This window comes from Pantoea allii (genome assembly GCF_046529425.1).
Lineage (GTDB): Bacteria > Pseudomonadota > Gammaproteobacteria > Enterobacterales > Enterobacteriaceae > Pantoea > Pantoea allii.
In genome coordinates this window covers 1,090,767-1,148,437 of the sequence record NZ_CP125958.1, presented here as the reverse complement: position 1 = coordinate 1,148,437, position 57,671 = coordinate 1,090,767, and the positions used below count along the sequence as shown (strand labels likewise).

The window sequence follows — 57,671 nt, the reverse complement described above, 5'->3', positions numbered from 1 at the left end:
TGTTCAGGTACTTGATGATATTGCCAAAGGTTTCACGCCCTTTCAGCACGCCCTCACCCAATACCGCTAAGTCTTTTTCCAGCAAAATAATGTCCGATGACTCTTTGGCGATATCTGTCGCGCTGTCGACCGAGATCCCGACATCCGCCTCGCGCAGTGCGGGCGCATCGTTGATCCCGTCGCCAAGAAAGCCGACGGTGTGTCCATTTTGCTGCAGCAGTTTAAGCACACGTGACTTCTGCTGAGGCGTGAGTTTGGTAAAAATCATGCAGCGTTCTACGTCCCGACGCAGTTCGTCGTCACTCATGGCGTCGATGTCGTTGCCGGTCAGCATGGCTTCTGAAGCCAGCCCAATTTCCTGACAGACACGCATTGTCACTAACGGGTTATCGCCAGTAAGCACTTTGACCTTAATCCCGCTGTCTTTCAGCGCCTGGATTGCCTTGCCCGCGCTCTCTTTCGGTGGGTCCAGAAACGTCAGCATGCCTTCAAGGGTTAATTCGCACTCATCATCGCGGCACAGCGGCAGCGATATTCCCTCCTCGCGCGTAGCGACCAGCAGCACACGAAAACCCTGCTGATTGTAATGACGGGTCAGCGCTAACAACTCTGCACGCTTTTGCTCGCACAGTGGAATCGTCGCATCGCCCTGGCGCAACGAGGTCGCCGCTGCCAGCATTTCTTCTACCGCACCTTTGCAGATCAACAACGGACGATGGTTATGCAGATCTTCCACCACTACCGACACACGACGGCGGACAAAGTCAAAGGGTAGCTCGTCGACTTTCTGAAACTGACTGCACGCGGCTTTAGACAGGCTTTGCTCGCCAAATTTCAGTACCGCGCGATCCATTAAATTTTTTGCCCCACTCTGGCTGCTGCTGTTAAGCCATGCCAGCAGCAAGACTCGCGCATCTTCTTCGCCGTTGCCGTTAAGATGCGCCGACAGCAAAATATTGTCCTGCGTCAGCGTGCCGGTTTTATCGGTACAGAGCACATCCATTGCTCCCAGGTTCTGAATGGCGTTCAGGCGTTTAACAATGACCTTGCGGCGTGACATGGCAATGGCGCCTTTTGCCAGATTGGCACTGACAATCATGGGCAGCATTTCCGGTGTCAGGCCCACCGCGACGGCCAGCGCAAACAGCGTGGCATCCATCCAGTCACCTTTGGTGAAGCCATTAAGCAGTAAGACGATCGGCACCATCACCAGCATAAAACGGATGAGGAGCCTGGAAACGCTGTTCACACCGCGGTCAAATGACGTTTGCGGCCGGCGACCAGACAATGAGGCCGCCAGCGAACCAAACCAGGTTTCACTGCCGGTGGCGACGACCAGCGCTCTGGCCGTGCCGCTGGCAACATTGGTCCCCATCAGGCAGCTGTTTTTGAGTTCAAGTACGCTGCGACCGGGTTGCTCTTCGATCTCCACGCCAGCGCTGAGATCGTTTTTTTCCACAGGCAAGGATTCACCGGTCAGGATCGCCTGACTGATAAACAGATCGCGTGAGGTCAGCAAGCGTACGTCAGCCGGCACCAGATCCCCCGCGCTCAGTAAAATGACATCGCCTGGCACCAGTTCGCGCATATCAATATCGTAGCGACGGGAGATGGCACAGCCCTCTTCCCGACGCAGCACGGTGACCTGAGTGCGAACCAGGGATTTCAGTGCCTGGGCCGCGCGATTGGTGCGAAACTCCTGCCAGAAACGCAACAGCCCGCTGAGCGTAACCATGGTCAGAATAATTATCACGCCGGAAAGATCGGTTTCCTCACCGGCACGTAACGGCAGCCAGTAATCCGTTATCCCGCTCACCAGCGCCAGTACCATCAGCACATAAATAAACGGATTATTGAATGCCGTAATCAACTGGATAAATGCAGAAGGCGCTTTCTCGTGCACGACTTCATTCCGGCCATAGTCGCCGAGTCGCGCTTTGGCTTCTGCGTGCGTCAGTCCTTCATAGCTGCTGTGCAGATTGCTGAGCGTCACATCGGTGCGATGGCGTGCTTCGCGCTCGATGGCATAAGGTGTTTTTGATTTTTTTACTGAACGTTGCGCGTTATAAACCCTTGCGGCTTGTTCGATTTTCATGTCGCTCATGTCGACATCTCCCTGATTTAAAGCAACAGATATCCTGCATGCGTAATAATGCATGCCCGGTTTTCCGGTGATGACCGGTTTATTTAAGGTGTCCGCCTTTCAGGACAGGTAAATAATTCCCGCCGCGCAGCCGTAATATCAGGCCGCCATAGGTCGGACCTTGCGAAATAAACGCAAAGCAAAGGAAGACGAAATGTGAAAGGGTGCGCAGCCCGCAGCTACGCCTGTCGAGGCGGAGGAAAAAGTGCCAGAATATACATCAACATAGCGTGCTCTCGCGGTGACTACAGCGTTTATTTTAAGGAGAGCAATCGAAACCTACAGAGGGGATTGCTGCCCGCCAGGTGGCAAGCAGCGAAATGCAGTTAGCTTGCCGGAGTTAAATCGTATTTAGGGTGACTGTCCAATGTATGACTCCTGCAACTATTTTGACGTAGTATAAACGCCGCACCCGGCGGGTAAAGAAAAATAGCCGTTTAACCGGCGTTTCGTTTATTAACCGTTTCTGTTACACCCTGCGATTTTCATTTCGTCTTATAACCGTCCTGCATTGGTTATAACTTTTTTGCATATCATTAGCCCATAATGGACTATTCTTTGCATGAGCCCTTTCGTACACTCGCGTTACTTTCTCAGGCAAGGATTTTCCATGAAAAAAATAATTCCATCACTACTGGCCTTGTCACTGGCCACCGCCTTTAGCGTAAACGCTGCCACACCGAAAGACACGCTGGTCGTGGTTCAGTCGACCGACGATGCCGACAGCTTCGATCCGGCTAAAGGATTTGAACTCACCAGCGTACAGGCTTTTACCAACATTTATCAGCGCCTCGTTCAGTCCGATCCGCAAAATCCGACCGACTTAAAACCGACGCTGGCAACCTCCTGGCAGCCAGGCAGTGACAACCGCAGCCTGACGTTTGCGTTACGTAAAGGCGCGACGTTTTCCAGCGGTAACCCGCTGCGTCCGGAAGATGTGATCTTCTCGCTGGGCCGTGTTGTGAAACTGAATCTTGATCCCTCCTTTATTCTTACCCAGCTTGGCTGGAACAAAGATAACGTGGATGGCTTCCTTAAAAAGGTCGATGACGACCATGTGCAAATCAGCTGGACTGCCGACGTCAGCCCGGCCTACGTACTGAGCCTGCTCTCTGCCCCGGTCTCCTCCATTGTGGATGAAAAGACCGTGACGGCACATGCCACTAAAGGCGATTTTGGCAACGGCTGGCTGGCGACCAATTCCGCCGGGAGCGGCCCGTACCAGATCCGCAAGGTAGTCATGCACCAGGCCGTTATCCTGACCGCCAACCCGACGTCGCCGGCGGGTGCGCCAAAGATCAAAAATATTCTGATTAAGAACGTGCCGGAACCGGCTGCCCGTCGTTTACTGCTTGAGCAGGGTGATGCGGACATTGCCCGTAATCTGGGCGCAGACCAGATCGCCTCGCTTAAAGGCAAAAGCGGCGTGACCACCGAAGCCTTTCCGATGGCCTCGCTGTATTACATCCAGTTCAACGTAGGCAACAAAAACAATGCCGCGCTTAAAAACCCCGCCTTCTGGGAAGCGGCACGTTACCTGTTCGACTATAAAGGCATTGCCGGTCAGTTGCTGAAAGGACAGTTCGATGTTCACCAGACATTTCTGCCGAAAGGTTTTCTCGGTGCGCTAAACGATACGCCTTACAGTTACGATCCTGAAAAAGCGAAAGCGATTCTGAAAAAAGCGGGCCTGACCAACGTCAGCTTCACCCTGTCCACCAGCAATCAGCCACCTTACCTCGACATCGCGCAGGCCCTGCAGGGCAGCTTTGCCAAGGGCGGCGTGAAAGTCGACGTGTTACCGGGACTCAGTTCTGAAGTCTCGACGCGCGTAAAAGCGCATAACTACGAAGGCACGCTGAATGCCTGGGGCGCGGACTACTTTGATCCCAATACCAACGCCGCGTCCTTTGCCTATAACCCGGAAGATGGCAGCAAGACGATTGCTTACCGTTCCGACTGGCATATCCCGGAGCTGAACAAGCAGGTTCTGGCGGCGACCGCCGAGAGCGATCCGAAAAAACGCGTTGCGCTCTACCAGGCCATGCAGCGTGAAGTGCTGAAAAGCTCCCCTTATGTGATTGGCCTGCAGGCGAAAAACCTTATCGCCCTGCGCGACAATCTCAAGGGCTACGTTCAGGGCATCAACCCGGACATGGTTTACTATTCGCAGGTTACGAAGTAATGGCACACTCTGCCTCTTCTGCCGGGTCCTCCCGGCATATTTGGCGGCGCGTTGGCCGCCTTTCATCAGGCTTACTGTCGCTGGTGATCACCCTGCTGGGGTTACTGGCGTTCACCTTTATGCTGTCGCATCTGTCCCCTATCGATCCGGTACAGCAGATAGCAGGCGATCATGCCAGCGAAGCGACCTATGCGCAGGTGCGTCACGACCTTGGGCTGGATCAACCGGTACTGATGCAGTTCTGGCACTACGTCGAGCACCTGTTGCGCGGCGACCTTGGGGTTTCCCGTCTGACCAACCAGCCTGTCAGCAGCGACCTGCTCCAGACGTTTCCGGCAACCATTGAGCTGGCCACCTGCGCGATGATTTTTGCCGTGGTGTTTGGCGTCTTGCTGGCACTGCTGGCCGCCTGGAAACCCGGCAGCGTGATTGATAACGTCGCCCGTTTTATCTCCCTGCTGGGTTACTCCGTGCCGGTCTTCTGGCTGGGCCTGCTGGGCCTGTTGCTGTTTTACGCGGTGCTGCACTGGTCTGCCGGGCCGGGTCGACTGGATGATATCTGGGCCTATACGCTGGAGCCGAAAACCGGCTTCGTGCTGATTGACAGCTGGCTGTCAGGTGACCGGGAGATATTCTGGAACGCCGTCGCGCACTTATGGTTACCGGTAGTGATCCTGGGTCTGCTGGCGATGGCAGGCATTACACGATTGCTGCGCGCCGCGCTGCTGGAAGAGAGCAGCAAAGAGTATGTGGTGCTGGCGCGTGCTAAAGGCGCGGGCCGGGTGCGTATTCTGCTGCGTCATATCTTCCCTAACGTGCTTGGTACGTTGATTACCGTGATTGCCCTCTCTTACGCCACGCTGCTGGAAGGCTCGGTCCTGACGGAAACCGTGTTTGCCTGGCCCGGCGTGGGCCGCTACATGACCAATGCGCTTTTCTCTGGCGATGTGCCGGCGATTTTAGGTGCCACCTTACTGATCGGCGGCTGCTTTATCCTGATTAACGCGCTGGCGGATGCCCTTACCTGGTTAACCGACCCGAGAACACGATGACGCAACAACTCACTGAACTTGAAACGGTGCGACCACGCCACAGTCGCCGCCGGATTACCTCGTTAACCATTGGGTTAACGCTGGTGGCTATTGTCATTCTGATGGCACTGCTGGCCCCGCTGATCGCGCCGTACGATCCGAATCTGCAAACCATCTCCAGCCGGTTGCTGCCGCCTTCGGCTGCACACTGGTTTGGCACCGACGGTTTTGGCCGCGACCTGCTGTCCCGGGTGATTTATGGCGCGCGTCCTACGCTGCTGCTGGTCTCGTTAATTCTGATCCTGACCATTCCGGTCGGCTTACTGGTGGGGATTACCGCCGGTTATGTGGGCGGCTGGACCGAGCGCGTGTTAATGCGCATTACCGATATTTTTCTGTCGCTGCCCAATCTGGTGATTGCGCTGGCGCTGGTCGCGATAATGGGGCCGGGACTGATGAATGGCGCGCTGGCACTGGCACTGACCAGTTGGCCGCCGTTTGCCCGTCAGGCGCGAGCCGAAACGCTGTCCCTGCGGCGCAGTGACTATCTGGCCGCCGCCCGTATGCAGGGAATTACCGGTTTTCGCCTGATGTTCGGCCATATTCTGCCACTGTGCCTGCCCACGGCGGTGGTGCGGGCCGCACTCAGCCTGGGCGGGATTATCCTGGCCGCAGCCGGACTGGGCTTCCTGGGCATGGGCGTGCAACCGCCTACCGCCGAGTGGGGTTCCATGGTGGCAGAAGGCAGTAAGGTGATCTTTGACCAGTGGTGGGTGGCTGCCGCACCCGGCGCGGCCATTCTGTTTGCCAGCCTGGCCTTTAATCTGACAGGCGATGGCCTGCGTGACCGACTGGATACCCGACATGCAAAATAACATTCTTGTAGAGTCGCTGAGCATCCGCAGCGGCGACGCGACGCTGGTGGATAATATCAGCTTCGCCATCGGACGTGAGCGCGTGGCGCTGGTCGGTGAGTCCGGTTCCGGCAAATCACTCACTGCGCGCACCTTGATGGGATTACTGTCGCCATCGCTGCATCTGCACGCCAGCCAGCTGCAGGTCGCCGGTGAAAACGCCCTGACCCTGAATGAACGCAGCTGGAGTAAGCTTCGTGGTGATCGCGTAGCCATGGTGATGCAGGACCCCAAGTATGCGCTGAATCCGGCGCGGACGATCGGCTGGCAGGTTGAAGAACCGCTGATTCTGCACCGCCGTCTGAGCCGAGCAGAACGGAAAGAAAAAGTCTGCGATATGCTCAACGCGGTGGGTTTGCCGGACCCGCGTGCGCTGATGCAGTTTTATCCGCACCAGCTTTCAGGCGGTATGGGCCAGCGCGTGATGCTGGCGATCGCCCTGATTACCGATCCTGCCTTTTTGATTGCCGATGAGCCTACCTCCGCGCTGGATCACGCCATGCGCGATCAGGTGCTGGCGCTGATCCGCCAACTGGTTGAATCCCGTAATATGGGCCTGCTGCTGATCAGCCACGATCTGCAACAGGTGTCAGAACACTGCGAGCGCGTGATGGTGATGTACAAAGGTCGGGTGCTGGATACGCTGCCTGCTGCCGACCTGCCTCAGGCGACACATCCTTACACCCGCACGCTGTGGTCATGCCGTCCCAGTAAAGCGACACATGGACAGCTGCTGCCGGTGCTGGACCGTGCAGCGCTGGAGGCCAATAACGATGATTAATCTGCATAACCTCAGCGTGTCACACAAACAGGGTTACGATCTTCGCACCGTGGTGCATGACGTGAATCTTCAGGTGAACGCCGGTGAGTGCTTTGGCCTGGTCGGCCCGTCCGGCTGTGGTAAATCGTCGCTGCTGTGGGTCATGGCCGGGCTGAATCCCCACTGGCAGGGGGAGATGCAGCTGGCGGGACATCCGGTGCTGCCGGGCAACACCTTTACCGGTGCGCTGCGTCAGGAAGTGCAGATGGTGTTTCAGGACCCTTACGCGTCCCTGCATCCTCGCCACCGCCTGCGGCGCACGCTGGCTGAGCCGCTAAAACTGCTGAAGCGGGATAACATTGCGGATCGTATTCATGACGGATTTCGCCATGTGGGTCTGGACCCGGCATTAGCCGATCGTTATCCTCATCAGCTGTCCGGCGGCCAGCGTCAGCGCGTGGCGATTGTTCGCGCCCTGCTGCTGCAACCCAAAATACTGCTGCTGGATGAGCCGACGTCAGCACTGGATATGTCAATACAGGCTGAAATCCTCAATCTGCTTAACGATCTCAAGCGTCAGGATGGCCTGACCATGGTTCTGGTCAGCCACGATCCCGATGTGATTGACCATATGTGTGACCGTGCCGTACGCATGGCGCAGGGGCGGATCGTTGAGCACATTGCCGCCCCAGCCTAACGTAAGGAAAAACGATGACCATCAGACTCCGCCCGCTGGAAAGAGAAGATCTGCACTTTGTGCACCAGTTAGATAACAACGCCAGCGTCATGCGCTACTGGTTCGAAGAGCCCTATGAGGCGTTTGTTGAGCTGTCAGATCTTTACGACAAGCACATTCACGATCAGACCGAACGGCGTTTTGTCGTCGAGCATGAGGGGCAAAAAGCGGGAATGGTGGAATTGGTGGAGATCAACCATGTCCACCGCCGCGCCGAGTTTCAGATCATCATCGATCCGACACATCAGGGCAAAGGCCTGGCGACGCAGGCCGCCCGGCTGGCGATGGATTATGGTTTCTCGGTACTGAACCTGTATAAGCTCTACCTGATTGTCGATCAGGAAAACGAGAAAGCGATCCACATCTACAGCAAACTCGGTTTTGAGATTGAAGGCGTGTTAAAACACGAATTCTTCATCAATGGCGAGTACCGCAATACGATCCGGATGTGTATCTTCCAGCATCAGTACCTTGAACGGCATAAAACCCAGGGCAGCATGGTCAAACCCACGGCCCAGTAATCAGCCGCGCGCGCCAACCGGATTCATGTAAGGACGAGGATGCTCCGGCTCCAGGTTGTACATCCCTCCATAGAACGGATCGACCAGTAACCAGCCCGGTAAGCCAAGCAGTGGAATGTTCCCCAGCAGGTACCACAGGTTGGCGCGGGCCTCAATCGGTACCGTCACCGGCACATAGCCCGGGCTTTCCAGCATCAGCAAATAGTGCTTCTTGCCAAAGTAGCTGTGGTTGGATTTCTCCAGGATGACGGTTTTGGGCGTGTATCCTTCCGCAACCGGACGGCCGTTTTCATCCTGCACGGTAAAACGCGCGCCCGGCGGCTGCGAATCGATCAGGACCGATTGGGTTTCATTGCCAACAATGGTGGCGCAGCCGCTCAGGAGCATTGCGGCGGCGAGAGCCAAAATGTGCTGTTTCATGGAAGGGTCCGATAAAAGTCAGGAAGCACAGTGTAAACCGCCCTTCCCACCTTTTCATCTGTCTCAATCGGGCTATCATCGCCCGATTCTGCTGCTTTATTGCGGTTGACAATGCCGGGCAATAGCCGCGATGTCTGCAGGCGAGGTACGGCAGCAGCCGCCAATTAACCGGGCACCGGACTGCTGCCACTCGGTAAACTTGTCATGCAAGGTGCAGCCAGAGGGGGCAGAATGCCAGGTTTTACTGCTGGCATCGTACTGCTCACCTGAATTGGGATACACCACCAGCGGTTTGTCTGTCAGGCGCTGTAGCTGTTGTAAGGCCGGCGTAACGCTTTCCAGCGCGATACAGTTGATCCCCATCGCGACAACCTGCGGCTGCGCATTCAGATACGCGGCCACTTCATGCAGCGGCGTACCATCGCTGATGTGTTCGGCATCACGCAGCGTAAACGAGAACCAGGCGCTGCTGTCAGGGAATTCGCCTAACAGGGCAACCAGCGCGCGCGCTTCAGCAAAGGAAGGGAGCGTTTCGCAGGCCAGCACATCCACGCCCGCCGCCAGTAAAGCGGTGATGCGTGGGCGATGAAACGCCATCATCTCGGCTTCGGGCAGCGCATAGTCACCCCGGTATTCCGAACCATCGGCCAGAAACGCGCCGTAGGGTCCGACAGAGCCGGCCACCAGCAGGATCGTTTCATCGGCCTGCGTCGCCAGATAATCACGACGGGCGCGGGCGGCCAGTTCAACACTTTGTCCGATCAGCGCCAAAGACTGTTGTTCGTCCAGGCCGCGCGCCGCAAACCCCTGCGGCGTCGCCTGATAGCTGGCGGTAATCGCGCAGCGCGCGCCCGCCGCAAAATAGTCGTAGTGCACCTGATAAATCAGCTCAGGGTTTTCCATCAATACTTTTGCAGACCACAAGGCATCCGCCAGATCACAGCCTCGGGCCTCAAGCTCGGTCGCCAGCGCCCCATCCAGAATCAACGGTACAGACTGTTGTAGTGCGTGCGCAACAGGATTATGCGACATCCCTGGCCTCCTTAGCCTGTGTTTTTTTGTGCGTGACATGGTAAGCGGCATAGCAAAACAGCACAAACGGAATTCCGCACCACAGGGCGATGCGCTGCGAAGGATCGAATGCCAGCCCCACACAGGCCAGCAGGCAAAGCAGGAAGCCCAGGACTGGAATGAGCGGATACAGCGGCGCGCGGTACACCAAATCCTGCAGCGATTTCCCCTGTTGCACATGACGCTTGCGGAAAACGTAGTGCGATGCGCAGATGCTTAGCCACACGGCGACCACCGCAAAGCCAGAGATAGCAGACAGCGCCACAAACACGGTATCCGGCGCGATAACACTGGAGAACAGCGCCAGCAGGCCGCCTATCATACTGACCGTGATTGCCAGCAGCGGCACGCCGCGTTTGTTGACCCGGGCGAAAGCGCGCGGCAGGGTCTTTTCATTGGCCAGCGACCACAGCATACGGCCCGAGGCATACAAACCTGAGTTAGCGGCCGACAGGATGGCTGTCAGTATCACAAAGTTAATGATATCCGCCGCCCACGGAATGCCGATCTTCTCAAACACCAATACAAAGGGGCTTTTGACGATACCGGCCTGGTCCATTGGGATCAGCGCCGCCAGCACGAAGACCGTGCCGACAAAGAACAGGATCAGGCGCGCGACGGTGGTGCGAATCGCCAACGGCACGACTTTCTGTGGATTTTCGGTTTCACCAGCGGCTATACCAATTAACTCGGTGCCGGAAAACGCAAAGTTCACCGCGACCATGGTCATGAGAATCGGCAACACGCCATTGGGCAGCCAGCCGTGAGCAGTAATATTACTCAAACCCGGCGCAGGCGTGCCGTCCTTCATGGGGATAAAGCCAAACATCGCCGCACCGCCCAGCACGATAAAGGCAACGATGGTGATGACTTTGATAATGGAAAACCAGAACTCCCCTTCGGCAAAGAAGCGGGTGGAAATCACGTTGAGCAGATAGATGGCAATACAGAACACCAGGCACCATATCCACACCGGCACATGTGGAAACCAGTACTGCATACAGAACCCTGCCGCCGTGAGGCTGGAGCCCAACGCCACGGTCCAGGTCAGCCAGTACAGCCAGGCAACGGTATAACCTGTCGCCGGGCTCAGGTAGCGGGCAGCATACACGTGAAACGCCCCCGTTTCAGGCATGGCGACCGACAGCTCACCCAGACAGGCCATGACGAGCCAGACCACCAGCGCGCCAATCAGATAAGCCAGCAGCGTGCCTGCAGCTCCTGTCGTGGAAATAATGTAGCCGGTATTAAAAAACAGGCCGGTGCCAATAACGCCACCCAGCGATAACATCACCAGGTGACGAACTTTCATGGTTCGCTTGAATTGATCCTGCGAAGAAGTCGTCTGCTCGCTCATATACTCCATCCGTATGGACGTCTAAACATCTATATGCAGCAGATTTATACGCGTCACTGCGTTGAAATGCAACGGGCGAAGCGGTAACGCGTCGTCGGGAAGGGGTCGTTGCCCCGCGTTTACGGGGCGGGATGCGCTAGTCGAACACGCTCTGTATGTAGCGTTCCAGCGCCATTCGGGAACTGAATCCGTGGGGAATACCGTAATGTTCCTGAGAATCACCCGCCAGGTAGAGAGGGAACTGCGTGTAGTGATCACAGGTTTTCATTTCGGAAGCCGGGTCGGCAAACGGCTGACTTTTTTCTTTCAACGTTGGGTGGATTATCAGCGCCGTGCGCCCCATGCGGGCTTCGCGGTTAACATAAACATAGTTGTCGCCACGACGGTAGCCATAGGCACGTGGGGTAATTTCATCGACTTCAAAGCCTACTTTTTCCAGGACGCGCGCTACCTCATCTGGTCGTAAATACATGCTTGATCCTCTCCTCTTCAAAAGCCACGCAACCTTACATCAGCATGGCTGTACGGGCATTCGGAATTTTCCCTAAAGGGCCTTTCCGCGCCTCGTTACGCAAAACGTGGTCTACACTAAGTATTACGTGTTAATTACAAGGGAGCCAAAAATGTTTAATCGAACGCAAAAAAACGATGACATTGATATCAATCAGGATGTGAACGAGCTGGCTGATTCACTTGAAGCGCTGCTTAAATCTTACGGCAGCGAAGCGAAAGATGATGTTAATTCTGCACGCAGTCAGGCGGAAGCCTTACTGAAGCAAACCCGCGCAAAACTCAATGGCGGCGGTAACCGTGTCTCACAGGTTGCCCGCGACGCAGGTTATCAGGTTGATGCCTATGTGCATGACAAACCCTGGTATGGCGTAGGTATCGGCGCTGCCGTGGGGATTGTTCTGGGCGCGCTGCTGGTTTCACGCCGCTAATCCCTGCCTTATCGTTATCATCGGCCTCGCTCACTGAGCGGGGCTTTTTTGTGCCTGTTTTTTGCACAACCGGCTTTACAAATTTTTTTTTCGCGTTGCAGACCGCGCCGCGACTGACTTACCGCCCTCACCCCGATTAACCCTATATATAGTACGCTTGACCGCCAAAGACACTACATCTAGTATTCATTTCATTGTCATCCCACAAGATGTTTGCAAGGACGAAGCCTGATTCAGGGAAATACACTTCGTTATCCGCAGCGGCACCGCAATGAGAGAGGAATACGAATCATGCGCATTATTATTTACACTAAGAACAACTGTGTCCAGTGTAATGCCACGAAAAATGCAATGGATCGCCACGGCATTGACTACCACCTGATTAACCTTGATTCACAACCTGAGGCGGTTGATAACCTCAAAGCGCTGGGCTACCGCCAGGTGCCGGTTGTGATGACCAGTGACGATCACTGGAGCGGATTCCGACCGGACAAGATAGCCCGCCTGTCTCAGTCTGTTGCGATCGGCGGGTAGCCACATGTTTCCACTGGTCTATTTTTCCAGCCAGTCGGAAAACACCCATCGGTTTATTACCCGTCTGGGTCTGCCTGCGTACCGCATACCGATTGATGGTAAGCAACAGCTGCATCTCCACCAGCCCTATATCCTGGTGGTGCCGAGCTACGGCGGCGGCAGTCATCGCGGGGCCGTGCCCAGACAAGTGATTCAGTTTCTCAATGATGACGTTAACCGCAGCGGACTGCGCGGCGTTATCGCTGCCGGTAATCGTAATTTTGGTGAAGGTTACTGCCTGGCGGGCGACATCATTGCTAAGAAATGTCAGGTTCCCTACCTGTATCGGTTTGAACTGATGGGAACCCCCGACGATATCGCCAATGTGAAAGCGGGAGTAACCCAATTTTGGCAACGACAGATACCCTCAACAACGTAGCGCTGGACTACCATGCGCTGAACGCCATGCTGAACCTGTATGACGCCGATGGCCGCATCCAGTTTGAGAAAGATCAGCAGGCCGCGCGTCAGTTTCTTATTCAGCACGTGCAACCTAATACTCAGCACTTCGCCAGCGTTGCCGAGCGCCTGCGCTATCTGGTGGCCGAAGGCTACTACGAAGCCGCCGTGCTCAATCAGTATGATTTTAACTTCCTGTGCGCGCTGCACGATGAAGCCGAGGCATGGGGCTTTGAGTTCAAAACGTTTTTAGGTGCGTGGAAATACTACACCAGCTATACGCTAAAAACCTTTGATGGAAAGCGTTACCTGGAAACCTTTGAGCAACGCGCCTGTATGGTGGCGCTGACGCTGGCACAAGGGGATGAAGCGCTGGCACGATCGGTGCTGGAGGCCATCCTGAGCGGGCGTTTTCAGCCCGCGACGCCGACGTTCCTCAACAGCGGCAAGCAACAGCGCGGCGAGCTGGTCTCCTGCTTCCTGCTGCGTATTGAAGACAATATGGAGTCGATTGGCCGGGCGGTGAATTCTGCCCTGCAGCTGTCAAAACGCGGCGGCGGCGTGGCGTTTCTGCTGTCGAACCTGCGCGAGTCCGGCGCGCCGATTAAGCGCATTGAAAATCAGTCTTCCGGGGTCATTCCGGTGATGAAGATGCTGGAGGACGCGTTTTCCTATGCCAATCAGCTTGGCGCACGTCAGGGTGCCGGGGCGGTCTGGCTCAATGCGCACCATCCAGACATTTTGCGCTTCCTTGATACTAAGCGTGAAAACGCGGACGAGAAAATCCGCATCAAAACGCTGTCGTTGGGCGTGGTGATCCCGGATATTACGTTCCAGCTCGCCAAAGAGAATCAGCCGATGGCGCTGTTCTCGCCCTACGATGTTGAGCGGATATACGGTCAGGCGTTTGGGGATATCAGCATCAGCGAAAAATACCAGGAGATGCTGGCGGACGACAGAATCCGTAAAACCTATATCCAGCCGCGCGATTTCTTTCAGACGCTGGCGGAAATCCAGTTTGAATCGGGCTATCCCTACATCATGTATGAGGACAGCGTCAACCGGGATAACCCGATTGCCGGTCGCATCAATATGAGCAACCTTTGCTCAGAGATTTTGCAGGTGAACAGCGCCAGTGAATTCAATGAGGATCTCAGCTATCGCCGGATGGGAAAAGACATTTCCTGTAACCTTGGTTCGCTGAATATTGCCCATGCGATGGACTCTGGCGATTTGGCCCACACGGTGGAGACGGCAATACGTGCGCTAACGGCGGTGTCAGATATGAGTGATATCGGTTCGGTTCCCTCCGTGGCGGAAGGCAATCGCCGCTCCCATGCTATTGGCCTGGGCCAGATGAATCTGCATGGCTATCTGGCCCGCGAAGGCATCGCCTATGGTTCACCGGAAGCGCTGGATTTCACCAACCTCTATTTTTACTGTGTGACCTATTATGCGCTGCGCGCCTCAAATCAGCTGGCAAAAGAGCGCCAACAGGCCTTTGATGGCTTTGCGGCGTCAACCTATGCCACCGGTGCCTATTTTGACAAATATCTGCAGTGTGACTGGCAACCGCGTACGCCCCGCATCGCTGCCTTGTTTGCCAGTGCGGGCATCACCTTACCCACGCAGGATGACTGGTTGGCACTGCGGGACTCGGTGATGGCGTCCGGTTTGTACAATCAGAATTTGCAGGCGATACCGCCCACCGGTTCGATCTCTTACATCAATCACGCCACGTCCAGTATTCATCCGATTGTGTCGCGAATAGAGATCCGCAAAGAGGGTAAAACCGGCCGTGTTTACTATCCGGCGCCCTTTATGACCAATGACAATCTGGAACTCTATCAGGATGCTTACCAGATTGGGCCGGAAGCCATTATTGATACCTACGCTGAGGCGACCCGGCATGTGGATCAGGGCCTGTCATTAACGCTTTTCTTCCGGGATGACGTGACCACGCGCGACATAAATAAAGCGCAGATTTACGCCTGGAAAAAAGGGATCAAAACGCTTTACTACATTCGACTGCGCCAGATGGCCCTGCAAGGCACTGAAGTTCAGGGCTGCGTCTCCTGCGCACTGTGAGAACACATTATGCAACTCAGACAAATTCAAGCCATTAACTGGAACCGTATTCAGGATGAGAAAGATCTTGAGGTATGGAACCGTCTGACCAGCAACTTCTGGTTACCGGAAAAAGTGCCGCTGTCCAACGATCTGCCTGCCTGGCAGACGCTGGATAAACAGCAGCAGCAGCTGACTATTCGCGTGTTTACCGGCCTGACGCTGCTGGACACCATTCAGAACGTGCTGGGTGCACCGGGATTGATGCCCGATGCGCTGACGCCGCATGAAGAGGCGGTGCTGTCGAATATCAGCTTTATGGAGGCGGTACATGCCCGCTCATACAGCTCGATTTTTTCGACATTGTGTAACACCAGCGATGTGGACGCCGCTTATCAGTGGAGCGAAGAGAATCAGGCGCTGCAAAACAAAGCCGAGATCATCCTCACCCATTACCGTGCTGACGATCCGTTGAAGAAAAAAATTGCCAGCGTTTTTCTGGAGTCATTCCTGTTCTATTCGGGATTCTGGCTGCCGATGTACTGGTCCAGTCGTGGCAAACTGACGAATACCGCCGACCTGATTCGGCTCATCATCCGTGATGAAGCGGTACACGGCTACTATATCGGCTACAAGTACCAGAAAGCCCTTGAGCAGGTTGATGAAGGTCGCCGCGAAGCCTTGCAGCAGTTCGCCATTGATTTGCTGCTGGCGCTGTATGAAAACGAGGTGGTTTATACCGAGGCGCTTTATGGCGATGTCGGCTGGGCGGAAGAGGTCAAAACCTTCCTGCACTACAACGCCAACAAGGCCTTGATGAACCTAGGCTACGAAGCGCTGTTCCCGGCAGAGATGACCAACGTCAACCCGGCGATTTTGTCTGCCCTGTCCCCTAACGCCGATGAAAACCATGATTTCTTTTCGGGCTCGGGTTCTTCCTATGTGATGGGAAAAGCGGTAGAAACCGAAGACGAAGACTGGAGTTTTTAGTGAACCCTGTGCCGTGATTCTGCGGCACAGTCATTAATCATTAATGACACTGATTTATAATCCGTTATTTCAGCCTTATCGCTATCATTATTTCTTATCCCTTTCCCCTGATCCTAACGCCATTCTGGCAATTCCCTTCGTCTGAGCAGGCTAATTATCTGCTATTTCTCAAATAAATCACAAAAAATTCATCTTCCCTCATCCCTTGTGAACGCTGGAAATTATCGCCATGACGGGTAATTTTTAGTCATGGATATTTCACGTCAGGGTTGACAGATAATCTGAGTATGTCAGGTTATAGCCTGCTTAAATTCGACCAGGACACGTCATTTCACATTAAAATAATTTAATCAGGGCTTCACTATCGCATGACAATTAAATTAGAAGTAAAAAATCTTTATAAGGTATTTGGCGATAATCCACAGAGGGCATTTAAATATATTGATAAGGGCTGTGGCAAAGAGGAGATACTCGCAAAGACAGGCTTGTCGTTGGGTGTCAAAAATGCCAGTCTGGCCATTGAAGAAGGCGAGATATTCGTCATCATGGGGTTATCCGGTTCAGGAAAATCCACCATGGTTCGCCTTCTCAATCGTCTGATAGAGCCGACGCGCGGCCAGGTGATTATTGACGGTGTCGATATTGCGAAAATATCGGACAGCGAACTGCGGGAGGTTCGCCGAAATAAGATCAGCATGGTGTTTCAGTCATTCGCATTAATGCCGCATCTTAACGTGTTAAATAATGCCGCGTTTGGTATGGAATTAGCCGGAACGCCCCTGGTGGAACGGCAGGAAAAAGCCCTTGAGGCGTTGCGTCAGGTTGGGCTGGAAAATTATGCTCATGCCTATCCTGATGAACTGTCAGGCGGAATGCGTCAACGTGTAGGTCTGGCTCGTGCTTTAGCCATTAATCCCGATATTTTATTAATGGATGAAGCCTTCTCTGCGCTCGATCCCTTAATTCGTACCGAAATGCAGGATGAGCTGGTGAAATTACAGGCCAGACATCAGCGCACCATCGTGTTTATTTCACACGATCTGGATGAAGCCATGCGCATTGGCGACCGCATTGCCATTATGCAAAATGGCGAAGTCGTCCAGGTGGGTTCACCTGACGAAATCCTGAATAATCCAGCCAATGATTACGTCCGTACGTTCTTCCGCGGTGTCGATATCAGCCACGTTTTCAGCGCTAACGATATTGCACGCCGTAATGCTGGCGCGCTGATCCGTAAAGCGGCCGGTTTAGGCCCGCGCTCGGCCATAAAACTGCTGCAGGATGAAGATCGTGAGTTCGGCTACGTGCTGGAAAAACAGAAATTCATCGGTGTAGTGTCAACCGACTCTCTTAAAGCGGCGCTGGCGGCAGGACAAGGGCTGGAAAGCGCCCTGCTCGACGCGCCCACGGCGGTTCCTGCCACGACCTCGTTAAATGAACTGCTCTCACACGTGGCGCAGGCACCCTGTGCCGTTCCGGTGGTGGGAGAAGAAAATCAATACGTCGGCGTGATCTCCAAAAGCACGCTCTTACGTGCTTTAGATCGTGAAGGAGCCAGCAATGAGTAAAGAGACATCAACCCCATGGGATAACGCGGCGGCAACGGATACACAGAGCAGCCAGAGTAGCGATCCCTGGTCTGGTGCCGCAGACCAGAGCAGTGCCGCCGACAGCAGCCATCATGCAGCCACTGGCGGTGCAGATGCATGGGGCACCCCGGATGGCAGTGCCGCGACAGGCTCCACCAGCAGCACCGACTGGTTGAACAACGCGCCCGCGCCCCAGGCTGACCATTTCTCGCTCATGGACCCCTTCCATAAAACCTGGATTCCGCTGGATCACTGGGTAACCGAAGGGATCGACTGGGTGGTGAATCATTTCCGCCCGGTCTTTCAAAGTATTCGCGTGCCGGTGGATTATATCCTCAGCGCGTTTCAACAGCTGTTGCTGGGTATGCCCGCGCCCGTTGCTATCGCGCTGTTTGCGTTAATCGCCTGGCAAATCGCCAGTCCGGCAATGGGCATTGCCACGCTGATTTCGCTGATCGCCATTGGCGCTATTGGTGCCTGGTCGCAGGCCATGATTACCCTGGCGCTGGTGCTCACGGCCCTGCTGTTTTGCATCATCATTGGCTTGCCGATGGGGATCTGGCTGGCGCGCAGTGAACGCGCGGCAAGAATTGTGCGCCCGCTGCTGGACGCGATGCAGACCACACCGGCCTTCGTTTATCTGGTTCCGATTGTCATGCTGTTTGGTATTGGTAATGTGCCGGGCGTTGTCGTCACCATTATCTTTGCCCTGCCGCCGATTGTCAGGCTGACCATTCTGGGGATCAAGCAGGTTCCTGCCGACCTGATCGAAGCCAGTGAGTCCTTTGGTGCCAGCCCGCATCAGCTGCTGTTCAAAGTCCAGTTGCCGTTGGCGATGCCAACCATTATGGCCGGCGTGAATCAGACGCTGATGCTGGCGCTGTCGATGGTGGTGATTGCCTCCATGATTGCCGTCGGTGGACTGGGCCAGATGGTGCTACGCGGCATTGGTCGTCTGGACATGGGCCTGGCCTCCGTGGGCGGTGTCGGCATCGTGATTCTGGCCATCATCCTTGACCGCCTGACCCAATCGGTGGCGCGTGACAAACGCAGCCGTGGCAGCCGCCACTGGTATCACACCGGGCCAATTGGCCTGCTGACACGTCCCTTCCGTAAATCCTGAACAGTAAAGGTGGCCGTTATCTGCCGCCTTTAACGCGACAACAAAAACGAGGAATAACCATGCGCAAGACGATCCCTGCCGTAGTTGCCATTCTGGCGGCCTTATCCGCTTCTCAGACGTTCGCCGCCGATCAGCCCGGTAAAGGCGTTACGGTTAAACCGGTACAGAGTACGATTGCTGAAGAAACGTTTCAGACGCTGCTGGTGAGCCGTGGCCTGGAGAAACTGGGTTATACCGTCGAGAAACCCAGTGAAGTGGATTACAACGTTGCCTATACCACCATTGCGTCTGGCGATGCGACCTTCCTGGCGACCAACTGGCAGCCCCTGCATGACGATATGTATAAAGCCGCAGGCGGGAGCAATAAGTTTTATCGCCAGGGAACCTACGTCTCCGGTGCGGCTCAAGGCTATCTCATCGACAAGAAAACCGCTGAGAAGTATCACATCACCAATATCGCCCAGCTAAAAGATCCGAAAATTGCCCAGCTGTTTGATAGCAATGGGGATGGTAAAGCGGATATGACCGGCTGTACGCCAGGCTGGGGCTGTGAGGCGGTGATTAATCACCAGAATGAGGCTTATGGTCTGAGTAAAACCGTTACCGCTAACATGGGCAACTACTCGGCAATGGTGGCGGACACCCTGGCGCGCTTTAAACAGGGAAAACCTATCCTGTACTACACCTGGACGCCTTACTGGCTGAGTGATGTGCTTAAACCGGGCCGCGACGTCGTTTGGCTCCAGGTGCCGTTCTCCTCATTACCGGGCGAACAAAAAGGCGTGGATACCAAACTGGCTAACGGCGCGAACTATGGCTTCCCGGTCAACACCATGCACATCGTTGCCAACAAAGCCTGGGCGGAAAAAAATCCGGCCGCGGCCAAACTGTTTGCCGACATGAAACTGCCGATTAATGATATCAATGCGGAAAATGCAGCCATGCATGCCGGGCAAAACTCGGAAGAGGATATCAATCGTCACGTAGACGGTTGGATCACAGGCCATCAGGCCCAGTTTGATCAGTGGATTAGCGACGCCCGCGCTGCCGCTAAATAAGGCACAACTGACTGACGAAGGGCGGACGGTGGTTCGCCCTTTTTTTTCGCCATCACCTGTCCATCCACGCGCCACATAAACATAGCCCTCAAATAATTTTTTAGGTTATTATTAACGTCACATTATTAATTTTTACCTCTGCCTCCCTATGACAACCTCTCGTCCTGGTTTAACGCCCGCCCTGGTGGGACTGATGTCCGTTGCCACCGGCCTGTGTGTCGCCAGCAATTATTATATTCAGCCACTGCTCCACACCATTGCGCAGCACTTCGACTTATCTGTCGCGCTCGCCGGGTTCATTGTGACCACCGCACAGCTTGGCTATGCTTGTGGGCTGCTGTTACTGGTCCCGCTCGGCGACATGCTGGAACGGCGCGGCCTGATTGTTGGCATGATCGTGATGGCTGCGGTTGGCATGGTGATCATTGCCCTCTCTTCATCCTTCCCCTTTCTGCTGCTGGGAACGGTGATCACCGGGCTCTTTTCCGTCGCGGCACAGATTCTGGTGCCGTTGGCCGCAACGCTGGCCGCGCCGGAAAAACGAGGAAAAGTCACTGGCACGGTGATGAGCGTACTGCTGCTAGGCATCCTGTTGGCACGAACCGTTTCGGGCGGCCTGGCACAGTTGGGTGGCTGGCAAACCGTCTACTGGGTCGCCAGCGTCTTGATGCTGCTGATGGCACTGGCCCTGTGGCGCACTCTGCCGCGCATTACGCCGTCTGTCTCGCTAAATTACCGCCAGCTTCTGGTTTCCATCTTTCAGTTGTATGCGGCCGATCCGGTGCTGCGTACCCGGGCTTATAGCGGCTGCCTGACCTTTGCGAATTTCAGCATCCTGTGGACATCCATGGCGTTCCTGCTCTCCTCCGCACCCTATGGGTTCACGGAAGGGGAAATCGGACTGCTGGGGCTGGTCGGTGCAGCCGGTGCGCTGGCCGCCAGAAAGGCAGGCTCGCTGGCGGATAAAGGTAAGGCCGGACTCACCACCAGCGCAGGCTTGCTGATTATGCTGTTGTCATGGGCAGCGATCGCCTGGGGCGCGCAGAATCTTGTGGCGCTGATTATCGGCATTTTGTTGCTGGATCTTGCCGTTCAGGCCGTGCACATCACCAACCAGAGCGTCATTTATGCGCGTCTGCCTGAAGCACGCAATCGCCTGAATGCCGGTTATATGACCAGCTACTTTATTGGCGGTGCGCTAGGCTCATTGTTGTCGGCAAATGCCTACCATCTGGCAGGCTGGTATGGCGTCTGTGTGGCCGGGGCGATATTGACTTCCCTGAATTTGATCATCTGGTGGCGGAATCGTGGTCTGGAACAGGCGAATAGCCCGAATAGTGTGATTTAGCCTGTTCAGCAGAGTGTGAGTTTGCTATCGTTGGCCCAAAGTTATTCACGTAAGTTATTTTTTCTTTCGTAATCATTTGATGTCGTACCGTTTCACTGTACGACCAACGCGTATGGAATCGATGCGCAAAACCTTTACCCTGGGGTCAAGGACAGATCGTGAATCACCACAGTGCGACAGCCTGAGGATGGGGTTTCAGAACCCGGTCACTCACCCATAACGCTGCCACCGTGGTTACTATAAAAGTTGAAATTAGTGAGGTTTTTTCTAATGGAAAGTTCGTTTACGCCCATTGAGCAGATGTTAAATATCCGTGCAAATCGTCATGCAGATTTTCCCTTCCAGGAGATTCTCCTGACGCGTCTTTGCATGCACATGCAGGGTAAGTTGCTGGACAATCGCAACAAAATGCTTAAAGAACAGGGGATTAATGAAACCCTGTTTATGGCGTTACTGACGCTTGATGCACAGGAAGATCAGAGCATCCAGCCCTCTGAACTGAGCACCGCGCTGGGTTCATCACGGACGAATGCAACGCGTATCGCTGATGAGCTGGAAAAGCGCGGCTGGATTGAACGTCGTGAGAGCGCTCAGGATCGTCGTTGCCTGCATCTTCATCTGACCGAAAAAGGCAATGCGTTTCTGCAACAGGTGCTGCCACCTCAGCATCAGAGCCTGCAATACCTGTGGTCTTCTCTGACCGGCGATGAGAAATCGCAGTTGGAAAACATCACCCGCAAGCTGCTTACCCGTCTGGATAAAATGGAAGAAGATAAACTAACTGCTTCCCTTTCACGGTAATAGCAAGATCTGCGACACAATCACCTGACGAAATCGTTATTTTAACCCTCTTTTATCCGGCCAGCGCTTAGTCGCTGGCTTTTTTGGCTCGGGCGAAGGTGAAAACGGAGTTTAACCCGCCGATATAGTGGAAAACGTGGAGAAATAAATGAGTGCAACAGAGGCGCAAAGCCCGCATCAACCAGTCAATAACAAGAAGAAAAAGCGCAAAGGTGCGCTGATATTACTGGCGCTGGTGGTCATACTGCTTGGCATTGCGTGGGGCGTTTACTGGTATTTAGTGTTGCGCCACTATCAGGAAACGGATGATGCTTATGTCGCCGGTAACCAGGTGCAGGTCATGGCCCAGGTATCAGGCAGCGTGAATAAAGTCTGGTTTGATGATACCGATTACGTCAAAAAAGGTGATGTGCTGGTGTCGCTGGATAAAACCGACGCACAGCAGGCGTTTGAAAAAGCGCAGACCGGGCTGGCAACCAGCGTGCGTCAGGTGCACCAACAGATGATCAATGCAAAGCAATATCAGGCAACGATTAATCTCCGCCAGACCGCGTTAGATCAGGCACAGGCCGATCTGAAACGTCGCGAACCGTTGGGTGCCTCTAACCTGATTGGGCGTGAAGAACTGCAACACGCGCGCGATGCTGTGGCTTCAGCGAAAGCGGAGCTGGATGTGGCGGTGCAGCAGTACAACGCCAATCAGGCGGTGATCCTGAATACGTCTCTGGAAAACCAACCCGCAGTGAAGCAAAGTGCGGCAGAACTGCGTGACGCCTGGCTGGCGCTGCAACGTACTGAGATTCGCAGTCCGATGGATGGCTATGTGTCTCGCCGCAGCGTGCAGGTCGGTTCACAGATCAGTACCAGCACCCCATTGATGGCGGTCGTACCCGCAACCAACCTGTGGGTGGACGCTAACTTCAAAGAGACACAGCTGGCTGGCGTGCGTATCGGCCAATCGGCCACCGTGGTGGCGGACATTTACGGTGACGATGTGGTGTACCACGGTAAAGTCGTGGGTCTGGATATGGGCACCGGGAGCGCGTTCTCGCTGTTACCGGCGCAGAACGCCACTGGTAACTGGATCAAAGTGGTTCAGCGACTGCCGGTCCGTATTGAGTTGAACCAGGACGAAGTGGCTAAACATCCTCTGCGTATCGGGCTGTCGACATTGGTAGAAATTGATACCGATAATAAAGACGGCAGCGCACTGGCTACCAGCGTTCGTCAGCAGGCTGCCTACAGCAGCAACGCCCTGGCCATTGACCTTGCACCGGTCAATAAGCTGATTACCGATATCGTCCACGCGAACGCCGGATGATGACCCGGAGGCTGTAATGGCACAAGCACCGCTTAAAGGGATGCCACTGGTCTTAATGACCATTGCGCTATCCCTGGCGACGTTCATGCAGGTTCTGGATTCCACCATTGCTAACGTTGCTATACCGACCATTGCGGGTAATCTGGGGGCCTCAAACTCCCAGGGCACCTGGGTCATCACGTCTTTCGGGGTGGCAAACGCCATCTCGATTCCGATAACGGGTTGGCTGGCCAAACGCATCGGTGAAGTCAAACTTTTTACCTGGTCGACCATCCTGTTTGCGCTGGCTTCCTGGGCCTGCGGCATGTCCGAAAGCCTGGAAATGCTGATTTTCTTCAGGATAATTCAGGGGATCGTGGCCGGTCCGTTGATCCCGCTGTCGCAAAGCCTGCTGCTGAATAATTATCCGCCCGCAAAACGCAGTATCGCCCTGTCACTCTGGGCGATGACAGTGATTGTGGCCCCCATATGTGGCCCCATTCTCGGTGGCTGGATCAGTGATAACTATCACTGGGGCTGGATCTTCTTTATCAACGTGCCGATTGGTGTTGTGGTCATTATGCTCACGCTGCAAACCCTGCGCGGTCGTGAAACCGCTACCCAGATTCGCCCCATTGATACCGTTGGCCTGGTGCTGCTGGTTGTCGGGGTTGGCTCGTTGCAGGTGATGCTGGATCGCGGTAAAGAGCTGGACTGGTTTAGCTCAACAGAAATTATTGTGCTGACGATTGTCGCGGTGCTGGCGCTGGTGATGTTATTGATTTGGGAGCTGACAGACGACCACCCGATAGTCGATCTGTCGCTGTTTAAATCGCGTAACTTCACCATAGGCTGCTTGTCCCTTAGCCTGGCCTACATGCTCTATTTTGGGTCGATCGTTCTCTTGCCGCAACTGCTGCAAGAGGTCTACGGCTATACCGCGACCTGGGCTGGGCTGGCCTCGGCGCCAGTCGGGATTATTCCTGTCATCCTGTCGCCCATTATTGGCCGGTTCTCCCATAAGCTTGATATGCGGAAACTGGTCACCTTCAGTTTCATCATGTATGCCGTTTGTTTCTACTGGCGCGCTTACACGTTTGAACCGGGCATGGATTTTGGTGCATCAGCCTGGCCGCAATTTATTCAGGGCTTCGCGGTCGCCTGCTTCTTTATGCCACTTACCACGATTACGCTGTCGGGTTTGACACCCGACCGGATGGCGGCGGCATCCAGTTTGTCAAACTTTGTGCGTACGCTGGCGGGTTCAATCGGGACCTCGATCACCACCACGATGTGGACGGATCGTGAGGCAATGCACCACAGTAATCTCAGCGAATCGGTGACGCCTTATAACGTCAATGCGCAGCAGATGTACAGTCAGTTGGAGGGGATGGGCATGACGCATCAGCAAGCCTCGGCGTACATTGCGCAGCAGATCACCAATCAGGGATTGATCATCTCTGCCAACGAGATTTTTTGGGCCTCGGCAGGCGTGTTTCTGATACTGCTGGTGCTGATCTGGTTTGCCCGTCCACCCTTTACCGCCGGTGGCGGTGCGGGTGGCGCGCACTAGTCGTAACAGCGCGTAGCCTTGTGGCAGGTTCTGGCGTGGCGGTGATGCATGCCAGAACCTGTATTGGCTACCAGCGCGTCGCTTTCATATCAATCACGAAACGGTACTTCACGTCACCTTTCAGCATTCGCGTGAAGGCCTCTTCGACCTGCTCTCCGCGAATCATCTCAATGTCCGCCGTGATATTCTGCTCGCCGCAAAAATCCAGCATCGCCTGCGTTTCTTTAATGCTGCCAATCGATGAGCCGCTAATGCTTAAGCGACGGAACACCATCGGCGTCACGTCCGGTGAAACGTGCGGACTGTCCGGGATCCCCACCAGCACCAGGCGACCATTGGTTTTAAGCGTCGCCAGGTAAGGATCAAGATCGTGAGGGGCCGCCACACAGTCAAGGATAAGATCCAGCCCATTCCGGCTGGCTTGCATCGCCGAGGCATCGCGTGACACCACCACATGACGGGCACCGAGACGCTGGGCGTCCTCGGCTTTGTCTGGCGACGTGGTGAAAAGCGTGACCTCAGCGCCCAGGGCACGTGCCAGCTTCACGGCCATATGCCCTAACCCGCCTAAGCCAATGACGCCGACCTTATCGCCCGCTTTAACGTTAAAATGGCGCAGCGGTGACCACACGGTTACGCCAGCGCACAACAATGGCGCAACGCCAGCCAGCGGCAGGTGCTGTGGCACCGACACCACGAAGTCCTGATCGACCACCACGTGCTCGGCATAGCCGCCCCATGTGCGGTCACCGGTGTATTTATCCGTACCGTTATAGGTGGCAGTGAAGCCGGCCTCACAATATTGTTCTTCCTGATGCTGGCAAAAATGGCATGTGCGGCAGGAATCCACCATTACGCCCACCCCCACAATATCACCAGGCGCAAACCGACTGGCAGCGTGACCAGTTTCAACCACCCGTCCCACAATTTCATGTCCCGGCACCAGGGGATAATGGCTTGCCGCCCATTCGTTGCGTGCCATGTGCAAATCTGAGTGGCAAACGCCACAGTAAAGAATCTCGATTCTGACATCCTGCGGCTGAAGCGGGCGCAGTGCTATCAGCCCGGACGTAAGCGGCTGGGTTGCATCGTGGGCGACTAGTGCATTAATTTTCATCGTGCCTCTCATAGTGACTGGCTTTATATAACTGAGGGCGGCAAACTCTACTTAAATGGGTTCATTATTGATAGTAGTTACCATTTGGTGACCATAAAAGGAGTGCGCTGACGATGCCTGCCTGGGTAGAAGGTAAACTGGTTTTTTATGTGGATTCGCCACCACGCCGACTGATGGATCTTTTTTCTGCCAAGTGGAATCCGATGGTGCTGCATGCCTTGTACCACTGGCCCGGCGGACGGGCGCGCACGGGCGAACTACAGCGGAGCCTGCAGGGAATATCGAAAAAGATGCTGTTTCAGACGTTGAAGGAGCTTGAGCAGCGAGGGTTAATCGCCCGTCATGTTTATGACGTGATCCCACCCAAAGTGGAGTACCAGTTAACCGCCCTGGGCAACCGTTTTGCAAAACCGGTGGAACAGCTTTATCAGTGGGGGCTGGATAATCAGCGGGCGCTTGATGAGATGGATGAACAGGTTCAGCGCGCGGCATCTGGCGCTGAAAAAGATACGGGCTGACGGGGAAGATATTTCCCGGACAGCGCCGGGAAACAGACAATGGATGGCGCGTTTAACGGCGCCATCATTTAATAGTACGGTCAGGCGTTCTGACGCCACCATTCGGCAAGCAGTACGCCGGTTGCCACCGACACGTTCAGGCTTTCAACATTACCGGTGCCGCCAATTGACAGGCTCATATCACCCTGCTGGAAGGTGCTGTCGGACAAACCTTCACGCTCCTGTCCCAGCACCAGTACCATTTTGGCAGGCAACTCAGCTTTAGACAGCGGCGTCCCCTGATGGCTTGAGGTGGTCACTATGGTGTAACCCGCTTTGCGGAACGCTTCCAGGCCTTCATTGAAGGTGGTACCGCTGATGGCCTGAACATGTTCGGCTCCGCCTTCAGCCGTGCGAACCGCCGCACCCGATTCCAGCAGCGAGGCATCGTTGACCAGCAGGCCTTTCACACCGAAGTGCGCGCAGCTGCGCATGATAGCGCCAAGATTATGGGGATTGCTGACATCTTCAAGCGCCAGCACGCAGTCTTTGGTTTCGGCCTTGCTGAGCCACTCGGCCACGTCCATGCCCATGCGTTTTTTAATCAGGAAGCAGACGCCGCCGTGGTGCTCAGTACCGGAAGCTTTGGTGATCTCTGCGTCATCCACAACGTGGTAGGCTTTGCGGTTAGCCGCCAGCCAGCGCAGCGCATCGCGAAAACGCGGCGTCACACTTTGCACAAACCATGCACGGACGATGCATTCAGGACGGCTCTGGAACAGTGCCTGACAGGCGTTTTCGCCATAAACACGGGTTTCTTCCAGACGCTGACGACGAATCTGCTCTACGTCAACCACGCCTTTACCGCCAATCCCAGGATTTTCGGGTTTGGTGTCTTCGGCTACCGGTGGGCGGGATACGGTGCGCCAGGGTGAATCGCTGCTGCCGTAGGCATCACGATTGTCGCTGCCACGATCGTTGCGCCGCGGTGCGCTGTCACTGCGGCGTGGTGCGCTGTCGCTGCGACGGCCCGTACTGCGTCCGCCGTCTTCACTACGCTCAGTACGCGGGCCAGATGAACGACGATTGTCTTCACGACGAGCAGCAGGACGGCCACCTTTGCCTGTACGAGGATTCGGCGCACGCGCGCTTTGCTCATCTTCGCCACGCACGTACATGACTTTGACCTTACCACTTTTGCCTTTAAATTCGTCGTTCATTTCTTCCTCCTGCATTGAGAGCGCGAAGATTACCTGATGTGACTGCGCTTAGCTATCAACTATTGAACCTATAGAGCAATCCACATTGAGCCGATCTTATCACCCTTTCATAATGGGTAATATTGAGCAAAGTGCTCTACATCATTATCAGAGGTTTTTATGAATACGGTATGCACGTCTTGCCAGGCAACCAATCGCGTTCCCGAAGAACGGCTTGCCGAGGGTGCCAAATGTGGTCGCTGCGGTGAAGCCTTGTTTTCGGGCGATGTCATTAACGCGACGGCCGCAACGCTGGACAGCTATCTGCGGGACGATCTGCCGGTCGTGGTGGATTTTTGGGCCCCGTGGTGCGGACCCTGCGTTAACTTCGCCCCGGTATTTAAAGATGTCGCTCAGGAGCGCAGCGGTAAAGTCCGCTTTATCAAAGTGAATACAGAGGCAGAACCGGCTTTGAGCAGTCGTTTCCGCATTCGCAGCATCCCGACCATCATGGTGTTTAAGAACGGCGAGATGGTGGATGTCTTAAACGGTGCCATGCCGAAAGCCCCTTTCAACGAGTGGCTCGACGAATCCCTGTAAGCACGACAGGCCAGCCTGGCTGGCCTTTTCCCTTTGTTCGACGCTTCGATTACACTACGCTTTTTCCTGTCCTGAATAATCATGTCTGATAATGCCGTTTTGCGTTTACGAGCCCAACGCCTGGCCCGTGCCACGCGTCCCTTTCTGGCACGCGGGAATCGTGTGCTCCGCTGCCAGGGATGCCTGTTGCCTGAAATAAATTGTCTGTGCGCCAGCATCCAGGTGCAGTCTGCCCGCAGTCGCTTTTGCCTGGTGATGTTTGATACCGAACCCATGAAGCCGAGCAATACGGGCCGGTTGATTGCCGATGTGTTACCGGACACCCAGGCATTTGGCTGGTCACGTACCGAGCCCGATCCCGCATTGCTGGAAGCTGTTGCCGATGAGGCTTATCAACCGCTAGTGGTTTTTCCTGCCTCGTATGCGGATGAAGGCCGCGAGGTTATCCACTCGCCGCCGCTTGCGGGTAAACCGCCGCTGTTTATTATGCTGGATGGCACCTGGAACGAAGCGCGGAAGATGTTTCGTAAAAGTCCCTGGCTTGACCGCTTTCCGCTGATCTCGCTCAATGTTACGGCCCCTTCTCGCTACAGGCTGCGCGAAGCGCATGGCGAAGGGCAGCACTGTACCGCAGAGATCGCGGCAGCGCTTCTGGAGCAGGCGGGCGACACGGAAGCGGCACAGGCATTAATCCAGCATTTTGAGCAGTTCCGTCAGGCTTACCTTGCGGGTAAGCCGCATCATCCCGGCCAGGCGCGGTAATGCGCGCCGTGGCAGGCTGATTGTCGTTATTCAGGCTGGGATCTGCCCGACGGTAAAAAAGTCTAAAAGCGTTTACACTCACCTAAATCTCGATGAATGGAGAAGGTGATGAGTCAACGTGGGCTGGAAGCGCTGTTACGACCCAAATCGATTGCGGTAATCGGCGCCTCGGTCAAGCCGGGACGGGCAGGCTATTTTATGATGCGTAATCTGCTGGCGGGTGGCTTTAGCGGCCCGGTGCTGCCGGTGACGCCAAAATATAAAGCGGTTAGCGGTGTGCTGGCCTGGCCTGACATTGACAGCTTGCCCTTCGCCCCGGACCTGGCGGTGATCTGTACCCATCACAAAAGAAACCTTGAGCTGTTACAGCAGCTTGGCGAGAAAGGGTGTAAAGCCTGTATTATCCTCTCCGCGCCCGCCAGTCAGTTAGCCGAGTTAAAACAGTGTGCCAGCCGCTGGCAGATTCGTCTGCTGGGTCCCAACAGTCTGGGATTACTGGCCCCCTGGCAGGGCCTTAACGCCAGCTTTTCTCCTGTTCCTATCGCCAAAGGCCGCATCGCGTTTATTTCGCAGTCGTCAGCCGTATCCAATACCATCCTTGACTGGGCGCAGCAGCGCAACCTTGGCTTTTCGTGGTTTATCGCCTTGGGTGACAGCCTGGATACCGATGTGGACGATCTGCTGGATTTTCTTGCCCGCGACGGTAAAACCAGCGCGATTCTGCTTTATCTTGAACACCTCAGTGATGCCCGTCGCTTTGTTTCAGCATCCCGCAGCGCCTCCCGTAACAAGCCTATTCTGATCATCAAAAGCGGACGCAGCCGTCAGGCGCAGGCGCTGCTCGGCACACACAGCGGTCTGGATGCCGCCTGGGATGCGGCTATCCAGCGCGCGGGCTTATTACGTGTACAGGATACGCACGAGCTGTTTACGGCGGTGGAGTCGTTAAGCCATATGCGTCCACCACGCGGGCACCGGCTAATGATTATCAGCAATGGCGCGGCACCCGCTGCACTGGCGCTGGATGAACTCTATGCCCGCAACGGGAAGCTCGCCACGCTGAGTGAGCCAACGGTACAGCAGCTGAATGCCGTGCTGCCGGAAGGCGTTGGCCACGGCAATCCGGTTGATTTAAAAGACGATGCAACGCCGGAACGCTACCTGGCCTGTCTGACCGTTCTGCTCGACAGCCACGATTTAGATGCCCTGATGATTATTCATGCCCCCAGTGCCGTCGCCCCGGCGACTGAAACCGCAGAGAAAATCATCCAGCTGATTCATCAGCATCCGCGCGGCAAACAGCTTACGCTGTTGACCAACTGGTGCGGCGAATACTCTTCTCTGGCGGCACGACGGGCTTTTACCCAGGCTGGCATTCCCACCTGGCGTACGCCGGAAGGAACCGTCACCGCGTTTATGCATCAGGTTGAATACCGGCGTAACCAGAAGTTACTGCGGGAAACCCCTGCCTTGCCGGTAAACCTGACGCAGGATAGCGCTCAGGCTCACCAACTGCTGTCCCAGGCGCTGGACAAGGGCATTTTGTCTCTGGACACGCATGAAGTGCAGCCCGTCCTCAAAGCCTACGGTCTGGCGACGCTACCGACCTGGATTGCCAAAGACAGTGAGGACGCGGTCACTATCGCCGAACAAATCGGTTATCCGGTGGCACTGAAGCTGCGTTCGCCCGATGTGGCGCATAAGTCTGAGGTACAGGGCGTAATGCTCTATCTGCGTAACGCCGCGGAAGTAAAGCGAGCGGCTGACGCTATCGTTGACCGGGTAACACAAACGCTGCCGCACGCACGGATTGAAGGGCTGGTTGTACAGAGCATGGCCAACCGGGCCGGTGCTCAGGAACTGCGGGTCGTGGTGGAGCAGGATGCCCTGTTTGGCCCCATCATCATGCTGGGTGAAGGCGGCGTGGAGTGGCAGGCCGAGAAGCAGGCTGCCGTGGCTTTACCACCGCTCAATATGACGCTGGCGCGTTATCTGGTGATTCAGGCAATCAAAAGCGGCAAGATCCGCAGCCGGAGTGCCCTGATCCCGCTGGATGTCGCTGGCCTGAGCCAACTGCTGGTGCAGGTCTCTAACCTGGTGGTGGATTGCCCGGAAATAAAACGCCTGGATATTCATCCGCTGCTGGCGGCGGGCAGTGATTTCACCTTACTGGACGTCACGCTGACGCTTGCGCCTTTTACCGGTGACAGTGAAACGCGTCTGGCCATACGTCCTTATCCTCAGCATCTGGAAGAGCAGGTAGAACTGAAGGACGGTCAGCACTGTTTATTCCGCCCCATCCTGCCCGAAGATGAACCGCTTCTGCGCGACTTCATCAGTCAGGTCACCAAAGAAGATCTCTACTACCGCTATTTCAGTGAAATTAATGAGTTCACCCATGAGGATCTGGCCAATATGACGCAGATTGATTACGACCGGGAAATGGCAATTGTTGCGGTTCGTCAGCATCAGGGGCACCCGGAAATTATCGGTGTCACTCGCGCCATTTCTGATGCAGACAACATTGACGCGGAGTTTTCGGTGCTGGTGCGCTCGGATCTCAAAGGGCTGGGAATGGGACGACGTTTACTTGAAAAAATGATTCGTTACACACGCGCCCATGGTCTGCAACAACTGAATGGCATTACCATGCCCGGCAACCGCGGCATGGTCACACTGGCGAAAAAACTCAACTTTAGCGTAGATGTGCAGATGGACGATGGCATCGTCAGCCTGAAGCTTTTGTTACAGGATAATGTCACTTTGCCGTGTAGAGAAAAGTAAAAATCGCCCCGTCCGCCGTGGTTGATGTTATTATTTAGCGTTATGACCCTGATTTGGTGGCAAAAGGCCATACAATGAACCGAGAAGAAGTGCACTGTGATGTTGTCTAAATTTAAACGCAATAAACACCAACAACACCTCGCACAGCTGCCTAAACTGTCACAATCTGTTGCGGATGTGTCGACGTTATATTCGCCTGCCGAATTTCGCGAGACGCTTTTGGAAAAGATTGCGTCAGCGCAATCGCGCATTTGTATCGTCGCCCTCTATCTGGAAAATGACGATGCGGGTCGGGCCGTTATGGATGCATTATATGCCGCGAAAATGGCTCGTCCACAGCTGGATATCAGTATCTTAGTCGACTGGCACCGCGCGCAACGGGGTCGCATTGGTGCCGCACGCGGTGTTACTAACGCCGACTGGTATTGCGAGATGGCCCAGCAACATCCCGATAACGTGATTCCAGTCTATGGCATTCCGGTTAATACTCGCGAAGCAATGGGCGTACTGCATCTGAAAGGTTTCATTATCGATGATACCTTGCTCTACAGCGGCGCCAGCATTAATGACGTTTACCTGCATCAGCACGACAAATACCGCTACGACCGCTATCAACTCATCCGTAATGCCGCGCTGACCGATACCATGTTCGAATGGATGAACGTGCATTTGAAAGATGCAGAGGCGGTCAATCGCCTGGACTATGCTGACCGTCCATCCAGCCCGGAAATCAAAAATGAAACGCGTCAGTTTCGTCAGGACTTACGCGGCTTTAACTATCAGTTTGAAGGTAATGCCGGTAACGATGAACTCGCCGTCACACCGCTGGTCGGGTTGGGTAAGCGCAGCCTGCTGAATAAGACTATTTTTCATTTAATGCCGTGCGCCGAAAAGAAGCTCACCATCTGCACCCCCTACTTCAACCTGCCAGCACTGCTGGTGCGCAATATCATTGCCCTTTTACGCCAGGGTAAAGAAGTTGAGATTATCGTGGGGGATAAAACGGCGAATGACTTCTATATCGCGCCCGATCAGCCGTTTAAAATCATCGGTGCCTTGCCCTATCTCTACGAAATTAACCTGCGTCGTTTTTTAAGCCGCCTGCAGTATTACGTCAGCAACGGTCAACTGACCGTGCGTCTCTGGAAAGACGGTGAAAACAGCTATCACCTGAAAGGCATGTGGGTTGACGATGAGTGGCAGCTTATTACGGGCAACAATCTTAATCCGCGCGCATGGCGACTGGATCTGGAGAATGCGGTCCTGATTCACGATCCTCTGCAGCAGTTGACCGAGCAGCGACAGCATGAGCTGATGCTGATTCGTCAACACACCAGGGTTGTTGGGCACTTCCGTGAGTTGGAAAGCATTGCTGACTACCCGGCGAAAGTGCGTAAGCTGATTCGCCGTCTGCGCCGTATTCGTATCGATCGGCTCATCAGCCGTATCCTGTGAAGATCCAGAATGCCGCAGCCTGACTGCGGCATTCTGTCTGCCCTGTTACAACTTAATGCCTTTTCCGTGCCGGTGTAGCAGCAGCGACACCAGGAACGCCAACGCCCCCATGACGGAAACGTACCAGAAGAACGTGGTCTCCATACCGTTGTGCTTCATCAGTAACGCCACGTACTCTGCAGATCCACCGAAGATCGCATTTGCCACCGCATAAGAGAGCCCAACGCCGAGCGTTCGAACCTCCGGCGGGAACATCTCTGCTTTCAAAATCCCACTGATTGAGGTGTAAAAGCTGGTAATCAGTAACGCCAGCATAATCAGGGCAAAGGCAATACCGGGACTTTGTACGTTTTGCAGCAGCGTCAGGACAGGTACCGTACAAATCGCCGCACCCGCACCAAAAATCATCATGGAGGTGCGTCGGCCAATCCTATCGGAAAGGCCGCCAATAATGGGCTGTAGCAGCATGTAAACCAGTAAAGCGCCGGTCATCAATCCACTGGCGGTTTTGGCATCCATGCCTGAAGTGTTCACCAGGTACTTCTGCATATAGGTGGTAAAGGTGTAGAAGCTCAACGAACCGCCCGCCGTAAAACCCAGCACCATCAGGAAAGGTTTCGTGTGGTTACGTAATAAGCCAATGACACTGCCGGCATCGCGATGCTCACGGCTCTGTTTATCGGAAGTTTCGTCCAGAGAGCGACGCAGCCACAGCGCTACCACGGCCAGCATCGCCCCCAGGAAGAACGGAATGCGCCAGCCCCATGTACGTAGCTCCTGATCGGTTAACATAAACTGCAGCACTACCACCGTCAGCACAGCAGCTAATTGTCCGCCAATTAATGTCACGTACTGGAACGATGCGTAAAACCCTTTCCGCCCTTCCAGCGCCACTTCACTCATATACGTTGCGCTTGTACCGTACTCTCCGCCCACTGACAGTCCCTGAAACATACGCACCAGCAATAACAGGATCGGTGCGGCGATCCCGATACTGTCATAGCCCGGCAGGCAGGCAATCACCAGGGAGCCGAAACACATCATACAGACAGAGATCAGCATCGATTTTTTGCGCCCGTGGCGGTCACCGATATAGCCAAATAACCAGCCGCCAATTGGCCTCATTAAAAAGCCTGCGGCAAATACGCCTGCTGTTTGCAATAACTGGGTTGTGGTATCACCTTGCGGGAAGAAAATGTGGGCGAAGTAGAGTGAGAAAAACGAGTACACATAAAAGTCGAACCATTCGACAAGATTACCTGAAGATGCGCCTACGATGGCCCAGATACGTTTTTTTTGGTCAAGCACCTGCGCTTGTTGATTCTTGATCACGTCTGACATGCTATGTCTCGGCTCCTTGCTGATAAGCAGCGTTAAAGCGTTGAGTAAAGCACGGTCATGGCGGAAACGGAAAGATGTGTTGTCTGAATATGACAAAATGTGACATGTGTTGTTAATTCCCTGAAACAACTGAAATCTTCAGTCGCGCAGGCAGGGGAGGCCAGCGGCCTCTTCCCGTCCACATGCACATCAATGACGAGGAAGAGGTCATGTTAACCCGTTAAAACGCGGTGACTACCGTTACCCCCGGCGATTCAAACTTATCCATATTCATTAACGCTTCTATGGATTGCTCAAGGTTAATGGTTCTGCCAATGAGCTTTTCAGGGCGGAGTTTTCCCGCCGCTATCATATTCATCATGACGTCATAGCGGTGAGCCTGCATGCCATGACTGCCAATAATTTCCAGTTCATTAGCAATCACCCTGGCCATTGGGATAGTCGGTGCACTGTGTTCACCCGCCATCAGGCCGATCTGGATGTGCCTGCCTCTTTTTCTTAGCGAGTTAATGGAGTTCACGCAGGTGACCGTATGACCGAGTGCATCCAGGGAAACATGCGCTCCACCCTGGGTAATGTCTTTGATGGCTTCCGCCACATTGTGCACACGTGCAGCATTCACGACGGCGACGGCACCCAAATCCCGGGCCAGCTGCAATTTATCCTCCGCGATATCAATCGCTACCACGTTTGCCCCAAGTGCATTCGCAATCATGATGGCGGAGAGGCCAACCCCACCACAGCCGTGGACGGCAAGCCACTGCCCTGCAGACGTTCTTCCCTGATCGACTACTGCCCTGAACGAGGTGATGAAACGGCATCCGAGGCTCGCTGCGGTAGTGAAGTTAAGTGTGTCCGGCAGCGCGATGAGGTTCAAGTCCGCCTGCTGTACCGCCACATATTCTGCGAAAGACCCCCAGTGAGTGAAACCTGGCTGGAACTGACGATCGCAAACCTGCTGATTGCCCGAGTGACACTCGTGACAAAAACCACAGCCCGACACAAAGGGCACCGTGACATTATCGCCAGGCCGCCATTTTGTCACCGCGCTGCCAACAGCTTCTATCGTGCCCGCAAATTCATGTCCTGGCACATGCGGCAAAGGGATATCGGGATCGTGCCCCACCCAGCCATGCCAGTCACTTCGGCAAACCCCGGTCGCTTTGACCCGAATCACCACGCCGTGGGGCTCGGGAGTGGGGTCCGGCACCGTTTTCAGTAGTGGTGGCGACAGAAATGACTCGTATATGACAGCTTTCATCAGTAAACCCTCATCGTAGGTGTCTTTAAAATTATACCTTTCGATCAGGAAATTACTTTTCAGCTATTGCAGCTGAATAATTAATTATGAAATTATCCTTCATTAAATACGCTAAAAATGAGTGGATATGTCAGTGAGCATTCTGGATAGGAAAGATCTGGCGCTGCTGCGTTATCTTCAGCAGGACGGCAGAGTATCGAGCCTTAAGCTTTCTCAGGATTTGGACGTGAGCCCAGCCTCGGCGTGGCGACGACTGAAACGGCTTGAAGATGAGGAATTTATTGAAGGCTATCAGGCGGTGATTAACCGCAGAAAGGTGGGCTTTGGCGTGATGGCATTTGTCCGTCTGGTTTGCAGTCAGCACAGTGAGGCAGCAACCCGGGACTTTGAAGAACGGATCACGGCTAATCCTTACGTACTTTCCTGTCACAACATCACCGGTGAAGCCGATTTTCTTTTACAGGTCGTGGCGCGGGATTTAGACCATTACAGTCTGTTTATTGAAAAGGAATTGCGTAAATTACCCGGAATTCTGAGTATTAATTCTTCTATATCACTGAGAGAAGTGAAAAAAACGCATCCGCTACCGGTCTAGCGGTGGGGCAGGTTTATAACGCCAGGTGCAGTGCAAGATAACCAGCCTGACGCCCCGCTTTCCGCAGGTTACGGGCGTAAAAAAGCCCTGAACTTTCGTTCAGGGCTTCTTCACTTATTGTAGGGAGTGAGAGCGTCTGTGAGTAAGTTTTTTACGTTACGACGGATGACCTGCTCCCCGTTGATTAATACACCGCGATGTTAGTAATGTCTTCATAAGCCACATGAGGACATTCCCATGAAGAAGCGTTTTTCCGACCAACAGATCATCAGTATCCTCCGCGAAGCTGAAGCCGGGGTTTCTGCCCGTGAACTCTGCCGCAAGCACGCCATTTCCGACGCCACCTTTTATACCTGGCGTAAGAAGTATGGTGGTATGGAGGTGCCCGAGGTTAAGCGCCTGAAGTCGCTTGAAGAAGAGAACGCCAGACTCAAGAAGCTGCTTGCCGAAGCCATGCTGGATAAGGAGGCACTCCAGGTGGCTCTGGGGCGAAAGTACTGACGACAGACCAGAAGCGGGAAGCCGTTGAGTTTATGTGTGGTGCGACCGGTCTGTCGCAACGTCGTGCCTGCAGACTCACAGGTTTGTCCCTGTCGACCTGCCGCTATGACGCTCAGCGTCCGGCGGATGATGCCCATTTATCAGGGCGCATTACTGAACTGGCACTGGAGCGCAGGCGTTTTGGCTATCGCCGCATATGGCAGTTACTGCGCCGTGAAGGGCTTCTGGTTAATCACAAGCGCGTGTACCGCCTTTATCATCTGAACGGGCTGGGCGTTAAACGCAGACGTCGTCGTAAAGGGCTGGCAACAGAACGTCTGCCGCTGCTCCGCCCGGCGGCGCCCAACCTGACCTGGTCGATGGATTTTGTCATGGACGCGCTCGCCACCGGTCGCAGGATCAAGTGCCTGACCTGTGTGGACGACTTCACGAAGGAATGCCTGACGGTCACTGTTGCCTTTGGGATTTCAGGCGTGCAGGTGACACACATTCTGGACAGCATTGCGCTGTTTCGAGGCTATCCGGCGGCGATAAGAACTGACCAGGGGCCGGAGTTCACCTGCCGCGCACTGGATCAATGGGCTTTTGAGCATGGTGTTGAGTTGCGCTTAATCCAGCCGGGCAAGCCAACGCAGAACGGATTTATCGAGAGCTTTAACGGACGATTTCGCGATGAATGTCTGAATGAGCACTGGTTCAGCGATATCGTTCACGCCAGGAAAGTCATTAAAGATTGGCGGCAGGATTATAACGAGTATCGTCCGCATTCAGCACTGAATTATCAGACGCCATCAGAGTTTGCAGCACGGTGGCGGAATGGAAAATGTGAAGGTAAACAAACCGACATTACTAACTGATGGTTGTATCTAATACTGGGGGCAGGTCACGGACACGCCATCCGGCTTTCTCACGCGCCGTTTCATCCCGGCCCGGCGGTTTGAATGACGCGACGGCGCTCGCGCAGTCCCGGCCGCGCAGCATAACCGTCCTGACGCCCCGCTTTCCGCAGGTTACGGACGTAAAAAAGCCCTGAACTTTCGTTCAGGGCTTCTTCACTTGTTTGATGCCTGGCAGTTCCCTACTCTCGCATGGGGAGACCCCACACTACCATCGGCGCTACGGCGTTTCACTTCTGAGTTCGGCATGGGGTCAGGTGGGACCACCGCGCTAAAGCCGCCAGGCAAATTCTTTGTGCTCTGTCCTGTGTCTTTTACGCTGCTGCTGCGTTGGCTGTGCGCGCGCTGCTCAGTCACATACTTCAGTATGCTCCTTCACATCGTCTTACACGCCGCCTTGCTTCAGCGCAAAATCCTTCGGACTCTCGTCCGCAGAACAGAACTAAATGCTTTTCCGGTAAACAATGCTGAAAATTCAATTCGTCTCTCAACCAAAACGCCTCTGGCGTTGTAAGGTTAAGCCTCACGGGTCATTAGTACCGGTAAGCTCAACGCATCGCTGCGCTTACACACCCGGCCTATCAACGTCGTCGTCTTCAACGTCCCTTCAGGACCCTTAAAGGGTCAGGGAGAACTCATCTCGGGGCAAGTTTCGTGCTTAGATGCTTTCAGCACTTATCTTTTCCGCACTTAGCTACCGGGCAGTGCCACTGGCGTGACAACCCGGACACCAGCGGTGCGTTCACTCCGGTCCTCTCGTACTAGGAGCAACCCCCCTCAATTCTCCAGCGCCCACGGCAGATAGGGACCGAACTGTCTCACGACGTTCTAAACCCAGCTCGCGTACCACTTTAAACGGCGAACAGCCGTACCCTTGGGACCTACTTCAGCCCCAGGATGTGATGAGCCGACATCGAGGTGCCAAACACCGCCGTCGATATGAACTCTTGGGCGGTATCAGCCTGTTATCCCCGGAGTACCTTTTATCCGTTGAGCGATGGCCCTTCCATTCAGAACCACCGGATCACTATGACCTGCTTTCGCACCTGCTCGAGCCGTCACTCTCGCAGTCAAGCTGGCTTATGCCATTGCACTAACCTCCTGATGTCCGACCAGGATTAGCCAACCTTCGTGCTCCTCCGTTACTCTTTAGGAGGAGACCGCCCCAGTCAAACTACCCACCAGACACTGTCCGCAGCCCGGGTAACGGGCCTACGTTAGAACACCAAACATTAAAGGGTGGTATTTCAAGGATGGCTCCACGCAGACTGGCGTCCACGCTTCAAAGCCTCCCACCTATCCTACACATCAAGGCTCAGTGTTCAGTGTCAAGCTGTAGTAAAGGTTCACGGGGTCTTTCCGTCTTGCCGCGGGTACACTGCATCTTCACAGCGATTTCAATTTCACTGAGTCTCGGGTGGAGACAGCCTGGCCATCATTACGCCATTCGTGCAGGTCGGAACTTACCCGACAAGGAATTTCGCTACCTTAGGACCGTTATAGTTACGGCCGCCGTTTACCGGGGCTTCGATCAAGAGCTTCAGCTTGCGCTTAACCCCATCAATTAACCTTCCGGCACCGGGCAGGCGTCACACCGTATACGTCCACTTTCGTGTTTGCACAGTGCTGTGTTTTTAATAAACAGTTGCAGCCAGCTGGTATCTTCGACTGCCTTCAGCTCCGTCAGCAAGTGACTTCACCTGGTGGCAGCGTGCCTTCTCCCGAAGTTACGGCACCATTTTGCCTAGTTCCTTCACCCGAGTTCTCTCAAGCGCCTTGGTATTCTCTACCTGACCACCTGTGTCGGTTTGGGGTACGATTTTGTGTTACCTGATGCTTAGAGGCTTTTCCTGGAAGCAGGGCATTTATCACTTCAGCACCGTAGTGCCTCGTCGTCACGCCTCAGTGTAAAGTGAACCGGATTTGCCTGGAACACACACCTACACGCTTAAACCGGGACAACCGTCGCCCGGCTGATATAGCCTTCTCCGTCCCCCCTTCGCAGTAACACCAAGTACAGGAATATTAACCTGTTTCCCATCGACTACGCCTTTCGGCCTCGCCTTAGGGGTCGACTCACCCTGCTCCGATTAACGTTGAACAGGAACCCTTGGTCTTCCGGCGACAAGGTTTTTCACCTTGTTTATCGTTACTTATGTCAGCATTCGCACTTCTGATACCTCCAGCATGCCTCACAGCACACCTTCAACGGCTTACAGAACGCTCCCCTACCCAACAACACATAGTGTCGCTGCCGCAGCTTCGGTGCATGGTTTAGCCCCGTTACATCTTCCGCGCAGGCCGACTCGACCAGTGAGCTATTACGCTTTCTTTAAATGATGGCTGCTTCTAAGCCAACATCCTGGCTGTCTGTGCCTTCCCACATCGTTTCCCACTTAACCATGACTTTGGGACCTTAGCTGGCGGTCTGGGTTGTTTCCCTCTTCACGACGGACGTTAGCACCCGCCGTGTGTCTCCCGTGATAACATTCTCCGGTATTCGCAGTTTGCATCGGGTTGGTAAGCCGGGATGGCCCCCTAGCCGAAACAGTGCTCTACCCCCGGAGATGAGTTCACGAGGCGCTACCTAAATAGCTTTCGGGGAGAACCAGCTATCTCCCGGTTTGATTGGCCTTTCACCCCCAGCCACAGGTCATCCGCTAATTTTTCAACATTAGTCGGTTCGGTCCTCCAGTTAGTGTTACCCAACCTTCAACCTGCCCATGGCTAGATCACCGGGTTTCGGGTCTATACCCTGCAACTTAACGCCCAGTTAAGACTCGGTTTCCCTGCGGCTCCCCTATACGGTTAACCTTGCTACAGAATATAAGTCGCTGACCCATTATACAAAAGGTACGCAGTCACCCCCGTTAAGAAGGCTCCCACTGCTTGTACGTACACGGTTTCAGGTTCTGTTTCACTCCCCTCGCCGGGGTTCTTTTCGCCTTTCCCTCACGGTACTGGTTCACTATCGGTCAGTCAGGAGTATTTAGCCTTGGAGGATGGTCCCCCCATATTCAGACAGGATACCACGTGTCCCGCCTTACTCATCGAACTCACAACCTGTGCACCTTTGTGTACGGGAGTATCACCCTGTACCCTGCGACTTTCCAGACGCTTCCACTGATGCACAAGCTGATGATGGTTCTGGGCTCCTCCCCGTTCGCTCGCCGCTACTGGGGGAATCTCGGTTGATTTCTTTTCCTCGGGGTACTTAGATGTTTCAGTTCCCCCGGTTCGCCTCATGCAGCTATGTATTCACTGCATGATAGTGTGACGAGTCACACTGGGTTTCCCCATTCGGGTATCGCCGGTTGTTGCGGTTCATATCACCTTACCGGCGCTTATCGCAGATTAGCACGCCCTTCATCGCCTCTGACTGCCAGGGCATCCACCGTGTACGCTTAGTCGCTTAACCTCACAACCCACAGGCGTTTTACGCTGCGTGTCATGAGCTTTTGAGAGACCCGAACGCGTTGTCCTGTGTTCCTTATTACGGAGGAACACGACAATGCGTCGTTTCAAATTTTCAGCTTGTTCCGGATTGTTAAAGAGCATAATACTTCGCAGCACACCGTTGCCGGTACGCTCTGAAGTATTTTTCAGAAATACAGTAATATCAGTATGGTGGAGCTAAGCGGGATCGAACCGCTGACCTCCTGCGTGCAAGGCAGGCGCTCTCCCAGCTGAGCTATAGCCCCATACAGTTACTGCAGAGACCACTACTACCACTCAACCGAGTACACTTCATGAGAAATGTAATTCGTGCTCAGGCAAGGCATGTTTTCGCGAAGCATAGTGAACTATGCGAGCCGGAAACATAACGCAGCATGAGACGAATTTGGTAGGCCTGAGTGGACTTGAACCACCGACCTCACCCTTATCAGGGGTGCGCTCTAACCACCTGAGCTACAAGCCTGTAGAGGTTTTTTCTGCTCGTTACTTTCTATCAGACAATCTGTGTGAGCACTTCGCGGGAAGGTATCTTCAGGTAAGGAGGTGATCCAACCGCAGGTTCCCCTACGGTTACCTTGTTACGACTTCACCCCAGTCATGAATCACAAAGTGGTAAGCGCCCTCCCGAAGGTTAAGCTACCTACTTCTTTTGCAACCCACTCCCATGGTGTGACGGGCGGTGTGTACAAGGCCCGGGAACGTATTCACCGTGGCATTCTGATCCACGATTACTAGCGATTCCGACTTCACGGAGTCGAGTTGCAGACTCCGATCCGGACTACGACGCACTTTATGAGGTCCGCTTGCTCTCGCGAGGTCGCTTCTCTTTGTATGCGCCATTGTAGCACGTGTGTAGCCCTACTCGTAAGGGCCATGATGACTTGACGTCATCCCCACCTTCCTCCGGTTTATCACCGGCAGTCTCCTTTGAGTTCCCGACCGAATCGCTGGCAACAAAGGATAAGGGTTGCGCTCGTTGCGGGACTTAACCCAACATTTCACAACACGAGCTGACGACAGCCATGCAGCACCTGTCTCACGGTTCCCGAAGGCACTAAGGCATCTCTGCCGAATTCCGTGGATGTCAAGAGTAGGTAAGGTTCTTCGCGTTGCATCGAATTAAACCACATGCTCCACCGCTTGTGCGGGCCCCCGTCAATTCATTTGAGTTTTAACCTTGCGGCCGTACTCCCCAGGCGGTCGACTTAACGCGTTAGCTCCGGAAGCCACTCCTCAAGGGAACAACCTCCAAGTCGACATCGTTTACGGCGTGGACTACCAGGGTATCTAATCCTGTTTGCTCCCCACGCTTTCGCACCTGAGCGTCAGTCTTCGTCCAGGGGGCCGCCTTCGCCACCGGTATTCCTCCAGATCTCTACGCATTTCACCGCTACACCTGGAATTCTACCCCCCTCTACGAGACTCAAGCCTGCCAGTTTCAAATGCAGTTCCCAGGTTAAGCCCGGGGATTTCACATCTGACTTAACAGACCGCCTGCGTGCGCTTTACGCCCAGTAATTCCGATTAACGCTTGCACCCTCCGTATTACCGCGGCTGCTGGCACGGAGTTAGCCGGTGCTTCTTCTGCGGGTAACGTCAATCACTGCGGTTATTAACCACAATGCCTTCCTCCCCGCTGAAAGTACTTTACAACCCGAAGGCCTTCTTCATACACGCGGCATGGCTGCATCAGGCTTGCGCCCATTGTGCAATATTCCCCACTGCTGCCTCCCGTAGGAGTCTGGACCGTGTCTCAGTTCCAGTGTGGCTGGTCATCCTCTCAGACCAGCTAGGGATCGTCGCCTAGGTGGGCCGTTACCCCGCCTACTAGCTAATCCCATCTGGGTTCATCCGATAGTGAGAGGCCCGAAGGTCCCCCTCTTTGGTCTTGCGACGTTATGCGGTATTAGCCACCGTTTCCAGTGGTTATCCCCCTCTATCGGGCAGATCCCCAGACATTACTCACCCGTCCGCCACTCGTCACCCGAGAGCAAGCTCTCTGTGCTACCGTCCGACTTGCATGTGTTAGGCCTGCCGCCAGCGTTCAATCTGAGCCATGATCAAACTCTTCAATTTAAGTTTGATTTGCTGAAACCAGTTCAGCGGTGCTCATCTGTAAAACGTCATAATGAATTTCATTATGTGTTCACTCGTGAGACTTGATATTTTTTACGTCCGGAGACGCTGATATCAATCCTGCGAGTGCCCACACAGATTGTCTGATAAATTGTTAAAGAGCAGTGCGAACAGCGGGTTAACCGTCTGTCGCGAGGTGGCGTATATTACGCTTTCCTCCTTCAGAGTCAACTTCTTTTTCAGAAGTTTTTCTCCGGCGGCTCAGTTTCCTGAACCTCCCTACACCGCATTCCGTAAGCCGTTGTGCCGTGTCAGTGGAGGCGCATTATAGGCAAATATTTTAGGCTGACAAGCGCTAATTCAAATAAACCTTTCGAGTGCTCACTTTCCAGGCAATGCGCTTTAAAAACGACCCAAACCGCAACTAGCAGGTACAAAAAACGGGCATTTCGCCCGTTTTTGCAGAGATGACCTTACTGATGCGCCGTAATGACGTCGTCTTTTACATCCATCTCAATCACTTTGCCCGGAACCAGCGCACCAGAAAGAATCTGCTGTGCCAGTGGGTTTTCTATCTGCTGCTGGATAGCACGTTTCAATGGACGCGCACCGTAAACCGGGTCATAACCGTTTTCACCCAGCAGTTTGATTGCGGCTTCAGAGATATGCAGCTGATAGCCTCGGTCTTCCAGACGTTTATACAACCGCTGTAGCTGAATCTGAGCAATAGAAGCAATATGCTGCTCACCCAACGGATGGAACACCACCACTTCATCAATACGGTTCACAAACTCCGGACGGAAATGCTGACCCACAACGCCCATGACCAGCCCTTTCATCTCGGCATAATTCAGATTACCGAAACGTTCCTGAATCAAATCTGAACCCAGGTTAGACGTCATGATCACAACCGTATTGCGGAAATCAACAGTGCGTCCTTGCCCGTCCGTCAACCGGCCATCATCCAGCACCTGCAGCAGGATATTGAAGACATCGGGATGCGCCTTCTCAATCTCATCCAGCAGGATCACCGAATAAGGACGACGGCGAACCGCTTCAGTCAGATAACCACCCTCTTCATAGCCGACATAACCCGGAGGTGCGCCCACCAGCCGCGATACAGAGTGTTTCTCCATAAATTCGGACATGTCGATACGAACCATCGCATCGTCACTGTCAAACAGGAAGTTAGCCAGTGATTTACACAATTCCGTTTTACCTACCCCGGTTGGACCCAGAAACAGGAACGACCCGACAGGACGATTTGGATCAGCCAGGCCTGCGCGGCTACGGCGAATGGCATTAGAAACCGCTTCAACCGCTTCATCCTGTCCAATCACGCGTGAGTGAAGCGACTGCTCCATACGCAGAAGTTTGTCACGCTCCCCTTCCATCATGCGAGCGACCGGAATACCGGTCCAGCGCGCCAGGACATCGGCAATCTCTACATCTGTTACGCGGTTGCGCAGCAGCTTCATGGTCTTGCCTTCAGCCTGTGTAGCGGAAGCCAACTGTTTTTCCAGCGCCGGGATCTTGCCATACTGCAGTTCTGACATCTGCGCCAGATCGCCGGAACGACGAGCCTGCTCAAGCGTAAGCCGTGCCTGCTCCAGTTCCGCTTTAATATTCTGCGTACCTGTTAACGAGGCTTTTTCCGCTTTCCACTCTTCTTCCAGCTCGGCATATTCACGCTCTTTCTGGTTTAGCTCGGCTTCCAGCATATCCAGACGCTTGACGCTGGCATCGTCAGACTCTTTCTTCAACGCCTGCTGTTCCAGCTTCAACTGGATAATGCGGCGTTCCAGGCGATCCAGCGCTTCAGGTTTGGAGTCAATCTGCATACGGATGCTCGATGCTGCCTCGTCAATCAGGTCAATTGCCTTGTCCGGCAACTGGCGGTCGGCGATGTAGCGGTGTGAAAGCGTGGCGGCTGCGACGATAGCCGGGTCAGTGATCTGCACATGGTGGTGCAGCTCATAGCGCTCTTTCAAACCACGCAAAATCGCGATGGTATCTTCAACGCTTGGCTCTGCCACAAACACTTTCTGGAAACGACGCTCCAGAGCGGCATCTTTTTCTATGTACTGGCGATACTCGTCCAGCGTGGTGGCACCAACGCAGTGCAGCTCACCACGAGCCAGCGCAGGCTTGAGCATATTACCGGCATCCATCGCACCGTCTGCTTTACCCGCACCAACCATCGTATGCAGTTCGTCGATAAACAGAATGACATTGCCTTCCTGTTTTGACAGGTCGCTAAGTACCCCTTTCAGGCGCTCTTCGAATTCACCACGGTATTTCGCCCCCGCCACCAGCGCTCCCATATCCAGTGCGAGTACGCGGCGGCCTTTCAGCCCTTCCGGTATTTCACCATTGATAATGCGCTGTGCCAGCCCTTCAACGATGGCGGTTTTACCTACACCTGGCTCACCGATTAACACCGGGTTGTTTTTAGTACGACGCTGCAACACCTGGATGGTGCGGCGAATCTCTTCGTCACGCCCAATCACCGGGTCCAACTTGCCTTTTTCGGCGCGTTCGGTGAGATCAATCGTGTATTTCTTTAAAGCCTGACGCTGATCTTCAGCACCTTGATCGTTCACGTTGTCGCCTCCACGAAGTTGTTCAATCGCTTTGGTGAGCTTTTCGTTGGTGGCACCTGCGGATTTCAAAATATCCGCCAGCGAGCCACGTGAATCCAGGGCTGCCAAAACAAATAATTCAGATGAGATAAAGTTGTCGTTGCGCTTCTGTGCCAGCTTGTCGCACAGGTTAAGCACTCGGATGAGATCGGCAGAAGGTTGCACATCGCCGTCGCTGCCTTCAACCTGAGGCAGACGGTCAATAGCCTGATCAATCTGCGTACGTAACGCTGCGACGTCAGCACCGGCTGAGGACAACAGCGGCGCAACAGAACCGCCCTCCTGTTTGAGCAACGCACTCATCAGGTGTAAAGGTTCAATGAACTGGTTGTCGTGTCCCAGAGCCAAAGACTGCGCGTCGGAGAGAGCGAGTTGAAATTTATTAGTAAGACGATCCAGACGCATAATTCCTCCCATTACAGGTCAAATGCTACTGGAGATTAAAATGAGGTCATTCCTCAAATTTTCAAGGTTAATGACCTGAGATAGGAGTAAAAAATGCGCTGTCTGGATCGTCTTATGGGCTAAGACTATAACAGCCAAATTAAAGTTGCCATACGGCCGGTGACACCATCGCGACGATAGGAGAAGAAATCCTCCTGCTCGTGAAAGGTGCAGCGTGAGTCCGCGCTAACGGATTTCACTCCTGCGGCGTGCAGCCGCTGACGGGCCAGCAGCCAGATGTCGGCGTAGAATTTCTCGCCCGCTGGACGAAAAGCGGCGGCGGCCTGTGGGTCTTTCTCCACAAACGCACGACGAACTTCCGCACCGACTTCAAATGCATCAGGGCCAATTGCCGGACCGAGCCAGGCGTGGATATGAGCGGGAGCAGCCTGAAACTGGGCCAGCGTATTTTCCAGTACGCCGCCACACAGCCCACGCCATCCGGCATGAGCCGCAGCTACTTCGTTGCCGTCATCCGAACAGAACAACACGGGCAGACAGTCAGCCGTCATTACCGCACACACCACCCCTGTATCACGGGTGATACAGGCATCTGCCTGCAGCGGCAGGTTTCCGCCTGCGCTGAGGCGTTCAACGTCGGTTGAATGGACCTGCTCAAGCCACTGTGGCATCGCCGGCAACGCCGCAAGCGAGACCAGCCGCTCTCGGTTAGCCGCCACATGCTGCGGCTTGTCACCCACATGGCTGCCCAGATTCAGCGAACGCCAGTAGCCCTCACTGACCCCGCCCTGACGTAAGGTTGAGGCGGCGCGCACCCGATCAGGCGCAGGCCATTGTGGAATAATCAGGCTCATAGCCAGTCCAGTTGATCCTTGAACATCTCTGTATCCGCTTTCAGCGCATCAATCAGATCGATCATGTCCTGAGGTATCGCAGCATGAAACTCCATTTCAATACCCGAGATAGGATGGTAAAGACGAAGCATCGTAGCGTGCAGCGCCTGACGATCAAATCCGCGCAGCGTGGTAATGAAGTCTTCAGATGCCCCTTTTGGCGGACGCGGACGACCACCGTAAAGCGGATCGCCCACCAGAGGATGATTAATATGCGACATATGCACACGAATCTGGTGCGTACGGCCGGTCTCCAGTCGTAAACGTAACCGCGTATGGGCACGGAAATGCTCCATGATGCGATAATGGGTTACAGCCGGTTTCCCCATTGGGTGCACAGACATATGAGTACGTTTTGTCGAGTGACGGCTAATCGGTTCATCTACCGTCCCGCCAGCTGTCATCGTACCAATTGCCACGGCTTCATATTCGCGTGTAATTTCGCGACGCTGCAGTGAATCTACAAGGTGCGTTTGCGCCGGTACGGTTTTCGCCACTACCATTAGCCCGGTCGTGTCTTTGTCCAGACGATGGACAATACCTGCGCGCGGTACATCCATAATGGCCGGATAGTGATGCAGCAGTGCATTAAGTACGGTGCCATCGGGATTTCCCGCGCCCGGGTGCACCACAAAGTCACGTGGTTTATTGATGACGATGATATCTTCATCTTCGTAAACGATATCCAGCGGGATGTTTTGCGGTTCCCAGCGCTGCTCTTCTTCGATCTCTGCATCGATAGATACGCGCTCGCCGCCAAGCACTTTTTCTTTTGGCTTATCAATAACAGTGCCGTTAACACTGACGCGCTGGTCGAGAATCCATTCTTTTATGCGAGAACGTGAATAATCAGGGAACAATTCCGCCAAAGTTTGATCTAAACGTTGTCCGAGTTGTGACTCGGATACCGTTGCGGTGAGTTGAACTTGTTGTGCCATATACAGCTTCTTCGTTAACGTTGGGTTTTACGGCGATGCCGTTTAATATAATGTGCTATCGTACCTGGTCATTACCGGGAGCTATACGGACAGCTTCCGCCATAACATTTTGAGGATAATCACTTCGTCATGACGCGTATGAAATATCTGGTGGCTGCAGCCACACTGAGCCTGGCACTTGTTGGTTGTTCCGGCTCAAATGACGCGGTACCGGACAACCCGCCTTCTGAAATCTATGCTACAGCGCAACAAAAGCTGCAGGACGGTAACTTTAAAGCGGCGATTAAGCAACTGGAAGCGCTGGATAATCGTTATCCCTTCGGTCCCTATTCGCAGCAGGTTCAGTTGGATTTGATCTACGCGTACTATAAAAATGCCGATCTGCCCATGGCACAAGCTGCCATCAGCCGCTTCATGCGTTTGAATCCAACGCATCCTAATATCGATTACGTCATCTATATGAAAGGGCTGACGGATATGGCGCTGGACGATTCGGCATTACAGGGCTTTTTCGGTATCGACCGTTCCGATCGCGATCCTACCCATGCTCGTGATGCATTTCGCGACTTTGCACAGCTGCTGCGCAGTTATCCAAACAGCCAGTACGCGGCTGATGCATACAAGCGTCAGGTCTACCTGAAAGATCGTCTGGCAAAATATGAGCTTTCGGTGGCGCAATTCTATACCAAGCGTGAGGCTTATGTCGCGGTTGTTAACCGTGTTGAGGGCATGATGCGCGATTATCCGGATACGCAGGCTACGCATGACGCGCTGCCACTGATGGAAAACGCCTATCGCCAGCTGCAACTGAATGCCGAGGCGGAAAGAGTCGCAAAAATTATCGCCGCCAATAACGGCTGATACGTTTGCGCTTTTAGCCACAAAAAAAAGCAGCCTTTAGGGCTGCTTTTTTATGCTTGCAGAACAAGTAAAATGTTCACTTTCCTGCCGAGCTAACTCATCAAGAATGCCTTGATAATGCTTTGGCTTCAAGGCTTTTCAGCCACATTCTCGCCCTTTCTCACAATTTGCTGTAGTTGACAAAAAGTGACATTTTTTTGTGATCAAAATCACACATCTATAGGCATATCGCGCTATGCTGGATCCATTCAGACGGCAATCACAGAGAGGTAAGAATAATGATCGTGAATATTACCAGTAAGCAAATGGAAATCACTCCAGCCATCCGTGAACACGTCGAAGACCGTCTCGCCAAGTTAGAAAAATGGCAAACCGACCTGATTAACCCACATATCGTTCTGTCGAAAGAGTCCAAAGAATTTGTGGCGGACGCCACCATTAACACACCCAACGGGACACTGGTCGCCAGTGCCAAGCACGACGATATGTATACCGCTATCAACGACCTGATTAGTAAACTTGAGCGCCAACTCAACAAAGTTCAGCACAAATCTGAAGCGCGCCGTGCGGCCACCAGCGTCAAAGACTTTACGCCCGCCGCAGAAGAATAAGTTCTGCTCCAGCCTTACAGACGCGCCTACGGGCGCGTTTTTTGTTGACAGCTTTTCATCTGTGCGGTTACTCTCAGTTCAGCTTATTTTTCGGAACCTGTCATGAAAACACTGTCGTTTTTCTTCGCTTTCTTTTTTACCTTCCCCTGATTGGGAGGCCATTCGTCGTGTAAAAAGAAAGCGAAGACGAACAACAAAGCCTCCCAATCGGGAGGCTTTTTTATTGGATAGCTTACAGGTGAGCCTTATGACCCCGGACAATCCGCTTCTGGCACTGCGTGAAAAAATCAGCGCCGTTGACGAAAAACTACTGACGTTACTCGCCGAACGGCGTTTGCTGGCTGTGGAGGTGGCACAGGCGAAACTGGCAACGCACCGCCCTGTCCGCGACGTTGAACGTGAACGCGCGCTGATTGAGCACCTTATCGTGCTGGGCAAAAAACATCAGTTGGATGCCCACTACATCACTCGTCTTTTCCAGTTGGTCATTGAAGATTCGGTTCTGACACAGCAGGCGTTGCTGCAAAAAAACCTTAACCATCCTCATGCTCACGCGGCCCGCATCGCCTTCTTAGGCCCGAAAGGCTCCTATTCTCATCTGGCGGCGCGTCAGTATGCTGCACGCCATTTCAGTAATATGGTGGAGTGCGGTTGCCTGAAATTCCACGACATCATTAAACAGGTCGAAAACAACGCGGCAGATTACGCCGTCTTACCGATTGAGAACACCAGCTCCGGTTCTATCAACGACGTTTACGACCTGCTGCAACAGACCAATTTATCGATTGTGGGTGAGCTGACGCTGCCGATTGAACACTGCATGTTGGTCAGCAGTCAGAGCGATCTGGAACAGATTGAAACGGTCTACAGTCATCCGCAGCCTTTTCAGCAGACCAGCCACTTCATTAACCGCTTCCCACACTGGAAGATTGTCTATACCGAAAGCACCGCCGCGGCCATGGAAAAAGTTGCCGCACTGAACTCACCTAAGGTCGCGGCGATCGGTAGCGAAGCCGGTGGCGAGCTGTATCAGTTACAGGTGCTTGAGCGCAATCTGGCAAACCAACAGCAGAATCACACGCGCTTTATTGTCCTGGCCCGAAAATCCATCGAGGTATCCGATCAGATTTCGGCGAAAACCACGCTGATTATGGCAACCGGTCAGCAGGCGGGTGCGCTGGTTGACGCGCTGTTGGTATTACGTCAGCACAATCTGATTATGAGCAAGCTGGAATCCCGTCCGATTAACGGTAACCCATGGGAAGAGATGTTTTATCTGGATGTGCAGGGCAATCTGCAGTCTGAAAAAATGCAGCAGGCACTGGAAGAGCTGCGTGCGATGACGCGTTCATTGAAAGTGCTTGGTTGTTATCCCAGTGAAAATGTCATTCCTGTCGAACCCGAGAAGTAGCCAGTAAAAAGGCATCCAGATGGATGCCTTTTTACATTACGGACGGCTGTCGTTAGCCGAGCGAAGCAAGCTTCTGCTCTCAACCAAAAAGCGTTTGGCGTGATCGCCAAACCAGTCTTCGACCCGATTAAAGCTGGCGATAAAGGCGTGTTTATCACCTTGCTCCAGCAGCGCAATGGCTTCACCAAACCGCTGATAATAGCGTTTGATAAGGTTCAGGTTATTTTCAGACGACATGATGATATCCGCATACAGCTGCGGATCCTGCGCGAACAAGCGCCCCACCATTGCCAGCTCAAGCCGGTAAATGGGCGAGGATAATGCCAGCAGCTGATCAAGATTGACGTTCTCTTCAGCCAGGTGAAGGCCATAAGCAAAAGTGGCAAAATGGCGCAGCGCCTGGATAAACGCCATGTTCTGATCGTGCTCTTCCGCCCCAATACGATGCAGGCGAGCTCCCCAGACCTGTATTTGCTCCAGCAGCCACTGATAGGCTTCGGGCTGCCGCCCATCGCACCAGACCACAACCTGTTTGGCAAGGCTGCCGCTGTCAGGTCCGAACATGGGATGCAAACCCACTACCGGTCCGCGATGCGCCGCCAGCATCGCCTGTAAAGGCCGATTCTTGACGGAAGCAAGATCCACAAGGATGCAGTCATCCGGCAGTGGAGGAAGCTGTTCAATGACCTGTTCAGTCAGATGAATGGGCACGCTGATAATCACCATACCAGCATCGCTTAACAGCGCATCGGCCCGATCCCAGTCGTCTTTATCCAGCGTTTTCACCTGGTAACCCGACAGCGTCAGCATTTTAGTAAACAGCCGCCCCATCTGGCCATTACCGCCGACGATAACCACCGGACGAAGATCGGGACGCAGCGTTTTAAAGCCTTTATCGTTTTCGCTGGTATAGGATTCTCGCATCACACGGCGCAATATGTCTTCGATCAAATCGGCAGGCACACCCAGTGCTTCCGCCTCTTTGCGACGGGACGCCAGCATGGAAGCCTCCCGTTCCGGGACATAGATAGGTAAACCATGACGACTTTTTACTTCGCCCACTTCCGCTACCAGTTCCAGACGTTTTGCCAGTAGATCCAGTAACGCTTTATCTACCGTATCAATTTGTTCGCGTAATGCGTTTAGTTCAGCCACCATTGCCCACTACACCTCGTGTGAAAGACGCGCCGACAGCACCTCGTGTAGCTCATCATGCATTTCACGCAGTAATACCTCCGTGACGCTCCAGTTGACGCAGGCATCGGTAACAGAAACGCCGTACTTCATATCACTGCGCGGCTGCTCCGAAGACTGGTTGCCTTCGTTAATGTGGCTTTCCAGCATCAGGCCAATAATCGAACGGTTGCCTTTCTTGATCTGGTCAACGGCCGACTGAGCAACACCAGGCTGACGGCGGTAATCTTTGTCAGAATTACCGTGGCTGCAATCTATCATTAAGGCTGGACGGAGTCCCGCTTTAAGCATGGCAGTTTCACATTGTGCTACGTCTTCCGGGCTGTAATTTGGCGCTTTGCCGCCGCGTAAAATCACATGCCCATCGGGATTGCCCTGGGTTTGCAGCAAGCAAACCTGGCCGGACTGATTGATGCCCACAAAGCGGTGAGGCATGGCTGCAGCGCGCATAGCGTTGATCGCCGTCCCCAAACTTCCGTCCGTGCCGTTTTTAAAGCCCACCGGCATCGACAGACCCGACGCCATTTCACGGTGGGTTTGCGATTCCGTGGTACGTGCACCGATCGCCGACCAGCTAAACAGATCGCCTAAATATTGCGGGCTGTTTGGGTCCAGCGCTTCAGTAGCTAAAGGTAAGCCCATATCGACCAGGTTAACCAGTAATTCACGGGCAATATGTAAACCCGCTTCCATATCGAATGAGTTATCCATGTAAGGATCGTTGATTAACCCTTTCCAGCCAACGGTGGTGCGGGGTTTCTCAAAGTAGACGCGCATAACAAGATACAGGCGATCTTTTACCTGTTCAGAGAGACTTTGCAGACGACGGGCATAATCCAGAGCAGCTTCCGTATCGTGAATTGAGCAGGGGCCACAGACCACTAACAGGCGCGGATCACGGCCTGCAATGATATCGGCAATCGTCTGGCGCGAAGCGGTGATTTGCGCCTGCTGCGCGTTGCTCAAGGGGAATTTGTTTTTCAGCTCTTCTGGAGTAATCAACACTTGCTCATTGGCGATATGAACATTGTTTAACGCGTCTTTTTGCATCGTCCTGTCCTTTACTCTCATTTATACGGTCATGGGGTCCTCATGGAGGAGGTGCTTAACTGTATCATAAGTGGTACATCTGGCAATCCTTTGTGTACACTTTATTTACCACATTAAAAATACACCGCCAATAACCTTAATTAAATAATAAATAACAGAAACTTAATTAATGTCACAAAAAGCCCCAGCTATTTTTTAGTGTAAATTAAAATGTACACTCAATTTATTCCCCGGTGCAAAATTGCTTGTTAACATAAAGGGGGAAACGTACAAGGATGAGAGCATGACCCCGATGATTTCGACACTTCGCCTGCGCCCTTTCGATTTACATGATATTGAGGCTTTCACGGAAGCCGTTAACGACTCTCTGGACACATTGTTGCCCTGGATGAGTTGGGCACATCAGGATTATCAGCCGCATGAAGCCGAAAGCTGGATTCGCTTTACACACTTACAACGCGCACTTAAAGAAGCGGAAGAGTTTGCCATCGTGGATGCCGAGAACCGCCTGCTAGGTGGTGCAGGCTTTCGCTTTGCTAAAAAACCGGGAGAGTTTTGCGCTTTGGGGTACTGGGTTCGACGTGACGCGCAATGTCAGGGCGTTGCCACGCAGGCGGTAAAGTTGTTGCTGGATTTTGGCTTCGCGCGTCCGGAGGTGCAAACCATTGAACTGCTGGCAGTTGAAAACAACTATGCCAGCAGACGCGTCGCGGAAAAAAGTGGAGGCCGCTTTATTGATTACCGCTATGGCGTGATTATCTTAGACAGCGGCCCGGTTAACGCGGCAATCTATCACTTTCAACGGCCATGATCCTGGATATCAACGTGCCGTCCCTGCTGCCAACTGGCCGCATTTACAGGCTATAAGCCTCAGCGTAGGCAATAAACCAGCTATTAACGTCCATAGTTTTTCCTACGTTGCGCAGTGTGATGCTGCCGTATTCGATGCGTGCCAGTTCGAATGCGCGCATCTCTCTGTGGAAATGGCAATAGCCCTTAATAAACATGCCATCACAGGATTCAACGTCCACACGTCGGTAAGCGACCCTGCCCTCAAAATCAAAATAACTGAAGCCGATCTCTTTCAGATCTAACCAGGGCATATCAACCTCGACAACCGGAACGTGCTCCGCAACAGCTGTAGCTTTTCTGTTCTTGCGCGCCAGCTCCTTTCTGTGCTCGCGTCCTGCCCAGACAATAATCACGTTAGCCGCCACAAAGATAAGGGCCGGACCATACAATCCCAGTGCAAGAAAAAGGGGAAACAACACCAATCCCATGCTTACCCAGACTGCCGTCAGGCAGCGGCAAAGCCACTTATGCTTGTTGCCTTCCAGTGCATATCGGGCTGAATAAAATGAGGCTAGCGAAAGCATTAAACCGGAAACTAAAAAAACAACGTCCTTCAAAACCTGTCCTTATGGCAGTGAGAATGAATCAGGTAACGATCATATCAGTTCAGCCTCAGCCCTACGCTATGCGACTGATATGCCAGTTAATGTCGTGTGTCGCAGCAAAACGATGGCGATCTCGCAGCACCGGCAGCCGGCCGGGATCTTGACACACATCCACGGTAACAGCGTGACGTTTCCACTCTGCTCCATGTTATTTTCAACAAGAAAGAACGTATTATCCTGGCCTGTCTCTTTTAGCCTGAAGACGACGGCAAAAAAATCGTTATAGGCACTGGCATAAAAAAAGGGGCTGGCACATTGCCAACCCCTTGTTTGCTATTAACTTTTAGATGTCGCGTTAGCGATACCTTAGTTAAGACGCTCTTTGATACGAGCAGACTTACCAGTACGCTCACGCAGGTAGTACAGTTTGGCTTTACGCACAGCGCCACGACGTTTAACAGCGATGCTGTCAATTACCGGAGAGTGAGTCTGGAAGACACGCTCAACGCCTTCGCCGTTAGAAATTTTGCGAACAGTGAATGCAGAGTGCAGACCGCGGTTACGGATAGCGATAACCACGCCCTCGAATGCCTGCAGACGTTTTTTAGAACCTTCAACGACCCATACTTTCACTTCCACGGTATCACCCGGACGGAAGGAAGGTACGTCCTGTTTCATCTGCTCTTGTTCAATTTGCTTAATAATGTTGCTCATAATTAAATCTCTTATCCTGGGTAAACTGATAGTCAGGGAAGATCACTCTCCCGCATCATCGTTTTGTCGCTGGTGTTCCTGTTGGAACGCCTTAAGCAACCTTGCTTGCTCTTCAGTCAGAGCCAGGTTTTCCAGAAGTTCAGGTCTTCTCAGCCAGGTACGGCCTAGCGACTGTTTCAGACGCCACTGGCGAATATCGGCATGGTTGCCCGACAGTAAAACTGGCGGAACCTCCATCCCGTCTAACACTTCAGGTCGGGTATAGTGCGGACAATCCAGCAATCCCTCCGAGAACGAATCCTCATCGGCTGACGCCTGCTTGCCGAGGACTCCCGGGATAAACCGGGCGACTGCGTCAATCATCGTCATCGCTGGCAGTTCCCCGCCGCTGAGAACGTAATCACCAATTGACCATTCTTCATCAATTTCGGTCTGGATTACGCGCTCATCAATCCCTTCATAGCGACCACAGACAAGGATGAGCTTGTCACGTGACGCCAGTTCGCAAACGCCCTGTTGGTCCAGTTTGCGTCCCTGAGGTGAAAGATATATCACCCTGGCACCCTCTCCCGCCGCTGCTTTCGCTGCGGAGATGGCATCCCGTAAAGGTTGTACCATCATCAGCATTCCCGGTCCGCCACCATAAGGACGTTCGTCCACAGTACGGTGCCGGTCGTGCGTGAAGTCACGAGGACTCCAGCTTTGAACGCTGAGCAGGCCATTTTTTACTGCCCGGCCAGTTACCCCGTAATCGGTAATAGCGCGAAACATCTCTGGAAACAGGCTAATTACACCAATCCACATCGTCTTCGCCGTTACGTTACCGTTTGATTCGGAGATCAAAAACCAGGATCCCAATCTACTTCAATAAGGCCAGTAGAGAGATCGACTTTCTTGATAACCTGTTCATCAAGAAACGGAATTAACCGCTCCTGTACACCAAACGCATCTTTCAGGTTTGCCTTGACGACGAGAACGTCGTTCGAACCGGTTTCCATCATATCGATGACTTTACCCAGCTCGTAGCCTTCAACGTTGACTACCTTGCAACCCATCAGGTCTTTCCAATAATAATCACCGTTTTCCAGCGCAGGCAGTTGCGTCGAGTCGACCTGGATTTCGCAATTGGTCAACTGTGCCGCCGCATCCCGATCGTCAATGCCTTTGACTTTGATGATCAGGTCCTGATTGTGGTGCTTCCAACCATCCAGTTCTACCTGCTGCCATTTACCGGCGCGCTGGATAAACCAGGGTTGGTAGTCAAAGATGCTTTCAGCGTCTTCAGTGGAGGAAAACACTTTGAGCCAGCCGCGAATGCCGTATGCCGCACCCATTTTACCCAGAACAATCGGGTTAACAGGTGCCTGTGCGGCAAGTTGTCTGCTCATGCTCACCACCGTGACAGATTAAGCTGCTTTCTTTGCTTCTTTGATCAGCGCGTTAACGCGATCAGAAAGCGTTGCGCCCTGGCCAACCCAGTGCTCGATACGATCCAGATCCAGACGCAGACCTTCTGCCTGACCAGATGCGATCGGGTTGAAGAAACCTACGCGCTCGATGAAGCGACCGTTGCGTGCATTGCGGCTGTCAGTGACGACGACCTGATAGAACGGACGCTTTTTAGCGCCGTGACGTGCCAAACGAATTGTTACCATAACATCCTCTTCAGTTAATAAAACACCCGGCCCCCATCGAGGAACGGGGTCCGGGTGCTGTATAAAAAGCCCGAAAATTTTACTCATTTTGGCGCAAAAAGCAACCTAAACCGAGTAATCCCAGGCTTTTTTGTGGAACCCATTAGCGTCCTGGGAAACCTGGCGGCATCATACCTTTCATGCCGCGCATCATTTTCGCCATTCCGCCCTTCTTCATTTTCTTCATCATGCGTTGCATGTCGTCGAACTGCTTCAATAAGCGGTTAACGTCCTGCACCTGCATTCCTGAACCTGTGGCAATGCGGCGTTTGCGCGAGCCTTTAATAATTTCAGGTTTCTCACGTTCTTTACGCGTCATCGAATTGATGATGGCTTCCATGCGCACCAGCACTTTGTCATCCATTTGCGATTTTACGTTGTCTGGCAGTTGCCCCATGCCTGGCAGCTTGCCCATCAGGCT

At 53.8% G+C, this 57,671-nt stretch carries 50 protein-coding genes, 2 tRNA genes, 3 rRNA genes and 1 other annotated feature (2 of these 56 cut by a window edge); of the genes, 30 read left to right on the top strand and 25 right to left on the bottom strand.

All coding sequences use genetic code 11. The annotated features are described in order from the left end of the window. Positions 1-2,104, bottom strand: partial view of a magnesium-translocating P-type ATPase gene (gene mgtA, locus QNH99_RS05605; RefSeq protein ID WP_410517384.1) — the 5' portion only. The gene continues 599 nt to the left of window position 1, outside the view; the window shows 2,104 of its 2,703 coding nt (coding positions 1-2,104); it begins with the start codon at positions 2,102-2,104; its stop codon lies beyond the left edge, outside the window. Between the two features lie 649 nt (positions 2,105-2,753). Between mgtA and QNH99_RS05600 the strand changes: the two genes are divergently transcribed. From QNH99_RS05600 to speG, 6 genes are read left to right on the top strand one after another with little or no spacing between them, the layout of a single operon-like run. Beyond that, positions 2,754-4,328, top strand: coding sequence for an ABC transporter substrate-binding protein (locus tag QNH99_RS05600; RefSeq protein WP_063880670.1), 1,575 nt, complete (start codon positions 2,754-2,756; stop codon positions 4,326-4,328). Continuing rightward, positions 4,328-5,380, top strand: coding sequence for an ABC transporter permease (locus QNH99_RS05595; RefSeq protein ID WP_063880671.1), 1,053 nt, complete (start codon positions 4,328-4,330; stop codon positions 5,378-5,380). The genes QNH99_RS05600 and QNH99_RS05595 overlap by 1 nt, the downstream gene beginning before the upstream one ends. After that, on the top strand, positions 5,377-6,234 hold the full coding sequence (locus QNH99_RS05590) for an ABC transporter permease (RefSeq protein WP_410517383.1): 858 nt from the start codon (positions 5,377-5,379) through the stop codon (positions 6,232-6,234). The genes QNH99_RS05595 and QNH99_RS05590 overlap by 4 nt, the downstream gene beginning before the upstream one ends. Beyond that, positions 6,224-7,054: an ABC transporter ATP-binding protein gene (locus QNH99_RS05585; RefSeq protein WP_410517382.1), complete on the top strand. Its 831-nt coding sequence runs from the start codon at positions 6,224-6,226 to the stop codon at positions 7,052-7,054. Before QNH99_RS05590 ends, QNH99_RS05585 begins: the two co-directional genes overlap by 11 nt. Then, positions 7,047-7,730, top strand: a complete 684-nt coding sequence (locus QNH99_RS05580) for an ABC transporter ATP-binding protein (protein ID WP_063880674.1) — start codon at positions 7,047-7,049, stop codon at positions 7,728-7,730. The genes QNH99_RS05585 and QNH99_RS05580 overlap by 8 nt, the downstream gene beginning before the upstream one ends. Before the next feature lie 14 nt (positions 7,731-7,744). Further along, entirely contained in the window at positions 7,745-8,290 is a 546-nt protein-coding gene (gene speG / locus QNH99_RS05575) for a spermidine N1-acetyltransferase (protein ID WP_013026855.1), read from the top strand. Here speG and QNH99_RS05570 read toward each other — a convergent pair whose 3' ends face one another. The 4 genes from QNH99_RS05570 to QNH99_RS05555 all read right to left on the bottom strand — a co-directional run bounded on the left by QNH99_RS05570 (position 8,291) and on the right by QNH99_RS05555 (position 11,610). Then, positions 8,291-8,710 (bottom strand): hypothetical protein, encoded by a 420-nt coding sequence (locus tag QNH99_RS05570; protein WP_063880675.1) that lies wholly within the window; start codon positions 8,708-8,710, stop codon positions 8,291-8,293. It abuts the gene before it with no gap. A 96-nt stretch (positions 8,711-8,806) separates the two neighbouring features. Next, the gene (mmuM, locus tag QNH99_RS05565) at positions 8,807-9,742 is read right to left on the bottom strand and encodes a homocysteine S-methyltransferase (protein ID WP_410517381.1); all 936 of its coding nucleotides are present in this window, start codon (positions 9,740-9,742) and stop codon (positions 8,807-8,809) included. Then, positions 9,732-11,138 (bottom strand): S-methylmethionine permease, encoded by a 1,407-nt coding sequence (gene mmuP, locus QNH99_RS05560; protein WP_410517380.1) that lies wholly within the window; start codon positions 11,136-11,138, stop codon positions 9,732-9,734. Before mmuP ends, mmuM begins: the two co-directional genes overlap by 11 nt. 136 nt (positions 11,139-11,274) lie before the next feature. Beyond that, complete coding sequence (locus QNH99_RS05555) at positions 11,275-11,610, bottom strand: DUF2002 family protein (protein ID WP_063880678.1); 336 nt, start codon at positions 11,608-11,610, stop codon at positions 11,275-11,277. Positions 11,611-11,761: 151 nt separating this feature from the next. Between QNH99_RS05555 and QNH99_RS05550 the strand changes: the two genes are divergently transcribed. From QNH99_RS05550 to emrB, 12 genes are all read left to right on the top strand, one after another. Further along, a complete protein-coding gene (locus QNH99_RS05550; RefSeq protein WP_241567909.1) occupies positions 11,762-12,079 on the top strand; it encodes a DUF883 family protein in 318 nt (105 codons plus the stop codon). A gap of 291 nt (positions 12,080-12,370) precedes the next feature. Continuing rightward, positions 12,371-12,613 carry a redoxin NrdH gene (locus QNH99_RS05545; protein WP_063880680.1) on the top strand — a complete coding sequence of 81 codons (243 nt, stop codon included), beginning with the start codon at positions 12,371-12,373 and terminating at the stop codon, positions 12,611-12,613. A 4-nt stretch (positions 12,614-12,617) separates the two neighbouring features. Then, positions 12,618-13,031 (top strand): class Ib ribonucleoside-diphosphate reductase assembly flavoprotein NrdI, encoded by a 414-nt coding sequence (gene nrdI / locus QNH99_RS05540; protein ID WP_063880681.1) that lies wholly within the window; start codon positions 12,618-12,620, stop codon positions 13,029-13,031. Beyond that, positions 13,001-15,139 (top strand): class 1b ribonucleoside-diphosphate reductase subunit alpha, encoded by a 2,139-nt coding sequence (gene nrdE / locus QNH99_RS05535; RefSeq protein WP_109717457.1) that lies wholly within the window; start codon positions 13,001-13,003, stop codon positions 15,137-15,139. The genes nrdI and nrdE overlap by 31 nt, the downstream gene beginning before the upstream one ends. Before the next feature lie 9 nt (positions 15,140-15,148). Continuing rightward, entirely contained in the window at positions 15,149-16,108 is a 960-nt protein-coding gene (nrdF, locus tag QNH99_RS05530; RefSeq protein WP_063880683.1) for a class 1b ribonucleoside-diphosphate reductase subunit beta, read from the top strand. A 368-nt stretch (positions 16,109-16,476) separates the two neighbouring features. Then, positions 16,477-17,676 carry a glycine betaine/L-proline ABC transporter ATP-binding protein ProV gene (gene proV, locus QNH99_RS05525; RefSeq protein ID WP_096012745.1) on the top strand — a complete coding sequence of 400 codons (1,200 nt, stop codon included), beginning with the start codon at positions 16,477-16,479 and terminating at the stop codon, positions 17,674-17,676. Next, entirely contained in the window at positions 17,669-18,820 is a 1,152-nt protein-coding gene (gene proW, locus QNH99_RS05520; protein ID WP_109717456.1) for a glycine betaine/L-proline ABC transporter permease ProW, read from the top strand. Before proV ends, proW begins: the two co-directional genes overlap by 8 nt. Positions 18,821-18,879: 59 nt before the next feature. Beyond that, positions 18,880-19,878, top strand: coding sequence for a glycine betaine/L-proline ABC transporter substrate-binding protein ProX (proX, locus tag QNH99_RS05515; RefSeq protein WP_109717455.1), 999 nt, complete (start codon positions 18,880-18,882; stop codon positions 19,876-19,878). A gap of 148 nt (positions 19,879-20,026) precedes the next feature. After that, complete coding sequence (locus QNH99_RS05510) at positions 20,027-21,226, top strand: MFS transporter (RefSeq protein WP_063880686.1); 1,200 nt, start codon at positions 20,027-20,029, stop codon at positions 21,224-21,226. Between the two features lie 270 nt (positions 21,227-21,496). Then, complete coding sequence (mprA, locus tag QNH99_RS05505; protein ID WP_145394884.1) at positions 21,497-22,027, top strand: transcriptional repressor MprA; 531 nt, start codon at positions 21,497-21,499, stop codon at positions 22,025-22,027. Between the two features lie 148 nt (positions 22,028-22,175). Then, positions 22,176-23,348 carry a multidrug efflux MFS transporter periplasmic adaptor subunit EmrA gene (gene emrA / locus QNH99_RS05500; protein WP_063880688.1) on the top strand — a complete coding sequence of 391 codons (1,173 nt, stop codon included), beginning with the start codon at positions 22,176-22,178 and terminating at the stop codon, positions 23,346-23,348. 16 nt (positions 23,349-23,364) lie between these two features. Further along, positions 23,365-24,900, top strand: a complete 1,536-nt coding sequence (gene emrB / locus QNH99_RS05495; RefSeq protein WP_109717453.1) for a multidrug efflux MFS transporter permease subunit EmrB — start codon at positions 23,365-23,367, stop codon at positions 24,898-24,900. A 67-nt stretch (positions 24,901-24,967) separates the two neighbouring features. Here emrB and QNH99_RS05490 read toward each other — a convergent pair whose 3' ends face one another. Further along, positions 24,968-26,017 carry an NAD(P)-dependent alcohol dehydrogenase gene (locus QNH99_RS05490; protein WP_410516112.1) on the bottom strand — a complete coding sequence of 350 codons (1,050 nt, stop codon included), beginning with the start codon at positions 26,015-26,017 and terminating at the stop codon, positions 24,968-24,970. 113 nt (positions 26,018-26,130) lie between these two features. On the opposite strand from QNH99_RS05490, the gene QNH99_RS05485 reads away from it, so the two are divergent. Continuing rightward, on the top strand, positions 26,131-26,535 hold the full coding sequence (locus tag QNH99_RS05485; RefSeq protein WP_096012740.1) for a winged helix-turn-helix transcriptional regulator: 405 nt from the start codon (positions 26,131-26,133) through the stop codon (positions 26,533-26,535). Between the two features lie 80 nt (positions 26,536-26,615). Here QNH99_RS05485 and QNH99_RS05480 read toward each other — a convergent pair whose 3' ends face one another. Beyond that, positions 26,616-27,734: a tRNA/rRNA methyltransferase gene (locus QNH99_RS05480; protein WP_063880692.1), complete on the bottom strand. Its 1,119-nt coding sequence runs from the start codon at positions 27,732-27,734 to the stop codon at positions 26,616-26,618. Positions 27,735-27,893: 159 nt separating this feature from the next. Here QNH99_RS05480 and trxC point away from each other — a divergent pair, with 159 nt between their 5' ends. From trxC to pssA, 4 genes are all read left to right on the top strand, one after another. After that, the gene (gene trxC, locus QNH99_RS05475; RefSeq protein WP_063880693.1) at positions 27,894-28,313 is read left to right on the top strand and encodes a thioredoxin TrxC; all 420 of its coding nucleotides are present in this window, start codon (positions 27,894-27,896) and stop codon (positions 28,311-28,313) included. An 81-nt stretch (positions 28,314-28,394) separates the two neighbouring features. After that, a complete protein-coding gene (locus QNH99_RS05470; RefSeq protein ID WP_410517379.1) occupies positions 28,395-29,075 on the top strand; it encodes a tRNA-uridine aminocarboxypropyltransferase in 681 nt (226 codons plus the stop codon). Between the two features lie 108 nt (positions 29,076-29,183). After that, positions 29,184-31,859 (top strand): GNAT family N-acetyltransferase, encoded by a 2,676-nt coding sequence (locus QNH99_RS05465; protein WP_410517378.1) that lies wholly within the window; start codon positions 29,184-29,186, stop codon positions 31,857-31,859. 96 nt (positions 31,860-31,955) lie between these two features. After that, positions 31,956-33,314 (top strand): CDP-diacylglycerol--serine O-phosphatidyltransferase, encoded by a 1,359-nt coding sequence (gene pssA / locus QNH99_RS05460; protein ID WP_172897293.1) that lies wholly within the window; start codon positions 31,956-31,958, stop codon positions 33,312-33,314. Between the two features lie 45 nt (positions 33,315-33,359). Here the strand turns inward: pssA and QNH99_RS05455 are convergent, their stop codons facing one another. Continuing rightward, a complete protein-coding gene (locus QNH99_RS05455; protein WP_410517377.1) occupies positions 33,360-34,655 on the bottom strand; it encodes an MFS family transporter in 1,296 nt (431 codons plus the stop codon). A 220-nt stretch (positions 34,656-34,875) separates the two neighbouring features. After that, positions 34,876-35,916: a zinc-dependent alcohol dehydrogenase family protein gene (locus tag QNH99_RS05450; RefSeq protein ID WP_410517376.1), complete on the bottom strand. Its 1,041-nt coding sequence runs from the start codon at positions 35,914-35,916 to the stop codon at positions 34,876-34,878. Positions 35,917-36,043: 127 nt separating this feature from the next. Here QNH99_RS05450 and QNH99_RS05445 point away from each other — a divergent pair, with 127 nt between their 5' ends. Together QNH99_RS05445 and QNH99_RS05440 are read left to right on the top strand one after the other, a co-directional pair. Then, positions 36,044-36,511 carry an Lrp/AsnC family transcriptional regulator gene (locus QNH99_RS05445; protein ID WP_186440838.1) on the top strand — a complete coding sequence of 156 codons (468 nt, stop codon included), beginning with the start codon at positions 36,044-36,046 and terminating at the stop codon, positions 36,509-36,511. A 237-nt stretch (positions 36,512-36,748) separates the two neighbouring features. Next, a protein-coding gene (locus QNH99_RS05440; RefSeq protein WP_109718365.1) for an IS3 family transposase occupies positions 36,749-37,869 on the top strand; the annotation gives its coding sequence in 2 pieces (ribosomal slippage) (positions 36,749-37,007 and positions 37,007-37,869; 1,122 coding nt in all). A gap of 208 nt (positions 37,870-38,077) precedes the next feature. On the opposite strand, the gene rrf is transcribed toward QNH99_RS05440, so the two are convergent. The 8 genes from rrf to rluD all read right to left on the bottom strand — a co-directional run bounded on the left by rrf (position 38,078) and on the right by rluD (position 48,318). Beyond that, positions 38,078-38,193 (bottom strand): 5S ribosomal RNA (rrf, locus tag QNH99_RS05435). Positions 38,194-38,420: 227 nt separating this feature from the next. Beyond that, positions 38,421-41,326, bottom strand: a 23S ribosomal RNA gene (locus tag QNH99_RS05430). Between the two features lie 207 nt (positions 41,327-41,533). Then, positions 41,534-41,609 (bottom strand) — tRNA-Ala (locus QNH99_RS05425). Positions 41,610-41,750: 141 nt separating this feature from the next. Beyond that, a tRNA-Ile gene (locus QNH99_RS05420) sits at positions 41,751-41,827 on the bottom strand. A gap of 73 nt (positions 41,828-41,900) precedes the next feature. Then, positions 41,901-43,440: ribosomal RNA gene (locus QNH99_RS05415) — 16S ribosomal RNA — on the bottom strand. The 16S, 23S and 5S rRNA genes sit together here with 2 tRNA genes alongside, the layout of an rRNA operon. Positions 43,441-43,913: 473 nt before the next feature. Continuing rightward, positions 43,914-46,487, bottom strand: a complete 2,574-nt coding sequence (clpB, locus tag QNH99_RS05410) for an ATP-dependent chaperone ClpB (RefSeq protein WP_410517375.1) — start codon at positions 46,485-46,487, stop codon at positions 43,914-43,916. 125 nt (positions 46,488-46,612) lie between these two features. Then, a complete protein-coding gene (yfiH, locus tag QNH99_RS05405) occupies positions 46,613-47,341 on the bottom strand; it encodes a purine nucleoside phosphorylase YfiH (protein ID WP_283355052.1) in 729 nt (242 codons plus the stop codon). Continuing rightward, on the bottom strand, positions 47,338-48,318 hold the full coding sequence (rluD, locus tag QNH99_RS05400) for a 23S rRNA pseudouridine(1911/1915/1917) synthase RluD (protein WP_063880702.1): 981 nt from the start codon (positions 48,316-48,318) through the stop codon (positions 47,338-47,340). Before rluD ends, yfiH begins: the two co-directional genes overlap by 4 nt. Positions 48,319-48,447: 129 nt before the next feature. Between rluD and bamD the strand changes: the two genes are divergently transcribed. From bamD to pheA, 4 genes are all read left to right on the top strand, one after another. After that, complete coding sequence (gene bamD / locus QNH99_RS05395; protein WP_063880703.1) at positions 48,448-49,179, top strand: outer membrane protein assembly factor BamD; 732 nt, start codon at positions 48,448-48,450, stop codon at positions 49,177-49,179. Between the two features lie 278 nt (positions 49,180-49,457). After that, positions 49,458-49,790, top strand: coding sequence for a ribosome-associated translation inhibitor RaiA (raiA, locus tag QNH99_RS05390; protein WP_063880704.1), 333 nt, complete (start codon positions 49,458-49,460; stop codon positions 49,788-49,790). A 101-nt stretch (positions 49,791-49,891) separates the two neighbouring features. Continuing rightward, positions 49,892-50,015 (top strand) — a sequence feature (Phe leader region). Further along, entirely contained in the window at positions 49,893-49,940 is a 48-nt protein-coding gene (locus QNH99_RS05385; protein WP_193372328.1) for a hypothetical protein, read from the top strand. (Overlaps the previous feature by 48 nt.) Positions 50,016-50,037: 22 nt before the next feature. Continuing rightward, the gene (gene pheA, locus QNH99_RS05380) at positions 50,038-51,201 is read left to right on the top strand and encodes a bifunctional chorismate mutase/prephenate dehydratase (RefSeq protein ID WP_063880705.1); all 1,164 of its coding nucleotides are present in this window, start codon (positions 50,038-50,040) and stop codon (positions 51,199-51,201) included. Between the two features lie 36 nt (positions 51,202-51,237). On the opposite strand, the gene tyrA is transcribed toward pheA, so the two are convergent. Further along, the gene (gene tyrA / locus QNH99_RS05375; RefSeq protein ID WP_063880706.1) at positions 51,238-52,359 is read right to left on the bottom strand and encodes a bifunctional chorismate mutase/prephenate dehydrogenase; all 1,122 of its coding nucleotides are present in this window, start codon (positions 52,357-52,359) and stop codon (positions 51,238-51,240) included. A 6-nt stretch (positions 52,360-52,365) separates the two neighbouring features. Beyond that, complete coding sequence (locus tag QNH99_RS05370) at positions 52,366-53,445, bottom strand: 3-deoxy-7-phosphoheptulonate synthase (RefSeq protein ID WP_410517374.1); 1,080 nt, start codon at positions 53,443-53,445, stop codon at positions 52,366-52,368. Between the two features lie 283 nt (positions 53,446-53,728). On the opposite strand from QNH99_RS05370, the gene QNH99_RS05365 reads away from it, so the two are divergent. Then, a complete protein-coding gene (locus QNH99_RS05365; protein ID WP_063880708.1) occupies positions 53,729-54,256 on the top strand; it encodes a GNAT family N-acetyltransferase in 528 nt (175 codons plus the stop codon). Between the two features lie 43 nt (positions 54,257-54,299). Here the strand turns inward: QNH99_RS05365 and QNH99_RS05360 are convergent, their stop codons facing one another. The 6 genes from QNH99_RS05360 to ffh all read right to left on the bottom strand — a co-directional run. After that, the gene (locus QNH99_RS05360; protein ID WP_410516109.1) at positions 54,300-54,854 is read right to left on the bottom strand and encodes a hypothetical protein; all 555 of its coding nucleotides are present in this window, start codon (positions 54,852-54,854) and stop codon (positions 54,300-54,302) included. A 354-nt stretch (positions 54,855-55,208) separates the two neighbouring features. Beyond that, complete coding sequence (rplS, locus tag QNH99_RS05355; protein ID WP_013026892.1) at positions 55,209-55,556, bottom strand: 50S ribosomal protein L19; 348 nt, start codon at positions 55,554-55,556, stop codon at positions 55,209-55,211. A gap of 42 nt (positions 55,557-55,598) precedes the next feature. Continuing rightward, positions 55,599-56,360: a tRNA (guanosine(37)-N1)-methyltransferase TrmD gene (gene trmD / locus QNH99_RS05350; RefSeq protein WP_063880710.1), complete on the bottom strand. Its 762-nt coding sequence runs from the start codon at positions 56,358-56,360 to the stop codon at positions 55,599-55,601. 35 nt (positions 56,361-56,395) lie between these two features. Further along, the gene (gene rimM / locus QNH99_RS05345; RefSeq protein ID WP_063880711.1) at positions 56,396-56,944 is read right to left on the bottom strand and encodes a ribosome maturation factor RimM; all 549 of its coding nucleotides are present in this window, start codon (positions 56,942-56,944) and stop codon (positions 56,396-56,398) included. 18 nt (positions 56,945-56,962) lie between these two features. Further along, positions 56,963-57,211, bottom strand: coding sequence for a 30S ribosomal protein S16 (gene rpsP, locus QNH99_RS05340; protein WP_007893313.1), 249 nt, complete (start codon positions 57,209-57,211; stop codon positions 56,963-56,965). A 142-nt stretch (positions 57,212-57,353) separates the two neighbouring features. Beyond that, positions 57,354-57,671 carry the end of a signal recognition particle protein gene (ffh, locus tag QNH99_RS05335; RefSeq protein ID WP_063880712.1) on the bottom strand. It continues 1,044 nt past the right edge of the window, so the window shows 318 of its 1,362 coding nt (coding positions 1,045-1,362); its start codon lies beyond the right edge, outside the window — the gene reads right to left on this strand; the stop codon is at positions 57,354-57,356.

Bases quoted from the DNA above. Each gene is read 5' to 3' on its own strand.
- QNH99_RS05600 (WP_063880670.1), top strand. From the start codon at position 2,754: ATGAAAAAAATAATTCCATCACTACTGGCCTTGTCACTGGCCACCGCC.
- QNH99_RS05595 (WP_063880671.1), top strand. From the start codon at position 4,328: ATGGCACACTCTGCCTCTTCTGCCGGGTCCTCCCGGCATATTTGGCGG.
- QNH99_RS05590 (WP_410517383.1), top strand. From the start codon at position 5,377: ATGACGCAACAACTCACTGAACTTGAAACGGTGCGACCACGCCACAGT.
- QNH99_RS05585 (WP_410517382.1), top strand. From the start codon at position 6,224: ATGCAAAATAACATTCTTGTAGAGTCGCTGAGCATCCGCAGCGGCGAC.
- QNH99_RS05580 (WP_063880674.1), top strand. From the start codon at position 7,047: ATGATTAATCTGCATAACCTCAGCGTGTCACACAAACAGGGTTACGAT.
- speG (WP_013026855.1), top strand. From the start codon at position 7,745: ATGACCATCAGACTCCGCCCGCTGGAAAGAGAAGATCTGCACTTTGTG.
- QNH99_RS05570 (WP_063880675.1), bottom strand. From the start codon at position 8,710: ATGAAACAGCACATTTTGGCTCTCGCCGCCGCAATGCTCCTGAGCGGC.
- mmuM (WP_410517381.1), bottom strand. From the start codon at position 9,742: ATGTCGCATAATCCTGTTGCGCACGCACTACAACAGTCTGTACCGTTG.
- mmuP (WP_410517380.1), bottom strand. From the start codon at position 11,138: ATGAGCGAGCAGACGACTTCTTCGCAGGATCAATTCAAGCGAACCATG.
- QNH99_RS05555 (WP_063880678.1), bottom strand. From the start codon at position 11,610: ATGTATTTACGACCAGATGAGGTAGCGCGCGTCCTGGAAAAAGTAGGC.
- QNH99_RS05550 (WP_241567909.1), top strand. From the start codon at position 11,762: ATGTTTAATCGAACGCAAAAAAACGATGACATTGATATCAATCAGGAT.
- QNH99_RS05545 (WP_063880680.1), top strand. From the start codon at position 12,371: ATGCGCATTATTATTTACACTAAGAACAACTGTGTCCAGTGTAATGCC.
- nrdI (WP_063880681.1), top strand. From the start codon at position 12,618: ATGTTTCCACTGGTCTATTTTTCCAGCCAGTCGGAAAACACCCATCGG.
- nrdF (WP_063880683.1), top strand. From the start codon at position 15,149: ATGCAACTCAGACAAATTCAAGCCATTAACTGGAACCGTATTCAGGAT.
- proV (WP_096012745.1), top strand. From the start codon at position 16,477: ATGACAATTAAATTAGAAGTAAAAAATCTTTATAAGGTATTTGGCGAT.
- proW (WP_109717456.1), top strand. From the start codon at position 17,669: ATGAGTAAAGAGACATCAACCCCATGGGATAACGCGGCGGCAACGGAT.
- proX (WP_109717455.1), top strand. From the start codon at position 18,880: ATGCGCAAGACGATCCCTGCCGTAGTTGCCATTCTGGCGGCCTTATCC.
- QNH99_RS05510 (WP_063880686.1), top strand. From the start codon at position 20,027: ATGACAACCTCTCGTCCTGGTTTAACGCCCGCCCTGGTGGGACTGATG.
- mprA (WP_145394884.1), top strand. From the start codon at position 21,497: ATGGAAAGTTCGTTTACGCCCATTGAGCAGATGTTAAATATCCGTGCA.
- emrA (WP_063880688.1), top strand. From the start codon at position 22,176: ATGAGTGCAACAGAGGCGCAAAGCCCGCATCAACCAGTCAATAACAAG.
- emrB (WP_109717453.1), top strand. From the start codon at position 23,365: ATGGCACAAGCACCGCTTAAAGGGATGCCACTGGTCTTAATGACCATT.
- QNH99_RS05490 (WP_410516112.1), bottom strand. From the start codon at position 26,017: ATGAAAATTAATGCACTAGTCGCCCACGATGCAACCCAGCCGCTTACG.
- QNH99_RS05485 (WP_096012740.1), top strand. From the start codon at position 26,131: ATGCCTGCCTGGGTAGAAGGTAAACTGGTTTTTTATGTGGATTCGCCA.
- QNH99_RS05480 (WP_063880692.1), bottom strand. From the start codon at position 27,734: ATGAACGACGAATTTAAAGGCAAAAGTGGTAAGGTCAAAGTCATGTAC.
- trxC (WP_063880693.1), top strand. From the start codon at position 27,894: ATGAATACGGTATGCACGTCTTGCCAGGCAACCAATCGCGTTCCCGAA.
- QNH99_RS05470 (WP_410517379.1), top strand. From the start codon at position 28,395: ATGTCTGATAATGCCGTTTTGCGTTTACGAGCCCAACGCCTGGCCCGT.
- QNH99_RS05465 (WP_410517378.1), top strand. From the start codon at position 29,184: ATGAGTCAACGTGGGCTGGAAGCGCTGTTACGACCCAAATCGATTGCG.
- QNH99_RS05455 (WP_410517377.1), bottom strand. From the start codon at position 34,655: ATGTCAGACGTGATCAAGAATCAACAAGCGCAGGTGCTTGACCAAAAA.
- QNH99_RS05450 (WP_410517376.1), bottom strand. From the start codon at position 35,916: ATGAAAGCTGTCATATACGAGTCATTTCTGTCGCCACCACTACTGAAA.
- QNH99_RS05445 (WP_186440838.1), top strand. From the start codon at position 36,044: ATGTCAGTGAGCATTCTGGATAGGAAAGATCTGGCGCTGCTGCGTTAT.
- clpB (WP_410517375.1), bottom strand. From the start codon at position 46,487: ATGCGTCTGGATCGTCTTACTAATAAATTTCAACTCGCTCTCTCCGAC.
- yfiH (WP_283355052.1), bottom strand. From the start codon at position 47,341: ATGAGCCTGATTATTCCACAATGGCCTGCGCCTGATCGGGTGCGCGCC.
- rluD (WP_063880702.1), bottom strand. From the start codon at position 48,318: ATGGCACAACAAGTTCAACTCACCGCAACGGTATCCGAGTCACAACTC.
- bamD (WP_063880703.1), top strand. From the start codon at position 48,448: ATGACGCGTATGAAATATCTGGTGGCTGCAGCCACACTGAGCCTGGCA.
- raiA (WP_063880704.1), top strand. From the start codon at position 49,458: ATGATCGTGAATATTACCAGTAAGCAAATGGAAATCACTCCAGCCATC.
- pheA (WP_063880705.1), top strand. From the start codon at position 50,038: ATGACCCCGGACAATCCGCTTCTGGCACTGCGTGAAAAAATCAGCGCC.
- tyrA (WP_063880706.1), bottom strand. From the start codon at position 52,359: ATGGTGGCTGAACTAAACGCATTACGCGAACAAATTGATACGGTAGAT.
- QNH99_RS05370 (WP_410517374.1), bottom strand. From the start codon at position 53,445: ATGCAAAAAGACGCGTTAAACAATGTTCATATCGCCAATGAGCAAGTG.
- QNH99_RS05365 (WP_063880708.1), top strand. From the start codon at position 53,729: ATGACCCCGATGATTTCGACACTTCGCCTGCGCCCTTTCGATTTACAT.
- rplS (WP_013026892.1), bottom strand. From the start codon at position 55,556: ATGAGCAACATTATTAAGCAAATTGAACAAGAGCAGATGAAACAGGAC.
- trmD (WP_063880710.1), bottom strand. From the start codon at position 56,360: ATGTGGATTGGTGTAATTAGCCTGTTTCCAGAGATGTTTCGCGCTATT.
- rimM (WP_063880711.1), bottom strand. From the start codon at position 56,944: ATGAGCAGACAACTTGCCGCACAGGCACCTGTTAACCCGATTGTTCTG.
- rpsP (WP_007893313.1), bottom strand. From the start codon at position 57,211: ATGGTAACAATTCGTTTGGCACGTCACGGCGCTAAAAAGCGTCCGTTC.